The following is a 57,671-nucleotide window of genomic DNA, read 5'->3' as shown; positions in this document are numbered from 1 at the left end:
CCCGGTCGACAATCTCTACTTTGACCTGCCGGCCTACCTCGACTTTATGAAGACCTACACCGCCAAGCTCGCCCAGAACCCGCAGGTTCGCTCCGTGGTCTCCAAGACCATGGAGGAGTGGCTGCTGCCGGCTCAGCTCTACATCCAGAACAAGTTCCGCGAGGCCTTCGATGCCGTCGAGGACCAGCTCCCCGAGCACACCGTGCTGGAGCCCGAGGGCAACAAGAGCAGCTTTACCGTCACCTTCCCCAGCTGGAAGGAGCGCGACGACGCCCACGCGGTGCTCGCCAACGGTGGCGTGCGCTTCCGCAGCGGCAAGGCACTCGTGCCCTTCCGCATCACCGGCAACATCGACTGGGGCGTTCCGGTGCCCGAGGTCGATGGCGTCTCCGACGTCACCTGCTGGTGCTGGCCCGAGAGCCTGTGGGCGCCCATCAGCTATACGCGTACCGTGCTCGCGCGCGATGCTAAGGCCGCCGGCGTGACCGAGGGCGTCGCCGCCCAGGACGCCGCCCTCATGGGCGAGCCCGCTGCCGACTCCACGCAGGTGCCCGCGCCCACCTACCAGCACAGCTCGCTCGACTGGCGCGACTGGTGGTGCTCGGACGACGCACAGATCTACCAGTTTATCGGTCAGGACAACATCTACTTCTACTGCATCGCGCAGACCGCCATGTGGGAGGCCCTGGGCTGGGGCCTAACGCAGAGCACCGTCAGCGCCTGCTACCACCTGCTCTACATGGGCAAAAAGGCCAGCTCGTCCTCGCAGACGCCTCCCCCGCCGGCAGACGACCTGCTCAACCACTACACCTGCGAGCAGATGCGCGCGCACTGGCTGTCGCTCGGCCTGTCCGAAAAGCCAGTGAGCTTTAGCCCCAAGGCATACGACACCCGCGTGACCGGCAAGGACAAGGACGGCAACGAGGTGCGCGCCTGCGACGACAAGCGCGTCATCGATCCGGCCCTTAAGGAGAGCGCCCTTTTGACCGGCGTGTTCAACCGCCTGGCCCGCAGCTGCTTCTACGGCGTCGCCGTCAAGGAGGGCGACGAGAGCCCCTACCGCAACGGCTGTATCCCCGCCGGCGCGGCCTCTGCCGCCGTGGTCGAGGCCGCCGAGCAGGCCGCCCTTGCCTTTGAGCAGGCCATGTACAAGTTCGAGACGCACCGCGCGCTCGCCGTGTGCGACGACTACCTGCGCGCCGCCAACAAGCGCTGGAGCGATGCCTCCAAGGCCGCCAACAAGCTCGAGGGTAACGAGGCAAACGCCGCAATGACGCAGGCCCTCGTCGACGCCTTTACCGAGCTGCGCGTGGCGACCGTGCTCATGCACGGCATCGTCCCTGCCGGCTGCGAGCTCATCTGCGAGTACTTCAACGTCGATCCGGTCGCCTTCTTTAGCTGGGATAACATCTTCGCCTCCACGGATGAGTTTGTGGAGAGCCTAGGCGAGAAGCCCGGCGAGCACCGCGTAAAGCCGCTGCCCCCGCGCTTCGACTTCTTCAGCAAGCACGAGAGCCAGTACTAAACACTCGACATGTAATGGAACAGGAAGGAAAGACGGATGTCCAAGCCGCGTCGTCGTAAGCAGAAAAAGCAGGTCAAGGCCGAGCTCAAGCTCAGGCAGTTTGCTGCTACCGAGCTTTCCGACCAGCTTGCCGCCCAACACTCCGCCGCCGACCTGCCGCGCTTTATGGTCGACACGGTTGCCGGCGCCTATGCGCCCGCCGATGCCGAGCTCATGATCGAGGGCTTCGGCGCCGCGGCCACACGCCCGGTCACGCTGCGCGCCAACACGCTCAAGGCAACCGCCGAGGACATCGCTGCGGCGCTCGATGCCGCCGGCATCGCCCACAACCCCGTCACCTGGTACCCAGACGCCTTCATCCTGCCCGAGGCCCAGGTTTCCGACCTGTGGGATCTCGACATCTACCGCGACGGCAAGATCTACCTGCAGAGCCTGTCGTCCATGATGCCGCCGCTGGTCCTGGGCGCTCAGGCAGGCGAGGACATCCTGGACATGTGCGCAGCCCCTGGCGGCAAGACGACGCAGATCGCCGCCCTCACGCAGGGGCAGGCGCACCTTACCGCCTGCGAGATGAGCATTCCCCGCGCCGAGAAGCTCGAAGCCAACCTCCACCGCCAAGGCGCAAAAAACGTGCCCGTCATGCGCACCGACGCACGCGAGCTCGACGAGTTCTTCCGCTTTGACCGCATCCTGCTCGATGCTCCCTGCACCGGCACGGGCACCGTCATCAGCGGCAACGAGAAAAGCCTGCGCGGCCTGACCGAGCAGCTGCTCGTCAAATGCGCCCGCTCGCAGCGTGCGCTTCTGGACCGCGCCATGGGAGCCCTCAAACCGGGCGGCACGCTCGTCTATTCGACTTGTTCGATCTTGCCGCAGGAAAACGAGGACGCCCTGCAAGAGGCCCTCGACAAGCATATGGACTGCGAGCTCATCCCCCTCGACGGCACGCCAAGCGAAAGTGAGGCACGCCGCGCCCAGGAAGCTGGCGAGGAGCCGCGCATCGAGTCCAACGCCCTGACCGAGGCCATTGCCGCGGGTCAGGTATCGGCCATCGCCAACGGCCTGCCCGGCACGCTCACCATTCCGCCCAGCCGCGAATTTGAGGGCTTCTACATTGCCCTGATCCGAAAACGCAGCTAGCGCACGGATCCAAAACTCAACAAGCTATCTCCGTGCGCGTTTGCCCTGCTGGTCGCGATGCTGTTTAAGCATCGCGCGCTCCTTGCGTTCGGCCCTTTTGCCCTTAATGGCCGTGACCACAAAGTAGATGACCGCGGCGGCAACGATTGCGCCCACACACAGGCCAATCGAGCCAAACATTGCTGTCAATTCCATACCGCGTCACCTCTCTTTTAAACGGGACATTCAAGATAGCACCTCAATACCCGCCACCACAGCTCCTTCACGTTCGCCGGCCCTTCGGTCTAACGGATGGCGCGGCGGGGAAAAATCAACTCGTCAAACGATTTAGCATTCGCAATTCCGGCTGCATCGCGCCGGCCGTCATCACATAGAATCGAGCTTCCATGGATACCCTCAACGATCTAAATGAGCGCGTCGACGCCTTCGTCGGCACCAGCTCCTTCGACACGCCTGCCGCGGCAAACGACCAAGCCCCCATCGATGTGCCCGCCGAGGTTCACGAGGACATCGTCGCCTCGGTCGATTTCTCCGAGGTCGAGCTCGCAGACGAGTTCACCGAACCCCAGGTAGCCGTGACCCCCAACGGACTGCTTCCCATGGAGCCGCTGCCCATCGACGGGCGCCTGCGCAAGGCGGCCCTTCGCATGCCTGACGAGATTGAGGAAGCCAGCGGCTTCACGCTCTTCGGCCGTCGTATCAAATCGCTCATCTACACCACCGACGTCGCGGTCATCCGCAACTCCAACGCCGATGCCGTCTTTGCCGTTTACCCCTTCACGCCGCAGCCCGCCATTACGCAGGCGCTGCTGACCGTCGCCGAGTGCCCGGTCTTCGTAGGCGTGGGCGGTGGCACCACCACCGGCAAGCGCTCCGTTCAGATGGCAGCCGTCTCCGAGATGCAGGGCGCGGCGGGCTGTGTGGTCAACTCCCCCGCCACCGCCGAAATGGTCGAGCACATCACTAACATTGCCGACATCCCCGTCATCGCTACGGTCGTTCGCTGCGACGACGATGCCCACGCCAAGGTGCGCGCTGGAGCCAAGATTCTCAACATCGCCGCCGGCAAGAACACGCCCCAGGTCCTACGCGAGCTGCGCAAGCACTATCCCAACCTGCCGCTCATCGCGCCGGGCGGCAAGACGCCCGAGAGCATCCGTGAAACCATCGCCGCCGGCGCCAACGCCATCATCTGGACGCCGCCTTCGGCCCAGCAGCTACAGACCGACATGATGCAGCGTTATCGCAAGATGAAGGAAGACGCCACACCTGTCATCTCGCACGACGATGTGCCCATTATCGACCAGGTCTCCGCCGCCGAGGTCAGCCAGGTCGAGAACATGAATCCCGACGTGCCGATTCCCGACGAAGTCATCGAGCGCGTCGCTTCGATCCACGAGCGCGTCGAGGAGCATCGCGCCAACCGCGGCCTCAAGCCGTCACTGCACGGCTTCTTCTTCCGCGGAAAGAAACGCTAACCCCAACAGCAAGGCCCGCCCCACAAACGTGAGGCGGGCCGTTTTCGTTTGAGCAATCATGCAGCGATGTGATGGGGCAAATTAATCCACGCGTTTGTCGCCCATAAAGAAGAGCGCCACCGTGCCAGGTCCGGTATGCGAGCCAATCAGAGTACCGATGTTATTGATCTCAATCTTGCCTTTAAGCTGCGGAATCTGTTCCTCGATCAGCGCCGCAACTGCCTCGGCATCCTCGCGGCACGCCGAGTGCGACATGACGCACTTGCCCGAATAGTCCGCGCCGTCCTGCACGTGTGCCATCATGGTCTTAGCCATCTCGGAAATCGCGCGCTTCTTAGTGCGAATCTTCTCACGTGGCGACAGCCCACCTTCGCAATCGACCGTCATAAGCGGGCAAATCTTAAGCGCCGTGCCGATGATCGCGCTCGCAGCCGAAATGCGACCGCCGCGCAGGTAGCTCGACAGATCGGTCGAGAAGAACCAGTGGTGCAGGTTGAGCTTGTGCTCCTCGATCCAGGCAGCCGTCTCGTCGAGTGAAGCCCCGCTATCGCGCACGTCGGCGGCACATTCCGCCAGCAGGCCAAAGCCCGAAGACGCCGCCAGCGAATCGATGACGCGCACCTTGCCGCCCTGGGGATAGCGATCCGCGAGCATCTGCGCCGCAACGCAAGCCGAGCCATACGTACCCGAAATACCCGACGACAACGTCAGGTGCAGCACGTCTTTACCCTCGGCAACAAGCGGCTCCCAAAACTCCTCGTACTCACCCACGCTCACCTGAGACGTCTTGGGCATGGCGCCTGCGGCAATCTGGGCAAAAAACTCGTCCGGCGTAATCGACTGATACAGATCGTCCGTATAGACAACATCGTCGATCTCGTAATGAAAACACACGACAGGGATATTGCGCGATTCAAAGAACTCCCGAGTTCGATCGGCGGCGGATTCACAGGTCAGGACAAAATCACTCATATGAGGCTCCTTACTCATTGCTGCGCAAATTATCGCACAGTGAGCCTACATACGGTACATATGTCCACTATTTACCAAATCGAACCAAAAATAGCGAACATCTTTACCACCATCGTTTCCACCGACCCCACGCATAAATATCTGAGAAAACACCCTCTATCGTCTCCACTCAACCGCCATATCTACCTCCACTAAATCGATTTACCAAACCGTTCGGCTAACAATTCGGCCGCCCATCCCCAATCGAAACAAAAGCGGCGCATACTGATAAACGTTTTACGCTGTTTATCAGTTTTACCAGCCCTATCGGAAGGTGTTTCATGGTCGCATTCGATCGCAATCCGCAAGACTTCAAGTATCTGCGCCTGCTGTCGAGACAGTTCCCCACCGAACAATCCGCATTTACCGAAATTATCAACCTCTCGGCCATCCTCAACCTACCCAAAGGCACCGAGCATTTTATGAGCGACGTGCATGGCGAGTACGAAGCCTTTATGCACATCCTCAACAACTGCTCGGGCGTCGTGCGCGAACATGTCGACGAGATTTTTGGCGACACGCTTTCCTTTGACGAAAAGGGCGAGCTGTGCACGCTCATCTACTACCCGCGCGAGAAGATCGACCTGGTCCGCAGCCGGCGCGAAGACTCGCCCACCTGGTACAGGACGATGCTTGACCAGCTCATCATGGTCGCCCGCTCGCTTTCGAGCCGCTATACGCGCTCCAAGGTGCGTAAGGCCATCCCACGCGATTACGCCTACATCATCGACGAGCTGCTGCACACGCATCCGGACGAGAACAACTATCGCGTGCGTTATCACGAGCGCATCGTGGAGTCCATTCTGGAGACCGCCAGCGCCGACGACTTTATCGAGTCGCTCGCCTCGCTCATCAAGCGCCTGGCCGTCGACCACCTGCACCTGGTGGGCGACATCTTCGACCGCGGCGGCGGCGCTGCCAAGATTATGGACCGCCTGCTCACCTACCATTCACTCGACATCCAGTGGGGCAACCACGACCTGCTGTGGATGGGCGCTGCGGCCGGTGAGCCCGCCTGCATCGCAACGGTGCTGCGCAACAACCTACGCTACGACAACTACGAGATCCTGGAGAACGACTACGGCATCTCGCTGCGTGAGCTTGTCGCCTTTGCCGATGCCACCTACACCGCCGGTGAGTCCATCACCCCGCTGATCAAGGCCATCAACGTCCTGCTCTTTAAGCTCGAGGGCCAGATTATCCAGCGCCATCCCGAGTTCGACATGACCGACCGTCTGTTACTCGACAAGATCGATCACGGCACCGGCACGGTCACGCTCGCCGACGGCAGCGTGTGGCCGCTCACGACCAACGACTTCCCCACCGTCGACCCGGCGGACCCCTATACGCTCACGTCTCAGGAGCAGCACATCATCGACAAGCTCGTGTCCGAGTTTGTCACCGCCGATCACCTGCATCGCCATATCGATTTCCTCTATTCCCACGGCTCGATGTACAAGGTCGCCAACGGCAATCTGCTGTTCCACGGCTGCGTGCCGCTCAACGAGGACGGCACCTTTAGCAGCATGAACTGCCTGGGCACCTGGCACGCCGGCCGCGATTATTTCGATTTTTGCGACCACATCGCCCGCCGCGCCTGGCGCGTGGGCGACCGTGACGCCCTCGACTGGATGTGGTACCTGTGGATCGGCTTTAACTCGCCCGCCAGCGGACGCCTGGTGCGCACCTTTGAGCGCGCCTATATCGCCGACAAGAGCACCTGGGTCGAGCCGATGGATCCGTACTACACGCTCACCACGTCGCCCTCGGTCTGCGATGACATCATGCACGAGTTCGGCGTCGTCCCCATGGCATGTTCGCCGACCGGTCACATCATCAACGGCCACACCCCCGTCAAGACCACCAAGGGCGAACAACCCATCCGCGCCGACGGAAAACTGCTGGTCATCGATGGCGGCTTCTGCCGCGCCTACCATCCCAAGACGGGCATCGCCGGCTATACGCTCATCTCGAGCTCGCGCGGCTGCCGCCTCAAGTCGCACCGGGCCTTTACGACGGTTGCCGAGGCACTCACGCGCAACGTGGACATCGAGAGCGAGACCAACCGTTTTGACCAGGCCGACCGTCGCCGCATGGTAAGCGACACCGATTCCGGCGCCAAAATCCGTGGCCAGATCCAGGACCTGCGCCAGCTGCTCGATGCATATAGAAACGGTGCTATCGAGGAGCGCGCCTAGCCCCGCCCGCGGGGATTGGCTAAACTTGCTGGGTTTGTCATCCCCGCGGCGCTTCGGCGCCAGCTTAAGGCAGGTACCATGCAAAAGCTCCTTGCGCAGATCATGAAGTTTGGCGTCGTCGGCGTCATTGCCACCGTCATCGACTTCGGCATCATGAATCTGCTCCACTACGGCCTGGGCCTTAACATCCTGATTGCCAACACCAGCGGCTTTATCGTCTCGCTCATCTTTAACTACGTCGCGAGCATGAAGTACGTGTTCGCGCACAAGGAGGGCATGAGCCGCCGTCGCGAGTTTATCATCTTTGTCGTGCTGTCCGTGATTGGCCTGGCGCTCAACGACGGCATTGTGCTGGCACTCAACGCCGGCCTGGGACTCGAGGCCAATATCGCCAAGATCTGCGCCACCGCGCTCGTCATGGTCTACAACTTTGTGACCCGCAAGATTTTCCTGGAGGGCGACGAGACCAAGTAGCTCGGCTTCTTTGCTGTATTGCAGGGCCCGCGGACGGTATGCGCTCAGCGCAGCATCGTCCGCGGGCCCTACTCGTTTACGGGCAAATTTGGCACGTTTGCGGATTGTCTCTTGCAAATTTGGCGAGTTCATATAGTTCTTGGCAAAGACCTTACGTTTCCCTTGCAAAAGCTCTAAAGTATCCTCTGCTCGATTCATCAACGCATTGGATGTGATTACGTGCGCAAGGCACTGGCACAACCTCATACGAAGCAGTTCCTCAAGTTCGCTGTCGTGGGCCTTATCTCCTTTGGCATCGACTGGGGCATGCTCATTGCGCTCGTCGAGCTGTTCCACCTCGACTTTTTGATGAGCACCACGATCTCGTTCATCACGTCCGTCGTGGTCAACTACTGGCTCAGCATGAAGTACGTGTTCGATCACCGCGAGGGCATGAGCCGCAAGCGTGAGTTCACGATCTTCACCATCCTGTCGGTGATCGGCTTGGGCCTCAACGACCTGTACATGTTTGTGGGCGTCACGTTTTTGAGCATCGGCTACCAGGCCATGAAGGCCATCGCCACGTTCCTGGTCACCTGGTACAACTACTTCAGCCGCCGCTTCTTCCTCGAGGGCGCACGCTCGTAGTCAGTCAAACATAACCTCGCATTTGTAACCGGTTGGAATTCACGTTCCAACCGGTTTTTATTTGCCGAGAACCCGCGTGAGGCGGGCTACGATGCCGAAATGGGACGCGCCTTCCCCATGGGCGCTGCCTCGGAAAGCGCGTCCCGGATTGGGGCCTCAAAACGGGTCGCATTTTCCGCAACGCCGCTCAAGCGGAAAGTACATCCCGGAATTCGCCGCCAGAACGGGACATGGTTTCCCGATGGCACTGTTTCGGAAACTGTGTCCCAGAATTCGCTTTCAAAGTGGGACATGCTTTCCAGTTGAACATCGATTGGGAAACTCCGTCCCATTCGCAGTAAAAACGGGCGGCCCGGATGTTTGTCCGAACCGCCCGTTTGGCTTGTTATGTCAAGGCTCCTAGCCCGTCACGTAATACCAGACGACGTTATCGCCATTGGATAGAACGTAGTTGCTGCAGGCCGTCATGGGCGTTGCGCCATTAACGGAGTACATCCAGCCGCTCGTGCCGCCATACTGCTTTTCGGCCAAGCCGCCGATAGCCGCAACATACGTGCCGTACGACGAGCCGTGCGCATTTACGGAAAGGCCCAACGCGCACAGAGCGTCGTAAACCGTGGCGCCCTCGTTGAAGGTGAACGTACCGCCAGACGAGACAGGATTGCCCACGGCGCTCGAAGTGACCGAGACCGTCACGGTAACGTAGCTCGGCTCCTGAGAGGTGCCCTGGTCGCCCGCAGAGGCATTGTCGTTATCGGGAGCGGCGGAGGATCCACCCGACGCGACAGAGGTTCCAGACGATGAGCCGGTTCCGCCAGACGCTGTCGAATTCTGAGAAGTCGACTGGTTGCTGTCGGTCTTTTTATGACCAGCCCCTTTTTCGCCGGACTTCTTGCCGTCTGAGTTTTTGTCCGATTCCTTGCTTGAAGACTCGGCATCGTCCTTGGACTTGGACTCATCCGAATCCTTGGACTCGTCTTTTGCATCATTCGATGACTTGGAATCCTTGGAATCGGCCTTGACCGAAGCAGCAGACGAGCCAGATCCCGCGGCGTCCTTGGCGACGACGCTCTCCCCCGTCACGGTCTGGACGATCCAATCAATGGACCAAGCACCGCTCGCGGAGGGATGGACAAAGCCCAGCGAGACGACGATTAGCGCAATGCAGATGGCCGTAAGGGCGCTAACGAGTGCCTTGCGGCGAGGGGCGGACGCCGCCGAAGCGGCGTCCTTTTGCTGTGCATCGTCGAGCTGGATAAACGAGGAGTCGGGCTGTTGCCCGTTGGTCTCCTTGGGCTTATCGGGCATTACCGTCACCCTTGCCGCGCTTGGTCAGCACGAAGACGGCAATGAGCGCAAGGCCAATCACGCCCGCCGCGATGCCAACGATGGCAAGCGGATTGGTGCCGGTCTCCTGCTCGGAAGCACCAGAGGACTTCTTGGCAGTGGTCGCAGAAGCAGAGCCCGTGTCGGACTTGGAATCGGACTTCTTATCGGACTTGCCGTCCTTCTTGTCCGATTTCTTCTCGTCCTTCTTGTCGGACTTGTCGGAGTCCTTCTTGTCGGACTTGTTTTCCTTGGTCTCCGTCTTGGTGGACACCGTCGTCTTGGTCGTCGGCTTCTGGCCCGGGGCGATAGCGTCACCAGCCTGCTGGCCCTTCGTGCCGGAGCCAGCGCCCGTGCCAGTACCAGCACCAGCGCCGGAACCGTTGCCAGTGCCGCCGTTGAAACCGTTGGAGCCAGAACCGCCATTACCGCCAGGGTTGGTGGCGTTCTTGGTCCACTTGGCATACAGCGTCAGGTCGGCCGTCACCGGCGTGCTGAAGTCATACGCCTGCGTGCACGCCTCGTCGGTATACCAACCGCCGAAGGCGTAACCCTCGCGCGTCGGGTCGGCAGGCTTGACCAGCTTGCCATCGGCCGTAGCGACAAACTTAGTGTCGCAGGCAGATCCGCCGTTTGAATTGAAGGAGATCGTCCAGGACTCAACGGCGCCAAGCTTGAACAGCGTACCCGAGTCATTGATGTAGTACAGGCTGCCAGATGCATCGGCAATGACCGGAGAGTCACAGTACTGGTAATGGCCAGCCGCATCGTAAATCTGCGTCGCCTCTGCATCGCCGAGCGTATAGCGGTACACGCCGCCGCCGGCAGAGTAGTTGACATAGTCCTTGGTATCCGCGCTGTTAACGGTAAAGTACACATAGGTCTTGCCGCCCTGAACGCTCACCAGCGGCGTAGCAGCAATGCCGTTCAGCCCAGCCGGCAAAGCCTTGCCGTCTGCAGCAGTAACCATCGTGGTCTTACCGGTCTTCAGGTTATGGATAGCCAAAGCAGAACCAGATGCCGTCTGTCCGCCGACAATCAGGTTGTCACCAGACACCGCAGGGGCGCTCAGATTATTCGTAAGACCCAAGTCAACCGTCTTCTGCTCACTCAGCACGCCCTTCGCCGAAAGCGAAATCACGTGGAGCTTTCCGTCGTGCGTCATCTGATAGAAGGTCGAACCATTGGACGGGTCGGCGATGCAATCGGCGTTTGCGACCGCGCCGAGCTTCACGCTCGAAACGACATCGCCCGTTGCCTTGTCAATGCACTTAAGCGTGCCCGCGCTCGTGGGAACAATGGTGTACTTATCCGTCAGCGCAGCGCCAGTCCAGTAATAACCCTCGGAAGCGTCAATGTTTTGCCAAGAGACTTCGCCCGTGGCGATCTTGATGCGCTTAAGGGAACCGTTGCCGTAAGTCGCGTTGTAGTTCTCGTCATACGAGATATCGACCGTGCCAACATAGACGTACTCGCCGTCCGAAACAACGGTACAGGAGCTCTGCGTAAGGTCCGTCAAACCGGGCGTCAGCCACTTGCAGATCAGCTTGTCCGCGGTAATCGCCTGGACCGCACCGCCGTTGAGCGGAACGATGATAAGGCCGTTGGTATAGATCGGACGAGAGGTATAGCTCACCTTGGAGGCAAGCGGCGCAGAGGCCACCTTTTTACCCGCAGACGAATCGATCTTAATGAGCTCGTTCTCGGTCGCGATGTACACAAAACCGTTAGCAATGACAGGCTCGCTGCAGTTGGCATACTGCTGGCCAGACTCGGCCTTCCAATCGAAGGCCCACTTAAGGCCGGCGGCCTGCGCAGGCGTCTTGGCATCCGTTACGGTCGAACCGTTGCCACTGTTGCCGTAGCCGGCCCACTCGGGATCCCAATCGGGGGTCGTCGCGCTCGGGTCCACGACGATCTTGTCGGGATCGGGCACGGGCGAGCCATCGGTTGTATAGGCAAACGTAACCTTGTCGCCGCTCTTGAGCGTGACCTGGTTGGCGCAGAAAGAGGACTCCTCACCATTGATATACAGGTGCCAGTATTTATTGGTCGCACTATCCCAGCCATACGGTTTGTGATCGAACGGCGAGGTGATGGAATTGAGGAGCCAGTATGCGCCGCTCTGAGAGGCGTTGTAATCAACGCCCTTTGCCTTAAGAACCGCCTCGATAAGGTCCTGAGCCGTGGAGCCTTCGGGCAGAGAAACGTTACTCGCCGCGGCCCAGCGAGTATTGTTGCCATTGACGTCGGGACCGACAACATCGGCGGATCCAAGCACCTGACCAGGGAGGGCATCGCTGTCGCCAGCATACATAAAGGTGACGGCGTCACCCTCCTGGAGCCTGTAGGCACCGGCGCCAACGTCGGCGAACTTGCCATTTACGTAGAAGCGCCAATAGCTATTAGTCGCAGCATCCCAGCCATAGGACTTACCATCGAACGGCGAAGTAATGCCGTTGAGGAACCAGCCCCAAGGCGATTCGCCAGCATCGAGAGTAAGGCCGGTCTGCTCAAGGAGATCCTTGGCAGTAGAGCCTGCCTTGAGACTCGCCTGGCCCGTCGAGGCCCAAACCTGCTGCTTGCCGTCCTTGCCCTTACCGAGGACCTGAACGGAAGCATGGACGGAATCAGAGGGCAACTGGTCGCCCCAGCCACCGTAGAACCACGTAACGGTATCGCCAGCATGAATGGTGACATTGTCTGCCGTGAAGTCGCTCGACTTGCCGTTGATGAACAGCTGCCAATAGGTCGAATAATCGAGCGGCGTACCCAGCTCAACGCCGTTGTACTTAAGGCTCAGAATGAAGGAGCCCGCAGCAACGGCGTCGATGTCATTCGCCTCGAGCGCGACCTTCGTAAGGTCAAGTGCGCTCGAGCCGGACGTCACCACATACTGCGCGTTATCGACCCAAGTCTGAGTCTTGCCCTGGGCATCGCGACCAATGACGGTCACATTTGCGGCAAGCTGGTCCTTAACGACAGGGGACGAGCTACCAGCCGTATAGGCAAACTCAATCTTCTGCCCCTGGGTGAGCTTGACGCTGCTCGCGCCAACCGAGGAAGACGCGCCATCGACAAACAGCTGCCAGAAGGCATAAGTCGTCGGATCGTAGGCAAGCGTGCGGCCATCGCTCGGGGATGTGATGCTTTTGAGGTAGAACCCGTATGCCGTGTTCGGATCGTAGTCCGCCTTGAAGCCCGTCTTCTCCTGCAGCTTAATGAAGGCATCCGCAGCCGTCGCGCCCTCGTCGAGCTTGAGCTGCGTAGGTGCCACCCAGGTCTGAGCCTTGCCGTCGGCATCGGTGCCGATAATCGAGAACGAGACCTCGACTTGCTTCTTGGCGACATCGCCGGTTTCTGTCGGGCTCTCTGTCTGGACGGCAGTCGCGGCGGCAGATCCTGCTTGGCCAGCGGATGCCGTCGAAGACTGCTCGCTCGCGGCAGGGTTCTCCCCCGTCGCCGGGCCTTCGTCGCCAGCTACTGCTCCGCTCGTCGAGGAGCCAGTTGCAGCCGCCCCGGAATCCGAAGCGCTGGCGTTGCTCTGCTCGGCAGAACCCGAAACGGCACCATCAGAGCCGGTCTCGCCCGGCGTCGTAGCCTGAGCCGCAGCCTCGGCAATGCCCTCGACGCCGTCGGCCCACAGCTGAGCCGGTGTGGTGCCAAAGGCCATCGCGAAGGCCAGGAATGCCACCAGGCCGCGCTTGGCTACGCCGCGCGCAATTGCGCCACGGCGGTGCGAGGCGCGCTGGCGCTCGTCCTCGAACATATCCATTTGTCTCCTACTGTCTGTACTTGGAGCGTTGCCCTGAGGCTGGCCCACGTCATCGCGCATGCTGCGCTCGAGTTCCCCCATCGGGGTCCCCCTTCCCTCCAGAGCCCTATGCACACCGGCGGCATACGCCGCAGCCGCATGCAAGATGGGAGGCGATCCGACTTAACCTTAACGGCTCGGGCGCGTCGTCCGATCTGCGACGCGAGCATCCCGAGCCAAGAGGAATTACGGTTACTGGTACAGCCGGGGATTCGCACCCCGATTCTCCCAAATGCGCAGGAAAACCGCGCATTCGTGCGTCTCCGCACCACCATCTAGGCCATTGATTATCACCGTCAGTATGGTATCACGCAAAAGGGCCTCGCACACAGGCGAAGCCCGAGGTAAAAGCTATTGTTTGCGATAGGAAAGAGTTGGGTATGGAAGGGCGCCGTGGGACAAGACACCGCGCAGCTACGCTAGTGCTTGCCGCCGTGACTGTTGCGCCAGATATTGCGGCCCAGCATGAGCGCCAAAACCAGCGCACTCACGTAGCCAAAAAAGCCGATGACCGGAATACCGAGCACAACAGGCTCGATGCGCGCGTAGTAAACCACCGAAGAGCCGATAAACAGGCCGGCGATGACGATGGCCATTGACATGCGGTCGACGATGCCGCCTATCTGACGCAGCGCCTTGTCGCTGCTCATGAGCTGCAGGTTCACCTTAAGCTGACCGCGCGTGAGCATACGCGACGCCAGCCCCAGGTACTCAGCCGCCTCGAGCGAGCCCTTGGCCGCACGGTAGCTGCTCGCCGCAAAATCGCGACTCATGTCGCGCATGCGCGCGTAGGTGCTCTTCTCGTTTTTGATATGCGTCTGGATGATCTGGATCATGTTGACGTTGGGCATGTACTCGGTCAGCAGGCCCTCGAGCGTCACCATGCCGCGCGCGAACATCGTCACCACGCTCGGCAGCTCAACGTCGTTCTTGCGTGCCAAGTTCAGCAATGAGGTCAAGAACTCGCCGATGTCCAGGTCCTTAAGATCGAGACCCGCAAAGTCGGCAACGATAAAGTCCAGATCGGACAAAAATGCCGAGTGATCGAGCTCAGCCGAATCGCCGCGTGTCACGGCAAAGCGCATGAGCGAGTCCTTGAGTTTGGGCACGTCACCCTCGGCCACGGCAAAAATCATGTCCTTGACGATGCCACGATCGTGGCTCGACATGCGTCCGACCATGCCCAGGTCGATAAAGTAGACGATACCGTCCTTGAGAATGATGTTTCCCGCATGCGGATCGGCATGGAAAAAGCCGTCGTCGAGCACCTGCGTCGAATAGTCCTCGACAATCGTCGAGCCAATCTTCTCCAGGTCGTAGCCCTCGGCCACCAGGCGCTCGGGGTCGGCAATCGAGATGCCATCGATGTAATCCATGACCACGACGTGCTCGGTGCACAGATCCAAGTAGGACTTGGGACACGACACGCCGCGCACGCTCTTATGGAACTCGTAAAAGTCGTTGAGGTTTTTGGCCTCGGCCAAAAAGTTGGTCTCCTCGCGAAACGAGGTCCACAGTTCCTCGACCACGCCGTGCAAGTCAACGAATTGATCGGTGTTGACGAACTTGGAAACGATGCGCACCACCGAGCGGATGATATCGATGTCCTGGGCCATGACCTGTTGCGCACCGGGGCGCTGCACCTTGACGGCCACGTCCTCGCCCGTCACCAAGCGAGCACGGTGCACCTGCGCGAGCGAGGCGCTGCCAAGCGGGTTGGGGTCGATCGCGTCGAACATCTCCCCCAGACGCAGGCCGTATTCCTCCTCTAGGCAGCGAAGCACCACCTCGTACGGCACCGGCTCTACATCGGAGCGCAGACGACGCAGCTCGTCGCAAAATCGCTGCGGCAGAATCTCGGACCGGTTGGCCAAAATCTGCCCCATCTTGACGAACATGGGGCCGAGCTCCTCGAGCAGGCGGCGCAGGCGCACCGGCGTGAGGTTGTCCCACACGCGGTATTTTTTGACGAGGCGGACGATCTGTCCAATGCGCTCGCGACGACCCGCCGGCGTTAGCTGGTACTCGTCGCACGGAGCCATGGCGTCGGGCTCCTCAGGCACCATGTCCACGGCGCGGGGCTTCTTGCGAGTGCCCGAGACGGCAGCCTCGACTTCGTCGACAACTGCCGCCTCGTCACACAAGGGATCTTGATTGTTGTAATCGGTGGTGGGATCTGCCATCTGCGCTACTACTCGGCCTCTTCGGCGTCCTCTGCGTCGTCGGGCTCAACGGACTCGACGGGCACCGAGGTCACGTTGTCCTCGACCGAATCGACGATGTCGCGCACGTGGGCCAGGAAGGCCGTGCGCTCCGGCGCGGTCATGACGCGGACGCGAGCAAGGATGAGCTCATCGAGCACGCGCTGCGCCGCGGTCTCGCCCTGCATGCCCAGGCGCTCGGTAAGGTCGGAGATGGTGCCGCCGGCCTGCTCGAACATATCGGATACGCTGCGGGCGATATCGGGAGTGTCGGCGTCCTTGCGCACCTGCTCGCCCTTGGCGTTGAGGTCGTCAAGGACCTTCTTGCCTCCCTCGACGGCAACGGCAGCGGCGCCAAAGCCTACGTTGATGGCGCCGTTAACAAGCTGATCGAATTTCATAACCATGGTTGGCTCCAATCATGAACAACTGCATTGGCCTTCTTGTACCCAAGATTGCGCGAAAGCGACAAAGCGTTTTACCTGATGTTATCGTTCATCGCGAAGGAATTCTTCATGGCGCAGCTCGTGGTGTAGAGCACCTTACCCAGCAGGGCATCGGTCTCCACGCGCACAAGCTCGGCGAAGGCCTCGTTGGCGCGCGCCAGCTCGGCGGAAACCTCGGCCTCGGGCAGCGCTGCCACGGCGGCATCGACGTCGTGGATGTGCTTGTGGCCCATGCCGCCGACCTTCTCTTGGTAGTCCTCAACCGCGCGACCACACTCGTGGAAGCGAACGTCGGCGAGCGCGCCGATCAGGCGGTTGGCCCAGTAAAAGTTCTCGGAGGTCACGCGGGCCTGCGTGTCGGCGTAGTACTCGGGCATGGTCTCGACGTTGGCGTACAGCGGGACCAGCGCGTTAAACGAGTTGGAGCCAAAGGCCATCCACTGCACGGCGCGATAGGCCGGCTGCGCATAGGGACGCAGCTGCAGCACGGCGAGCTGGCTGTTGCGGTTGATGCCGATGGGACGATAGGCGCCGCGCGTGGCGGGCGTGCCCTTGCTGCCGTAGCAGTCGTACTCCGTGCCCTGGTAGTGGCTGGAGAGCACGTACTTAATGTCCTCGATGGTCACCTTGCGCTCGGGCACGCGGCTCCAGGGGATGTCGTCGCTCTCGGGCGTATAGTCTGCCTCGGGACCATCCCACACGTCGCTGGGGTTGAGGCAGCGCTGCATGTACCAGGCGCGCGGCGTGTTGTAGACGTGGTCGCTGTCGCTGTGCGAGCCAAAGGCCTCGCGCGGGTTGAAGACCGCAGCCGGACCGTCGCCCTCGACACCCAGCGTCAGGTCCAGATGCCACTCGGCCATCCAGGCGCGCAGGTCGGCAGAGCACATGTGGTCGGCCTGGGCGCCCTCGGCGTCATCCAGGTCAAAACTGTCGATACCCAGTTGGTTGGGCATGGTCACATAGGCGTCGTCGGGCACGCGCTTGGCGATCCAGTGGTGGCCGCCGATGGTCTCGAGCCACCAGATCTCGTCAACGTCGCTAAAGGCGATGCCGTTGTTCTCGTAGGTGCCGTAGCGCTCGAGCAGGTCGCCCAGGATACGAACGCCGTCGCGGGCGGACTTGGCGTAGGGCAGGACCAGGGTCACCATATCCTCCTCACCCAGGCCACCAGGCTGCGCCGGCACATAGCCGTCCTCACCCTCGTTGCCCTTGGCGGGCACGTAGTCCACAAGCGGGTCGGCACCGCGGACGCGCTCGTTGGTGGTGAGCGTCTCGGTTGCGGACATGCCCACATTGAACTCGTTGAAACCGGCCTCGGCCCAGATGCCGTGGCCCGGGACAACATCGGGGACGCTCGTGTAGCGCATGGGGTTATCGGGCAGTTCAACGGTCAGGTGACTCAGGACACTCGTGTAGACGCGCGGCTGCTCGTCGGGATGCACCACGCGCATACGCTTGGGCTCAAACACCCCGTTGGACGAGTCCTCGTTGCGGGCAACCAACGTCGACCCGTCGTAGCTCGTGTTCTTACCAACCAAAATCGTTGTGCACGGCATGCGCATCCTCCTTGAGCGAAGAAATCAAACGGCAACAGTGTATCGCTTCGGCGCAGAAAGGGCGAAACCACGGCGCTGGCAACCCCTGTGGTCAAAAAATGCCAAATATGAGTACTGTCACCAATTTAGTAACAGCAATTTTGCTACGTATGGGTGTCGAAAGTCTTCATTTGTTCAAAAATTAGATGATGTAATTCCTCATAGGTCCAATAAAATAGGCTCTCTATCGATAATAAATATCGTTAGAGAGCCTATTTGACCTAAAATATATGTGACTATCTTGGCAACAGTACTCATATTTGGCATTTTTTGTCCACGGGGTATAGAACTAACCCCTCAAACAGCCCAAAACGCCTATTTCGATGCGCGCTCGGCCGCCTCGATCACGTGTTTGGCGAGGATCGCCGTCGTCACAGCGCCCACGCCGCCCGGCACGGGCGTGATGGCGTTAACAACCGACTCCGCGGCATCAAAATCGGCGTCCCCGACCAGCTTGCCAGCGGCCTCGTCCCAATTAATGCCAACATCGATGATCGTCTGGCCCTCGCGAACCGCGTCCACGCCAATCGTGCGCGCGCGTCCAACGGCGGCAACCACAATGTCGGCAGCACGGCACTCGGCAGCAAGGTCGCGCGTATGCGTATGGCACGTTGTCACGGTCGCATTGCGCGCCGTAAGCATGGCGGCAACAGGACGCCCGATCACCAGCGAGCGCCCGACCACAGCAACCTTAGCCCCATCCAGCTCAACGCCGTAATGATCCAGCAGAGCAAGCACGGCTTCGGCTGTACAGGGGGCAAAACCCTCGCCGCGCCCCGAAAGCGTGGTGAGCAGCGAAGCCGGCGTCATGGAGTCAACGTCCTTGGCAGGATCGAGTGCCGCGGCAACCGCATCCTCATCAAGCCCAGCAGGCAGCGGGCGGAACATCAGACAGCCATGAACAGCCGAGTCGGCATTTATGTCCTCGATGGCCGCCAACAGCTCGTCCTGCGAAACATCGGCGGGAAGCAAAACGCGGCGAGCTTCAATGCCAACCTTCTCGCAGCGCTTGAGCGCACCGCGCTCGTAGGATAGGTCGTCCTCGCGTTCACCCACACGCACGATAGCCAACGTCGGAACAACGCCCCGCTCGCGCAGGGCTGCGCAGCGAGCAGCGAGCTCCTCAGTCAAAGCGCGAGCAACGGGAGCACCCTTCAGCAGTTCAGCCATGGCTATCCTCTCTTCCTTGCAGCGTCGGCGGCGCGGCGCGCCAGCGCATCGGCGCGCGGCAACCACGTGTCGAGCAACTCATCACACGCCGTCTCGAGCTCCTCAGCACGAGCGCGATCCTTCATAGACGTGGTGTTCGCAAAGAGCGTCAAGCTCGCGCCCTGCATAGCGGAACGGCAGAACACGGCGCCGCACGCCACATCGGACAGCAGCTGACGCGAACCCTTGTCGGCCATGTCCTCGAGCAGCGCCAGTGCACGCCCGCAGGCATCCATAATGCGATACGGCGGCATAGCGGCCACATGCAGCGCATCCTGAATCGCGGTCGCTCGAGCCGGATCGTCACGCGGAATACCGTACGCCGCGGACACCTGCCCATAGGCACGAACGTCCTCGGCAACCAACTCGACAAGCTCCTGGGCTAGCTCATCAGCCTGGGCAAACGCACGCGTCAGGTCATCCGCGCGATCGGCAAGCGCGGGATTGGTCGCGCCGTAGCGCGCGACCATCCCGCACAGCGAGGCGCCCAGCGCACCCACAAAGGCGCTCGCGCTGCCGCCGCCGGGCACCGGCTCGCGCGCGGCAAGCGCCTCGGCAAACCCGCGGCAGGTCTTGTCCATCATCTCTTGGCTCATACGCATGCACCTTCAAGTCATATACATCGGTCGGGTGGCAACCGCCGACCGACCGCATCGATCACATAATGGTGCTAAGTCTAGCCCATAAGCACATGGGCGTCAGCGCACCTGGCCATCGCGGATTTCTATGGCACACGATAGGCGACAGCAACGCAAACATGGGACACATGGCCCACCTTTCGAGACTTCCGGGCAGCGGCAACTGGGGCATACATATAAGTAGGGAGCCCTATGTTGGGGCAAGCTCATCACGGCACCGGACGACGAATGGAGGAACAACAGCACAGCAAACAAAGCCATCGCGTGCGCGTAACCGCCGCCCCAGCGATCCGCGGCACACGATGTCCCTGGCAGACAAGGAGGACGCCACCATGAAGAAAAAGACCCTATCGATCCTTTCCCTCTGCATCGCCCTCTTTGCCGCGTTTGCCCTTGTCGGCTGCGGCGGGAGCGCATCGGGCGGCGGCAGCGCCCCCAAGAGCGAGAGCAAGGAAAAGGCCCCCGTCGCCAAGAAGACCGACTTCATCTGGTTTAAGGTGGAGATGCCCGAGGGCGTCGGCGTAAGCGACTCCGCCGGCAAGAATGCCGACAGGGTCCAGCTCACCTTCCCCGAGAACGAGAACACCACAGTCGACCGTTTCATCCCCGTTTGGCAAGAGAAGATGACGGCCGAAGAGTCCTTTGCAGAGCAGGCCGAAAGGCACACCGGAACGTTCCAGTGGGAGGATGGCGACCCCGTCGAGTACAACGGTAGAACATGGCTCACCGGAACGTGCAAGGACAACGGCGGCACTTATACCTACCTCTTTACCGACGTCGACACGGGAAGCGTCTATATCATGATTAGGAACGTCGACCTTCACAAGAAAGAAGCCGAAGCGCTCCTCAACTCCATCGAGTTCCCCGACGACATGAAGAAAGCAGTTGACGAGGCACGTGAAGTCGAGATTTCGAGCATCGAGCTCGAGTAACGGGACACCCGCACGCGCCTACGCGCACCTGCGCACATGCGCCCCATTAAAGCAACGGGCACCCAACCCCGGGGAGGGCCGACAGCATCGGCCCTCCCCTCTTTTGGACCCCGCATATTGCCACTTAATGGCGCAAATCCGGCCCTCAGAATGGGACACATGGCCCACTCGAACGAGCCGCTCGCGCGTACAGTAAAGGCAGGTAATCCATGGGCGGTTACAGATCGAGGAGGACACGACCATGAAAAAGAAGGCCTTTGCGATTCTCACCCTCTGCATCAGTCTCTTTGCCGCGGTTGCCCTGGTGGGCTGTGGCGGAAGCGGTGGAGCTACCGGCAGCGGTGGCGGTGCGGAAAAGCCAGCCGCGGATATGAGGACCGACTTCATCTGGTTTAAGGTCGAGGTCCCCGAGGGCGTCGAGGTCACCGACGTCGCAGGCGATACCGCCGACAGGGCCCAGTTTAAGTTCACCGAGAGCGAGCACGCCAGCGATCGCTTCATCCCTGTCTTCGACTCTGACAAGAACGCTGACGAGCTGTTCGACTACGAGGCAAAGTGGAATGCCAGCTTTGAGTGGACCGAGAATGACCCCGTCAAGTACAACGGCAAGACTTGGCGCAACGCTTCCTATACACACTCGGGCGGCGTGACGACTGAGTACTTCACCGAAGCAGGCGGCAGCGTCTACGTGCGCATCGACAACGTCGAGGAGCACAAGGACGCCGTCGAGACCATGATGAAGTCTCTGGAATTTGCCGACGACATCGCCGAGGCCAAGACCGAGGCCATGGACGTCAAGCTCGACGATATCGAGATCAAGCGCTAAGCGACTGGCGAGCGCAACGGGAAACACGGTCGCAGTGCAAACAAGCGACGGTACCCTAGCGCTTCATACCCAGGGAGGGCCGGTAAACCGACCCTCCCTTTCTTATGCCTGTAGCCGACGAACGCGAGGATGCCGGACGTCGGAACCGCCCCAAATGTGGCAACAGTACGAAAACGACAAACGCCCCGACACGTCCGCCCGCCGATTTATTGTGCCGCGCAGGCAATTAAACCAGCATCTTTAAACATCTGAGCAGTATAGTGACCAAAACTATCGCATAACCGCACTCTGCGAATGGAGAAGTTATGACCGAACACCACGCCATCAGCCGTCGAGCATTCACGTTGGGCCTAGGACTCGCAGCATTGTCGCCATTTGCAAGCCTGCCCGAAACCGCGGGATTGGGCCTTCCCGTGCGCGCGGCATTTGCAGAAGACGCTGTCACAGCGTCAGTCAGCCTCGACAATTTCGTCATTCGCCTTCGCCCCGCGGGCTTTTTTCGCACCGCGAGCGTCAACCAAGACGGCAACGTTCGCGGCAACGTCTGCCACCTGTTTAACGACGGCACGTCCAGCAAGCTCATCCTTGAGAACGTAACGACCAAGAATGACGATACAAACTGGTATGCTATCCGCACCTTGCTCAATTTCGAAGAGCATAAAAAGACGGGCTACAGCATTTGGTCGGTCGACGACGACTCTGACAAAGATGGAAAGGTCATCCACGTATGGGGCGGCGAGTATGACAACAAGCCCAGCCGCGCTTTTGCGTTCGAGCGCCAATCAAACGGAACCTATATCATCCGAGACCGCACGGTCGAGAAAGAAACCGAGAAAAAAGACATTAAGTACCTGGCAATAGAATCGAACGGCGAAGACCAGGACAACAATAAGATCTGCCATAAGAGTAAGAGCATTCCGTGGGAGCTCGAACTTATCGGTTACGACATGAAAAAGAACGATGTCACGGTTAGCAGCCTCGACTGGATCACGTACAGCAGCTACGTCGATGGGCCATGTTGGATGAAATACGTCGACGACAACAAGTTCCTCGACGAGCTGAGCATCCCGGGTACGCACGATTCGGGCACCTGCAGCGTGGACAACGACACTGAGCCCCAATCCTCGCAAGTAAAATGCCAGCAGGATTACATTCCCACGCAGTTGCTCGAAGGCATTCGCTATTTTGATATCCGGCTCGGAAAGGGCGACGACCCCGGTATCGACCACGGGGATTACTACCTGCTCAAAAAAGACGCGTACTTTATGCATCTTTCCGATGTCATAGGCTACTTCAAAACGTTTTTGAACGAAAACCCGACAGAAGCGCTCATCATGCTTGTATCACGAGGCAACGACGAGGCTACCGACGAAAGTGTTACGACGGCTTTCGCCAAGGTTTTGGACGACAACCCCGATCTGTTCTACACGTCGAGCCACGTCCCCACGCTGGGCGAGGTGCGCGGAAAGATCGTTCTGCTGCGTCGATTTAGGCTCGCCGGCAACAGTGTAAGCGACCATACGTGGGGCCTCGACCTTACCGAATGGGATGACAAGATCAAGGCTCACTCCGACAGCGCCACTATGTGTCTCGTCCAAGACGCGCGGGGCTTTGAAGCCGCGGGGAAACAGGCGACAAAGAGCCCTATTGCACCAAGGTATACGCCCAGGACAAGTACAAACTCACGGGAACCGACAAGCTCAGCTGGGTCGATAATGCGCTGAAGGAAACGACCGGGCGCACGCGCAACAAGGTGGACGTCGTGGACGATGACGAGGCCAAGGTGCAAGTCCAGGAGCGTTGCTGGTCTATCAACTACACCAGCTGCACGGGCTTGTCGCACGGAGGCAATCCATTTACCTCGGCACGAGTAGTCAACGAGCATCTGTATAAGAGCCCGTACATCAATCCCAGCGGCATCGAGGATACAAAGTCAGATTACCTCAAGCACATTGGCATCATCGCATCCGACTTTGTTGATGCGGCGCTGGCCCGGAGCATCTACCAGCGCAATTACGATACGCAGCACAAGCAGACAGCTTCGTGCTACCTCCCAGCCCGCATGCGCATGACGTATGGCAACTCGCTGAGTGAAGCTTCGCTCCAGGGCGGCAAGACCGTTGGCGAGGGCCATTTCCGCCTCGTCGACAGCAGCAATGTACTCAACGTGGCAGCCTCGGGCCATGCGTTTGCCATCGAATACGTGGATGTCGACGCCCAGGGCAACGAGACCGTTACGGGACTGCGAGGTTCCGTGCCCATCGATATCGATCCGCGAGCGCTGACGCCTCATTTTGAGGGGCTCGAAGACCTTAAGGCCGGCGAGGACGTGCGTGCTAAGATTGCGGCATCGCTTGAGGGCAAGCTCGAAAACGATGCCTGCGCGGCCCAGCTCGAGTTTGTGCACGACGCGAACGGCGCTCCGGGCACGGCAATGGCCGAGGGCGAAACATTTGCCGCAGGAACGTACTGGGTGCGCGTGAACGGTCTCTTGGGCGACGCGGCGCAGAACTACACGCTCGCCAGCGACGGAGCCGCAAGCTTTACCGTAGCGGCCTCGGACAGTGCAGACGGCGCCAGCACCGACACGGGTTCCAACGCAGGCGGCGCCGACAAGAATGGCAAGGGCAACAAGAGCGACCAGGGCAAGAGCTCGGGCGGAAAACTCGCCGACACGGGAGACGGCTCCGGCATTGCCGCCGGGCTCGCTGCCGCCGCCGTGGCGACAACGGTCGCAGGTGCAGCAATGCTTGCCAGTGACCGCGACAATACCGAGGACGTTAACGAATAGGCAAGCCAGTCTTTTGGGCGCATTAACTCAATCGGGGCGCAGAATACCGTTCTGCGCCCCGATTTTTACCTTGGCCCGAACGCCGCTATCGGCTACATCACCATGTTCAGCGCGTTCACAAATTCCTGGGCCTTCGCACGGCTACTCAGGCTAAAGACGCAAGCGGTCAACAGCCTGTTACGCAGGAAAACGTCGCGACCCTTGATCCTGTTGACCCCCCGTGATGTCCTTAAGGTAGACAATCTCGGTGTGCCTGCCGCCAAAAGTGCCCTTCTTGAGCACCTCGATACGATTGGGGTAGATCTTAACGTCTTTAAACCTACCCGAACCTTTGTCCTGGAATAGCAGCGTGTTGTTGTCCATACGCGTCACTCCCGTGGGGTTCGCTAAAACTGTCTCTATTGCCACATTTTAGTCACCGCAAGGCCCCATGCGAAGGTGCCAAACAGCACAGTAATGCGAGTCCGCGCGAGGCTTTAAGATGGGTATGCTCAGCTGCATCGATGCGAACGGAATATTCTAGGAGCACGCCTCGTATTATTCGCCATTAGAGGAGGTCTTATCTGGTTTACGCATGGGAATTCGAGTTCTTTGATTCAGATGGCATTGAACTTCCCGTGCCAGACTTCGGACATGAGCCGCGACACGGCGGCAAGATTATCGCTGTAGCCGTCAACCGCGAACTCGGCGACATTCCCGCCGTCACCGCAGTGGATGCCGCGCGTATGCTCGGTGTTAGCTCAGCACGGGTGTCACAACTGCTAAATGCAGGACTGCTGGATTCATGGAAGGATGGCACCAAGCGCATGATGTCCAAAGCCTCCATCGAGGCACGACTCGCCGATGCACCAAGGGTGGGACGCCCCAAAGAGGCCCCCGTTGCCGTGTAAGGCGATGCCGCTGTGGGCTTTCATCACCTGACATGCATGGCAGCCAGGAACGCTCGATTCGGGACTCACTGCGCCCCGAATCGAGCTGGGCCCATTGCTGCAGGTTGATTCGCATCCCCGATCCCAAAAAGACAGAAGCGCCACTTGCTTCGTTGAGCCCCAACATCCGACCCCGGCTCCCCCTCGTATCCCCAGCGGCATTTCAACTCCAGGACATGTCGCGATCATGCCCGGTCATCCATGCAAATGGACACCACTCTAACACTGGGGTCAGATATCCCCCGCTGCGGCGTATAGGGTAAAATCTTGACTGCCGCGGAATCCGCCTGCGGGCAACGCTCCGATCTCCGATTGGGGTGAAGCCTATGAACTTGTTTCTTGAAATCCTGCGCCTCTCGATGTATGTGACCGGCATTGCCCGGAACCTCTACGCGATCTGGCGGGAATATAAGCAGTAACGGATAGCGAAGGGAGTCATGAAAAGGGCCGGTTGCAGCCGGCCCTAGACGATAATACCTGCGTTGCCCGCGTCTCCGAAGTTTAAGCGCTGAGGAGCGGGTTCCGCGGCACAACCTGATTTTACCCAGTGAGGAGGCTCTTTTGCAGCCGCTCCACTGTTTATTTACATCTGGCACCCTCAAACAATCAGACGGCAGCCCGCGCTCCCGTGAGCTGCTCCATATCCCTGGCTATCGCGTCATAAGACTAACCAGCACCGCTCCCCTACTTCCCAAATAGCGCACCCAGCAGACCGCGGCGTCTGGGCTTCTCCTCTCGGATGGAACCCTCGGCTGCGGCCGCCACCTGGCGCGGCTGCTCGCCGCCTCCGCGGCGCACGATCTGGTATAGGAACGGAGATTTGACGTATTTGACCTCGATGGGCGTGGCGTGCACGGTGCTTTCGCTCGACAGCATCACGCTCGGATTGAGCGGCGCCACGATATGCGTCTCGCGCTTGTCGCTAAACACCACCGCTGCCGCGCGACCCGTCTGGCCATTCACGGCGATGCGCACCTGTTCGCCGTCGCGACTATCCGAAGCCGGGCGATCGACAAAGTAGACCGGCACCATCACCAGACCATCCTTGTGCTTGCGAGCCTTACGCGCCCACGTGCGGATGCTCTTTTTATTGAGCCCCAGGGTTGCCTCGGCATCGTTGCCGGCAATGTCGAGCGCCAACTTATCAATGACCACCTGGTCCTTGGTAGACGCATCGACGGAGACAACGCGAAAGTCACCTTCCTGCATGGCCGGGTCAAACGGCCCAACCTTGGCAAAGTCCCACGGCTCCAAAATGCCCATAAGGCGAACATCCAGATAGTTTGCCCGCGGATACGCCCAGTCGAGCACCTCGTAGTACACCAGGGTTTCCTTGCTCAGGCCCTTGCCCGGGAAGCTCGCCATCATACGCAGGTCCGCCAGCGCCATGGGGAATAGAAGAGCATCATGTCGTTTTGGATCGCGTCTTCCACGTCGTGCCCGGCAAAGGCATCCGGGTACTGGCGCACCAGCTGCAGCGCGTTGGCACGTGCCTGCTGCGGCGAAATTTCGCAGGGAATACCCTGCTCCGGCACATACTCCGCACCCACGCCCATGGTCAGACGTTTGCTAAACGTACCGGGCTTGAGCAGGTCGGCAATGCCGATCTTGTTGCCGCAGGACGGGCACTCAAACACACGCTGCGTTGACTCGCCCTCAAAGGACGCTCCGCAGAAGGGGCAGGGAATGCTCACGTGCGTCGCTTCTTGGAACTCCTGCGCCGTGCCGCGGTCCTCCCACAGCAGATGTTCCAGGACCGACTGATTGCGCCAGTGCGAATTGAAGAAATACCAGTCCGGGTCCTCCGGGCGCTCGAGTTGCGACACATGCGTGAGCTTGAGCAGTCCATCCACTACCGTCAACGGCGTATGGCGAATGCCCAAAGCGCTCTTGGGCTCTCCGGCGTCCGCCTGCCACGGAATGACCGCACCGCAATAAGCGCACTCAAAGCTGCGCTTAGCTTGGTGCGAGTACATAGGGCCGCCGCAGTTTTGACATTTAATGGCAAACATCTCGTCCATGGAAACGTCCTCCTTTGCACAAAGCTGTCGACATTAAGTATGTCGAGCAAACAGGCACATGCCCATACCCATGTGGCCCAAAATGGACCACCCAGGCAGACGGGAAGGCTCGCTCGTTAGCACCGGCAGACTATTGCTGCATTTTCTGAGCATCGGTGCACGGCGCCCCCGCGCGAGCTACACTATCCCCTTAAACATGATTGTGAGGACGACCGCTATGCTATTTGTAAATCGGCTGGTACATACGCTTGTTCCCGGCAGCGAGAGCGAGCCGGTCGATGCATCTTGCCGCACCAACGCGGGCTTTTCCGCAAGCCTCGTCTGCATTGGCCTCAACATCACCCTGTGCCTGGCCAAGGGCATCGCGGGCCTGCTCGCCGGCTCCGTCTCCCTCATCGCCGACGCTTTCAACAACCTCTCCGATGCCTCGAGCAACATCGTAAGCCTGCTCGGGTTCCGCCTTGCCAGCCGCCCGGCAGACGAAGGCCACCCCTATGGCCACGGCCGCTACGAGTACCTAGCCGGTCTGTTCGTCGCCGTCCTGGTTTGCGCCGTCGGCATCAACCTGATCCTCGAGTCGGTCACTAAGATCATCAAGCCTTCCCCCACTGCATATTCGGTGCTCTCCTTAGCCGCTCTCGTCTTGTCCATGCTCGTTAAGCTCTGGATGGCCGCGTTCAACCGCACGCTGGGCAACCGCATCGACTCGGAGACGCTCATCGCCACAGCACAGGACTCCAAAAACGATGTCATCACCTCGGGCTCGGTCTTGGTGGCGGCGCTTATTTCGCAGACGACCGGCTTCGACCTCGATGGCTGGGCAGGCCTGGGTGTGGGCATCTTCATCTGCATCAGCGGCATGGGTCTAGTGCGCGACGCCATCAGCCCGTTGCTGGGACAAGCGCCCGACCCCAAGCTCGTCCAGGCAATCCGCGACAAGATCATGTCCTATCCGCAGGTCTTGGGCACACACGACCTGATGGTGCACGACTACGGCCCCGGTCGTCAGTTTGCCAGCGCCCACGTGGAGATGCCCGGCGAGGGCGATGCGTTTGAACATCACGAGATCCTGGACGCCATCGAGCACGATATCAAACGGCAGATGGACATCGGTATCACGCTGCACTGCGACCCCATCGCGACAACCGGCGATGATTTGCGCGGCTGGGTCAAGCGCGGCATCATGCAGATCGACCCCGCACTCTCCATCCACGACCTGCACGAGCACGACGGGTTCGTTTCGTTTGACCTGGTGCGTCCCGACGGCTTTGACATATCCGACGAGGAGCTGCTGGAGCTCGTCACGCGCATCGTGCACGAGCGCCGGCCCAACGTCTCATGCGTCGTTACGTTTGACTCGGGCTTTAGTTCGCCCGACCGTCCAGCAGAGCAGCTGTAGCCCGCTTAACAGCTAGTTTCCCTGCGCGCCCGAGATGCCGTTTTGCAGTGCGTTCCAGGCATCCGTCGCCATGTCGCCCAAGTTCTGCGCGGTGTCGCCCAGGTTCTGCGCCGTGTCGCCCAGCTCTTGCGCTTTGTCTCCCAACTCCTGTGCCTTGTTGCTCAAGTCCTCCAGCGTATTGGAGCTCGAGCTGTCGGTACCGCTTTGGCCGCCGGACGAGTTGCCCGAGCTGTTCTTGTGCGTGAGCTGAATTTCGAGGTTGCCGCTGTCGTTATAGTAAGCAGAAGTAACGATCCAGTTGGCATCGACGACGGGCGTTGAGCCATCATCAGTCAGGACCACGGCATTCGAAAGATCGGCGCCGCGCGACTTGAGGATCTTCTTGGCGTTGGACCAGTACTGCCCCGGGATATCGCTCAGATCGACGGTGCTAGACGAGGCGGACTCGGTTTGCTCAACAGTGGCATCGGCCGTTGAACTCCCTCGCTTGTTAAGCATGCCCGACACGATGGCAAACACAACCGACAGCGCAAAGAAGATCGCCAGCACGATGAGGATCTTCTTGATCACGCTCGACGAACGCGACGGCTTCTTCTCCTCGTCCTCGCCATATTGCGGAATCGACTTGGGGTACTCGCGATACGGCTCGCGCGACTCGTAGCGAGGCTGCGCCGTGCGAGGCATATACGTCGTCTGCTGAGGCTGCGGAATGGGATTCTGCGGCAGGTTGTCATAGGGATTCGGCGTCGAGGCAGCATAAGAATCCTGCGGCGCGTAATCAAACGGATCCGGAGCTGCGTTGCCATAGGGGCCTTGCGAAGATGTAGCGTACGAATCCTGCGCCGTGTCGCCATAGCCCATAACCCGGGTGGGCTCGGCAGAAGGCTGCGTCGCGGCGGGGTCGGTATAACCGAGGTTGGGAACAACGCGGGTCGCATCGGCGCTATCGCCAGCCTGCGCGGAACCGTAGCCGCCCATCACGGTTGTCTTGTCCTGATCCATGCAACGATTCCTTTCCGTCGCGCGTGAGCATCAAGTTATCCATGCATTCTACCCGCGCAAAAGCCTATGATGGGCAGAGCCCGTCGGTATCTACAAGACATGCGCGGGCCTAAGGATAAAAAAGCCCCGCCGGGCCTTGGGGGCACGGCGGGGCGGGCAGGCAGCTAGGGGCAACAGGCTTAGAACAGGCCGGTGATGTTGCCGTCGCTGTCGACGTCGATGTTCTCAGCCGCGGGGACCTTGGGCAAGCCCGGCATGGTCAGAACACTGCCAGTCAATGCGACCACAAAGTGGGCACCGGCGGAAACCTTGAGCTCGCGCACCGTGATGCGGAAGTTCTCGGGAGCGCCCAGGGCCTTGGCGTTGTCGCTAAAGCTGTACTGCGTCTTGGCGACGCACACCGGAAGGTTGCCAAAGCCGTTCTCGCGCAGCTCGGCGAGCTGACGCTTGGCAGCCGGCGTAAAGTCAACGCCGTCGGCGCGGTAGACCTTGGTGGCAATGGCCTCAAGGGCGTCAGCAACATCGGCGCCGTCCTCATAGGCAAACTTGAGCTCGCTCGGCTGCTCGATCAGACGCATGACCTCATCGGCCAGCTCGAGCGCGCCCTCGCCGCCCTTGGCCCAGACCTCGGAAAGCTTAACGTTGACGCCGAGCTTCTGGCACTCGGACTCGATGAGCGCAAGCTCGGCCTCGGTGTCCGTCGGGAAGCGGTTGATGGCGACCACGCAGGGCAGACCATAAACGTTCTGGATGTTGTCGACGTGACGCAGCAGGTTGGGCATGCCGGCCTTGAGCGCCTCGAGGTTCTCCTCGTTGAGGTCGGCCTTGGCGACGCCACCGTTGTACTTCAGCGCACGAGCGGTCGCGACGACCACGACGGCGCTGGGGCGAACGCCCGTCATACGGCACTTGATGTCGAGGAACTTCTCGGCACCCAGATCGGCACCGAAGCCGGCCTCAGTAATGGCGACATCGCCAAAGCGCATCGCCATACGCGTGGCCATGATAGAGTTGCAGCCGTGGGCGATGTTGGCGAAGGGGCCGCCGTGGACAAACGCGGGCGTGCCCTCGAGCGTTTGCACCAAGTTGGGCTTGAGCGCGTCCTTAAGCAACGCGGCCATGGCACCCTGGGCCTTAAGGTCGCGGGCACGGACGGGCTCGCCGGCAAAGCTGTAGCCGACGACGATCTCGCCCAGGCGCTCCTTGAGGTCGTTAATGCTCGTAGACAGGCACAGGATTGCCATGACCTCGGAGGCGACGGTGATATCGAAGCCGTCCTCGCGCGGCACGCCCTGGGCCTTACCGCCAATGCCGTCGATGACATGACGCAGCTGGCGGTCGTTCATGTCGACAACGCGCTTCCAAGTGATGCGCTTAACGTCAATGCCGAGCTGATTGCCCTGCTGGATATGGTTGTCGAGCATGGCGGCCAGCAGGTTGTTGGCGGCACCGATAGCATGGAAGTCGCCGGTAAAGTGCAGGTTGATGTCCTCCATGGGGATGACCTGGGCCCAGCCGCCGCCGGCAGCACCGCCCTTAACGCCAAAGACGGGGCCGAGCGAAGGCTCGCGCAGGGCCACGGCACTCTTGACGCCGCGACGACGCAGGCCATCGGCCAGACCGATGGTTGTGGTGGTCTTGCCCTCGCCCGCAGGCGTTGGGTTGATAGCGGTCACGAGGACGAGCTTGGCCTGGTGATCGGTCGGCTCGTTGAGCAGTGAATAGTCGACCTTAGCCTTGTCGAAGCCATACGGAATCAGGTGCTTAACGTCGACGCCGGCGTTCTTGGCCACCTCGGTAATAGGCAGCGGCGTGACAGAACGTGCGATTTCGATGTCAGTAGGCATGGGCGGTCCTTTCGTTACCGAATGAGAAAAAGACCAATTCAGCATAGCACGGGCGCGCAATAGTAAAACACCCGTAACCGATGAATGGCGATATGTTTATCCAATGCTCAGCGATAGCTTAACAGCCCGCCAAAACAAAGCGCCCTAAATGGTAGGTTCAATCCCCAAGTGCTCAAAGGTGCGAAGCGTTGCCTGGCGGCCCTGGGGCGTGCGAATCATCAAGCCGCACTGCAGCAGATAGGGCTCATAGACATCCTCGAGCGTTCCCGGGTCCTCGCCCACCGCGCTGGCAAGCGTTGTCAGGCCCACGGCACGTCCGGAGAACGTCTTAGCGAGTGTCTCCAAAATGCGAATATCCATCCAGTCCAGACCAAGCTCATCGATCTCGAAGAACTCGAGCGCCTGACGGCAAATATCAAGCTCAATGGGACCGTTGCCACGCACCTGCGCATAGTCGCGCACGCGCTTGAGCAAACGGTTAGCCAAGCGCGGCGTGCCACGCGAGCGTGAGCCGATCTCGAGCGCGCTCGGATGGTCTATTGTCACACCCAAGATGGACGCCGAGCGTGTCACAATCTGCGCGAGTTCTTCGACCGTGTAGTAATCCAGGCGATATGAAATGCCGAAGCGGTCGCGCAACGGGCCGGTCAACATGCCTGAGCGGGTCGTTGCCGCTACCAGCGTAAACTTGGGAATATCCAGGCGAATCGAGCGCGCCGCCGGACCCTTGCCAATCACGATATCGAGGGCAAAGTCCTCCATCGCGGGGTACAGGACCTCCTCGACCGAACGGTTGAGACGGTGGATCTCGTCGATAAACAGCACGTCACCCGGCTGCAAGTTAGTAAGGATGGCCGCCAGGTCACCCGTGCGCGCGATGGCAGGGCCACTCGTGGTCTTGATCTGAGCGCCCAGCTCGTTGGCGATAACCGTAGCCAGCGTGGTCTTGCCCAGACCCGGAGGGCCCGAGAAGATCACGTGGTCGAGCGTCTCGCCACGGCTCTGCGCCGCTTCGATCAACACGCGCAGGCTCTGCTTGATATGCTCCTGGCCGCAGTAATCGTCCAGGCGCTGGGGGCGCAAAGTGCGATCGACATCGAGGTCCTCGGCCGTCAGCTCCGAGCCCACCATGCGCTCGCCGTGCGCCATGAATGCCGCCGGCGAGTTGCCGGGCGTCGCCCACAGGTCCTGAGAGTCATCGGCTTCCCACATCACGCATCCATTCCGAGTCGCTTAAGCGCCGCGCCGAGCAAATCCTCGACACGCATATCCTGCCCATCATACCCGCTCAGAGCGACATCGGTCTCCTGCGGGCTAAAGCCCATCGAAAGGAGTGCCGCACGGGCATCATCGATCGCCGAGGGAGCGGCAGCGGGCACGGGCATCGCAACCTGTCCGGGAATCACGTCGACCGGCACAAAGCCCTTATCCTTGGCAAAGGTGCTCTTGAGCTCCAGGATCAGACGCTGCGCGGTCTTTTTGCCCACACCGGGCACCTTGGCCATGCCCTTGTCGTCCTCGGCCATCACCAGGGAATACAGCTGTCCCACGGTATAGGTGGAAAGTACGGCAAGCGCCAGGCGCGGACCGACACCCGACACGGACACGAGCCGGTCAAACATTGTGCGCTCGTCTTTGGAAGCAAAGCCAAAGAGCGTCATGGCGTCCTCACGCACCTGCATGCGCGTGTAGAGGCGAACCTCGCCGCCGGGCGTCGGCAACGTGGCCGCAGTGCTGCCCGAGATGCCGAGTTCAAAGCCAACGCCCGACACGTCGACGACAGCGGAGCTCATCGTGGCCTCGACAAGCGTTCCGTGGAGCTGGGAAATCATCAGTATCCGGTTCCTCTCTGTTGATAGAACTCGCCACCGGTAAGGGCACGGGTGCGGCTGAGGTTTACGTGGCAGATGGCACAGGCCAGGGCATCGGCGGCATGGTCGGGATGCGGGTCGTGATCGAGCTGCGTGAGCGTGCGTACCATGTAGGCGACCTGCCGTTTATCTGCAGCGCCAGTGCCCACCACGGCCTGCTTGATCTGCATAGGCGTGTACTCGCCGATCTCGAGTGCGCATTCCGAAAGAGCCACGAGTGCAGCGCCGCGGGCATGCGCCGTAGGGATGGCCGAGCGAACGTTGGCGCCAAAGTAGATGCTCTCGATGGCAGCGGTATCGGGTCGATAACGCTCCACGACACCCTTGAGGTCGCGGGCGATATGCGACAGGCGCACCGCGAGCGGACTACCCGCGCTGGTCTCGATACAACCGTAGGCACGGCAGCGAACCTCACCGCGCCGCTCCTCGATAATCCCCCAACCCGTATGAGCCAAACCGGGGTCGATGCCCAAAATGACCAAGCCAACCTCCCCTCGCCTTTTACCAAGCGCAAGGCAAGGCCCCGCGCACTACTCACGAACGTCTGTTCTAGAATAACACAACGGGGCCGAGATGCTTAGTTGAAGTGTCGGGGTTGGAAGCGAATCCTATCCCATAGTTAGTTCTGCGAGAAAAAGGGGAACTGCCTCGGATCCACCGGCGGATGCGGCATCGGCGTGCCCTGGGGTCCACCCTGCGGGCCACCCTGGCCGCCCATCATCTTATCGATGGCGTCCTGGACCTCGCCCTCAAACTTCTTCATACCCTCGTGCAGGCGGCGCTGACCGTCCTCAGAGCGCAGCTCCTCCATCTGTTCGGGCGAGATACCCAGTAGCTCACCCAGCACGCCCATCATCTCGTTTCGCATGCGCTCGCTCGTATCCTCGTCAGCAAAACGGCGCACCTCGGCGCGCGCCAGCGAATCGACCGTCATACGCTCCTTGCCGTTAAGCCCCAGGTCGGACCACGCGAGCATGTACGGCCAGGAGCGCTCGGCAAACGAACGGGACGAAACGATCGGCGCCGTCGGCAACATACGGCGGGCAGCCTCACCCTGTCGAACGAGCATCAGCAGCAGCGAGCAGGCCTCAGGCTTGCCAGCGGCCATCGGGATGTCGTCGAAAGGACGATTGCGGTCCACGTGCGACTCGAGCGTGCCATCGACCTCGCCCGGCTCAAGCCCGCCGAGCAGCTGCGCCGCGCGGTCGAGCATGTCAACCGGACCATTGAGCGTCGAAAGCGCCTGCGCCAGCACGCGCTCCATGCAATCTTCCACCGCGTTGAGCGTCACGAGCTCCTGCGGCACCACGGCAGACGTACGGTTGCGCACGCGCGCCACAAACTCGAGCGTCGACAGGTACACATCGCCAAAGGGCGCGTAATCGCCCTGGTAGCCGCCGCACAAAGCGGGTGCTGCCAGCGCGTACTCGGTTTTGGACAGCGGGCTCAGCGCCATCGCGCCCAGCTCGAGCGCCGTATCCTCCAGCATCAGGCCAAGCGTGCGCGAGCGCAGGCGCTCGGCGTCTCCCGCCGACACGTCGCGGTCGAGCACACGCGCGGCATCCGGCGCATCGCGCTCAACCGTGCGAATATGCAGACGCTCGGCAATGGCGCGAACGGCGGCACAGCGAGCTGCCTCGGCCTCCTCCTGCGCAGGCGTAAAGATGCGGTTGCGCCCCAGCACCAGGCCGATCACATTGCGCGGACCCAGGGCGTCGACGGCAAGCGCCGCCAGCAGGGACGACGGCAGGTCGCCCTCGAGCGCCACCACGGCGCGCGACGTGCCGTGGGCGCGGGCGTTGTCGCGCACGGCGAGCACTAGTGCCTGCCACAGCCACTCCTCGGAACGGAACTCGGGCAGCTCATGGTCCTCCAGAGCATCGAGCATCACGCCGCGCTGAATCTCCTGGACCAGCAGGCTCTCCTCAAAGCACGGTGCTTGGGCCACCACGCGGCCGCAGTCATCGAGCACAAACGACCCGCCGGTATACACCGACTCGTCGTACGCGCCGACCGGCGCCATACAGGCAAACCACACGCTGCGCTTGGATGCAATCTTGCGGTAAGCGCCACTGCGCACGGCTGCAATGGCAGCGGTCTCGCGGTTGGTCATATCGAATGCGTTGAACTGGAAATAAGCAATGAGGTCGACGCCGGTCGGCAGCATCTCGAGCTCGCGATCCAGGTCGAAAATCACCGCGATGCGCACGCCGTCCACGTCGAACACCGGCGGCGCCCAGCGCGCATCGTTGTTCTCGCCACGCTGCAGGGCAATGCTCGCGCGGGCGGGCACCACGCGGCTGTCCTTGAGCATCATGTAGTCGAGCAGCGGCTGGCCCTCAAACGAAACCGCCGCGGGCACGATGCAGATCATATCGAGCTCCTGGATGCGCTCGGCAACGCCGGTCAGACCGGCAAGCATATCGTGCTCAAAGTCGGCAGCGCCCACCAGGCCACCGGGCAGGGCGCCCATAAAGAGCGGAGCCGGCACGCACAGCACACGCGCACCGCGCTCGTGGGCCAGGCGCGCCTGATCCTCGATGCGGCCGCAGATACCCTCAATATCACCCAGGCGCATATCGATCTGTGCAAGTGCGAGCTTCATGGCTCAGCCCTTTCCATCGTAAACCGTCGTCATCGTAGTAAAAGCGCCGGCCGCAAGATGCAGTCGGCGCTTGCATGTACATATGCCAGCTATGATACCCCGAGCGGGGGCGCGCTCCTAGAACGTCGCGGACCACAGCCCGTGCAGGTTGCAATAGGCATAGACGGTACCGGTCTTGGAACCGCCGGCAAAAAACGTCGCGGGCTTCATGCCGGGCTGGAGGTAGTGGACCTCCAGACGACCCTCGGCTTCAAGTGCAATCCACTCGATGTAGTGCTCGGGCAGGCTGGGGTGCTCGACCGAGCCCACGCGCGCACGGATCACGTGGCCGTCGCGCTCGCTCTCGACGACGGGCACGTGCTTCTCGTGTGCCGCGTCCTCGGTGTTTGCGGTCAGCTCCGTGCAGCCGGCAGGGGTTGCGACATCGTCGCCCAGGGCGGCGATGAGCTTGCCTTCGGGGTCCTTAAAGAATTTCGCCATGATGTTCTCCTTTGCTGATGTGCCAATGTTCTCGATGGTTCTTATGCCCAAAGGCAAACGAACCATCCACGGCATGGCAAATGAACACATAACGAGCGAGGCAAGCGCCCGGAGTCAGGGCGCGCCAGCAACCTGGAGCCGTCTCGGCAGTCCCGATCGCCACCTGCGCAGCCTAGCGCCCGTCGCCTCCCAGCAGCGCCAGAACGTCCTCGCGCGTAAACAGCGCCGAGGAGATACCGTCACCGCCGAGTACGCTGTTGACCAGATCGCGCTTGGATTCCTGCATCTGCATAATGCGTTCCTCGATCGTGTCTTTGGCGATGAGTTTGTACACGGTCACGGTGTGCTGCTGGCCAATACGATGCGCGCGGTCGGTCGCCTGGTCTTGCGCCGCCACGTTCCACCACGGGTCGTAGTGGATGACCACGTCGGCGGCCGTCAGGTTCAGGCCGACGCCGCCCGCCTTGAGCGAGATCAAAAAGACCGGCACCTCGCCCGCTTGGAACTGCACGACCATCTTGGCGCGGCTTTCCTTGGACGATGCGCCCGTGAGCTTAAGAAAGCCGATGTCCTCCTTGGCCAGGCGCTTGCCGATGATATCGAGCATGCCCGTAAACTGGCTGAACAGCAGAATGTGGTGCCCGCCGTCGAGCGCACCATGCACGAGCTCCATGCAAGCGTCGAGCTTGGCACTCCCCGCCTTGTAGCCCTCGTAGTGCAGATGCGGGTCGCAGCAGATCTGGCGCAGCTTGGTGAGCTCGGCGAGCACCTTGAGCTTGTCCTTCTTAAACTCATTGGCCTCGCGATGCTGCACCTGCTGGGCGATGCGGTCCTGGTTGGCCAGATAGAGTTTGCGCTGCTCACCGGTGAGCTGCGCCATGACGGTGTCCTCGATCTTCTCGGGCAGGTCGGCCACCACGTCTTCTTTGACGCGGCGCAGCACAAACGGCGACACGAGTGCCTGCAGGCGAGCGGCACTGTCGCCCTCGGCATGCTCGACGGGGCTCTCAAAGCGCTTGGCAAACGACTCGCGCGTGCCCAAAAGGCCCGGCATCAAAAAGTCGAAGATGCTCCAGAGCTCGGACAGGCGGTTTTCGATAGGCGTGCCCGTCAGGGCAAAGCGCACACCAGCGGGCAGGCGCTTGGCGGCGCGCGCCACCTGCGTGAGCGGGTTTTTAATGTACTGGGCCTCATCGAGTACCACGCGGGCAAAGTCCTGCTCGGCATATTCGTCGATATCGCGACGCATGAGATCATACGAGGTCACGACCACGTTATGCTCGGCGGCGCCGGCGATCTGCACGCGGCGTTGCGCCTTGGCACCCACGATGGCGCACACGTCGAGCGAAGGCGCAAAGCGCTCCAGCTCGGCAGTCCAGTTGTACACGAGCGACGCGGGGCACACCACGAGCGTAGGCTTGGCATCCCCCGCCTCCACGCGCGCCAGGATATGCGCGATCATCTGCAGCGTTTTGCCCAGGCCCATATCGTCGGCCAAGATGCCGCCAAGGCCCAGGTACTCGAGCGAGCCGAGCCACTGGTAGCCATCGACTTGGTAGCCACGAAGCGTGGCCTTGAGCGAGGCCGGCACCGTAAAGTCCATCTTGCCGAGCGTGTCCAGGCGCTCGACGGTGCGACGGAATGCGGCATCGCGATCGGCCTCGAGCGCGGGCGTGCGCGCGAGCATGCTATCGACAAACAGGGTGCTCGATGCGGGAAGCGACACGCCGTCGAGCAGGTCGACGGCATCGACGCCCAGGTCCTCGGCAAGGCCAAACGCAGCGCGGGCGCCCTCGTCCAGGCGCACGATGTCGCCGGATGTCAGGCGCGCAAACGTCTGATGGCGCTTGTACGAGTCGAGATAGATGGCAAGGTCTGCCGCCGAAAGCCCGCTCGCGCCCAGCTCGACGTCGAGCAGGTTGCTCTTGACGGTCGCGCGCACCGAAAGCTTGGGCGCGGGACGCACCGAGATCTGGCACAGGCGATCGCTGAGCATGACCTCGCCCAGCTCGGACAAGGCAGCAAGACCCTCGGTGAGCAGGCAGAACAGGCTCTCGTCGTCGCGCTCCTCAAACGCCAAGCCGCCCTCGAGGAAATCGAAGTACATGGCGGCCGTATCCATAACGCGAAACTCCGCCACCACGTCACGAGGCGGCACGCCGGGGCGCTGGTCTTCGAAGGGACTTCCCGGAGCGCCCAAGCTAAAGAGGTCTGCCGACCAATCGCCGTAGGCAACCGTGATCTTGCAGGTCACAAGTCCGTCGTCGACGCCGATTGCCATGACAAAACTCGGCTCGGGCGCCACGGTGTCGAGCACGGCGGGAGCGGTGAGGTCGGTGTATTCGCGCAGCACGGGCAGCGCCATGCGGCAGAACTCGCCCACCTGTTCGGCAGCGATATGGACCGGCGTGCGGCAGGGCAGCAGGCGCGACAGAAACGGTGCGGCATGCTGGGCAAACGCCGCATCGGCGCGGCGCGCGCGGTGCGTGTCGACCAGATAGGCGACGTCGCCCGAGGCAAAACAGTACGCATCGGCGGGCAGGCGCAAGTCGTAGCTGCCACCGGCCGCCGGCGCGATCTTGGCGGCAAGGAGCGGCGGACGTTTTGCCGAGGCCCCGTCCTCCCCTTCCGGCGTCGACTCAACCGCCACCTCGTAGGAACGATGCGTCGTCGTCCCCCGCGACCAGGCGGGCTCAAAGGAAATGGTCCGGCCACGCAGCAAGTCCAGCATGTATACGATGTCATGCTCGGACAGCGGCAGTTGGCGCTCGGCGACAAAGCCGCTGCGCGCAAAGTCGTACGACGCCGAGCGCGACCTCGTGATGTCATAAAGATAGGCAACCGTCGTCGCAACAAGGTCGAGCAGCCGTCCCGACACCTCATCAAAGGCCTCGGGCGTATGGGGGAACGTGAGCTTCTTGCCGTACGAGAACGTGCCGCCGCGCACGTAGGCGTCGGCCATGCCGTCGATGTCCTTGACCACGTAGGACACCGAGCCGCAGCGGATACGGAGCTCGAGCGCCCAGCTAAAGCGGTCGGCAAACAGCGGATTGTAGTATGGCACCAACGAGGGCTCCAACACCGCCTTGGGGGCATCGGGGTCGACGGCGGAGGCGAGCTTGCGGCGCATGCCCGCCAGCTCATCCATGCGCGCGTCCGAAAGATCGGAGAGCGCCTTCATGAGGCTCGGGCTCGTGGGAACTGGCGCCGGGAAAGGGAAGTTAGGGTTGACCGCCGGCGCAGCGGACGCGGGGCGCGCGGGCTGCTTGGGCGCCGCTGTAAACGTGCGGACCGGCGTGCGCAGGCCCTCGACGGGCTCGGTGCCGCTTGCGTCCAGATACGCAAGCGCCGTGGCGATGGCGTGCTTGCACATGCCAGGGTAGCGGTACGCGGCGGGGCAATCGCAGTCGTAGTCGATAACCTCGTGCTCGTCCACATCGAGTTCCACATGCGTCTTGTACAGGTCGCCGCGCGAGCCGCGCACCGAGCCCTCAACCGTCACGTTTTTGGAGAAGCGCGAGCCGCTGTCCTCGATCGACAGCACGGCGCCGTTGAGCATGAGCGAACGCCCCTTCATAAAGGTGCCGCTCAACGCCGCCTCTTTGCGAAGCGCCTGCACAAACGTCCCCTGCGCCATCACTTCCTCCAATCTCACCCGGGGTAGCTTAGATCACCGTCACGCGGCCCTGGTTACCCACAATGGCCTTGGCCTCGGCCAGCAGCGGAATCGAACGCGCGTTGACCTTGGCAGGTACCTCGGCACGCAGCACGCGCCCGTCCACCTGCTCGATAAAGATCTCCACGCGGTCGCCGCCCGGGTTAGCGGTGAGCACCGTGGCCAGGCGCGCCATATTGCCCTGGCTAAAGCGGCTGTTAGGCACCATGACCTCAAACACCTTGGGCTTGTTGTTCTCCTCGTTGAGCTCGAGCGGCACGATCTCCTGCGCGATGATCTGGTCGCCGCGGTCCGAGCGCTCGAGCTTGCCCTTAATGCGCACAAAGGCATCGGACAGCTGCGCGCCGGTCTCGGGATCGACCTCGCCGTACAGGTACCCCTCGGCCTCTTTATAGGTCTTGGGGAACACGACGACGGTGGCCTCGCCTTCCATGTCCTCGAGCTGCACGATGCCCATGGGGTCACCGTTTTTGGTCACGCGCTTGGACACGCTCGAGACCATGCCGGCCCACCACAGCGCCTTGCCCTCGGGAATCTCCTGGTTGATGGTGCCGCCCGTAGGATTCTGAACTTCGTAGCCGGTATCGATCTGCGAGAACGAGAAGTCGCGCGCCTTGGCTAGTGCATACTCAAACGGGCGCAGCGGGTGGTCCGAGACATAGATGCCCAGAACCTCCTTCTCCTGGCTCAGCTTAAGGTGGCGGTCCCACTCCTGGCCGTCCGGATCGGGCACGCTCACCTCAAAGCCCGAGCCCTCAACGTCGCCAAACATGTCGAAGAACGACGTCTGGCCGCTCGCACGATCCTTCTGGCGCTTCACCGCGGCATCGATGATGTTCTCGGGGTTGTTCTTGTCCACAAAGTGCATCATCTGGCGACGCGGATACCCCGTGGAGTCGAAGGCGCCTGCCTTGATCAGCGATTCGATTACGCGGCGGTTGGCCTGGCTCGAGTCCACGCGCTCGACAAAGTCGTGCAGCGTCTTAAACGGGCCGCCCGCCTCGCGCTCGGCGATAATCGCCTGCGCCACGCCGGTGCCCACGCCGCGGATGCCGGCCAGACCAAAACGCACGCCCTCCTTGGTAGCCGTGAACTCGGTACCGGACTCGTTGACATCTGGCGAAAGCACGGGGATGCCGTCGTGACGGCATGCCGAGACGTAGTGCACGATCTTGTCGGTCTTGCCCGTATAGGACGTCAGAACGGCCGCCATGTACTCGTGCGGATAGTGTGCCTTGAGCCACGCCGTCTGCATAACCAGGATGGCGTAGCCGGCGGAGTGCGACTTGTTGAAGGCGTAGGACGCGAACTCGAGGACATCGTCCCAAATCTTCTGGGCGACCTCGCGCGTGTAGTTGTTCTTGATGGCGCCGTTCATCCAGTGGTCGTAGGTGGTCTCGTCCGAGCCGTCCTCCCAGTGGAGCACCGTCGACGTGAGCAGCTTGATCTTCTTCTTAGCCACGGGCTTACGGATACGCGAGTCCGATTCGCCCTTGGAAAAGCCGCACATCTCGACGGAGATGAGCATAACCTGCTCCTGGTAGACCATGGTGCCGTAGGTTTCGCCCAGGATGTCGTCCAGACGGTCGTCGTAGGAGACGGCCGGCTCCTTGCCGTTCATACGGTTGATGTAGGACGAGACCATGCCGGCGCCCAACGGGCCCGGGCGGTACAGGGCGATCAATGCCACGACGTGCTTGTACTCGGTGGGCTTCATGTTCTTGATCGTGGCCGTCATGCCGGCGGACTCGACCTGGAAGACGCCGGCGGTGTGGCCGGAACCCATGAGCTTAAAGATCTCGGGGTCGTCAAAGGGAATCTCTTCCTCTTTGATGTCGATGCCGAAGTTCTTTTTGATGTTGGCCTTTGCCTTGGAGATAACCGTCAGCGTACGCAGGCCCAGGAAGTCCATCTTGAGCAGGCCCATGTCGGCGACGGTATGGCCCTCGTACTGGGTAATCTCGACGCCGCCCTTGGTGTCGAGCTTGGTCGGTACGTGCTCGTTGACGGGGTCACGGCAGATCAGGACGGCGCACGCGTGCACGCCCTCGCCACGAGTGAGGCCCTCGATAGAGAGCGCCGTGTCGATGATGCGGCGGGCGTCGTCGTCCTTTTTATAGGCCTCGGCAAAGTCGGGGTTAAACAGATCCTCTTTGCCGGGTTGCTTGTCGAGCACCTGCTTGAGTTTGACCTTGGGGTCGCTCGAGACCATCTTGGACAGGCGCTGGCCCATGTAGACCGGGTAGTCCAGGACGCGCGCGGCGTCGTTGATGGCTTGCTTGGCCTTGATGGTCGAGTAGGTGATGACGTGGGTGACTTTCTCGGGGCCGTAGAGCTGACGAACGTGCTCAACGACCTCGAGGCGCCGCTCATCGTCGAAGTCCATATCGATATCGGGCATCTCGGTACGCTGCGGGGACAGGAACCTCTCGAACATCAGGCCGTTCTCGAGCGGGTCGAACGCGGTGATGTTCATGGCGTAGGCGACGATAGCGCCGGCGGCCGAGCCACGGCCGGGGCCGACGCCGATGCCGTTGTCCTTGGCCCATTGCACGTACTCGGCAACGATCAAGAAGTAGGCGGCAAAGCCCTTGTCGCAGATGACCTTGTATTCGTACTCAAAGCGCTCTTTGATGTTGACACCGCCGATCTCGCGCGTGGCCCAGTCGTCGCCGTAGTGCTGGCGCAGGCCCTTCTCGCACTCGCGGCGGAACTGGCTCTCGTGCGTCTCGCCGGGATCGAGCAACGGGAAGCGCGGCAGGATGATGGAGTCCCAGTCCAACTCCACATAGCACTTGTCGGCGATCTCGAGCGTGTTGTCGCAGGCCTCGGGACAATACGGGAACATCGCCCGCATCTCCTCCTCGGTCTTCATGTAGAACTCCGAGCCGGTCATGCGCATGCGGTTGGGGTCGTCGACCTTGGCGTTCATGCCAATGCACATGATGACGTCCTGCACGGGCGCATCCTCGCGGCGCAGGTAGTGGAAGTCGTTGGTGGCGATGACCTTGACGCCCACCTGCTTGGCGATGTCGATGAGCGTGCGGTCCATCTGCTCGTCAGTCAGGCCGTTGTCGGTGGTGATGCCGTGTTCCTGGATCTCGATGTAGAAGTCACCGGGCTCGAAGGTATCACGGAAGGTCTCGGCCCACTTGATGGCGCCTTCCATGTCGCCGCGGTCGATGTATTTGGGGATGATGCCCGCGATACAGGCGCTGGTGCAGATCATGCCCTTGGCATGGCGGCGCAGGTTGTCGAGCGTCACACGCGGCTTGTAGTAAAAGCCCTGCACGGCGGCCTCGGAAACCGTCTGCATCAGGTTGACGTAGCCCTCCTGGTCCTTGGCCAGGAGGATCATGTGGTAGAGCTCGGGCTTGTGGTCGCGGGCGAGTGTCTCGTCCGGCGTAAAGTAGACCTCGCAGCCAAAGATGGGTTTGATGACCAGGGGCGGCTTGAGCTCGTCGATGTTGCCCTTCTCGTCCCACATGGCCATGTCTTTGACGTACTGGGCATGCTCGCGCGGGTTTGCCTCGGGGTCGGGCTCCACCAGCTCGTCGCGGCGGTCCTTTTCCAAGAAGGCCTTGTCGTGGCTCCACGTTTTGTACTCGGGCGTGTTGTGGTTGACGGCGTCGCAGGCCAGCGCCAGGTCGGGTACGCCATACATGTAGCCGTGGTCGGTAATGGCCACAGCGGGCATGCCCAGCTCAACGGCACGGTTGACCATATCCTGGATACGGGTTGCGCCGTCGAGCATGGAGAAGACAGTGTGATTGTGCAGATGGACGAATGCCATGTGATGAGCTCCGATGCGGGTTCGTGTTCTGACTGAACGATTTTACCGCACGGCACGGACAGCACCCGAACCTAGCCAAACCCACACGGCTCCTATTGAGTTGCGGTGAAATAGTTCCTGTTTGCCCCGCCTGAGCAGCAATTCAGGAACTATTCCACCGCAACTTCCAAGGGACCCGAGCGACCCTCCTACCGTTGCGGTGAAATACGGACTGATTGGCGGCTTTTCTGGTCAAAACAGTCCGTATTCCACCGCAAGTTATTGAGGTTAGAGGTTGTAGGTGACTACTTGGGGCTCGGCGAGCTCGGCGAAGACAGCTGGGGCCGTCTGTTCCACGCGAACGAACTTGACCGTCACGGCCTCAAAGCCCGCCTTGTGCAGAACATCCGAATAGACGCGCGCTTGCAGGGCGTGTTTCTCTAGCAACTGATCCGGCGTCTCGTCCGGCGTGCCACCCGTCTTGTAGTCGATGACCAGCGCACGCGACGGATTAGCAGGATCGGTCGCCAGCGCATCGATAGCGCCCTCGGCATACGCACCGTAGCGGGCAATGTCCTCGTCCTCGCAGCCCAGCGAGAAGAACGGCACCTCGGCACGAACGCACGGCCAGGCAAGCAGCTCGGCGCGAACCGATGACCTGAGCCAGCGATTCAGGGCGACATCGAAACGCTCGCGTTGCTCCGGCGTCAGATGCCACAGGCGCGTCAGTGCATCGGCGCGCTCGGCAGGCAATTCGTCGGCGCCCATCTCAATCAGCCACTGGCAGGCGGCATGGAACGCCGAGCCCAGCGCCATGGGGTTGCCGGCGGGCTCAGCGGCGGCCACGTCCGCGTCCGTCATCTCCGAGCCATCCGACTCCGCATCATCGCCGGCCTCGTCCATGGGCACGCGCGCCTCGGCGGCACGGTCCTCGGCCTCGGCATGCAGCGCTGCGGCAATCGACGAATAGCTGTACGAATCGCGCGCTGGATACGGGCAGGTACCCATACGCACACCCACCGCCTGGGGATACACGAGCTCAAACGCATCGGGCTCGGGGTCGGCAGGACTGGGAACGGCGACGCGAGTACCCGCATCAACAACCTCTGCCTCCGCATCACCGCGGACAAGCCTTCCCTCGGCATCCAGCGAAGCGTTAGCCTCAAACGTCTGCTCGTCAAAGGTAAAGTTTGCCAGCGAGATAAGCTCGTAGTCCCCCGGCTGGGAATTGTCGAACACCAAGTGGTCGGCATCGAGCTGCGGCATACCCAAGCCCTGGCCAGGCAGGATGCGGCGCAGCACGTCATAGGTCAGGTCGGACTCGACGTCGAAAGACGGCGCCGGCACCTTACCGCGGCTCACGGCGACGTCCATCGCCAGAATCACCAGCTCGCGCGCACGCGTCATGGCGACGTAGAGCAAGCGGGCCCGCTCCTCGAGCGAAAGTTGCAGGTCATCGTTGCGCAGGCGAACAAATGCCTCGGCGGGAGAACCCGTCGCACAGACGTCGTCCATAAGTTCCGGCGAAAGCCACGGCGACGTACCCTTGCCCTTAAATGCGTGCTCAAACTGCTTTTTGACGTCGTCACCCTTGACGAACGTGCCGTCCGCGAGTTTAACGCCATCGAAGCGTGCCGGCAGCGCCACAACCTGCGCGCCGCCCTCGACACGCCCCATCTGGGCAGCTCCGGTCGACTTGCGTACGCCAAAGCACTCGGAAACCGCCACGACCGGATATTCCAGACCCTTGGACGCATGCACCGTCATGATGCGCACCGCGCCGTTGCCCTCCTCGTTGAGCGCGCCCGGCGCTTCCTTACCCGCCAAGAAACGATCGAAGGCGAGTGCAATGGAGCGCGGCGAGTTGCCGAACTCGGCCTCTGCCTCTGCCACGGCATCGAGCGCCTTGAGCACGTTGGCGGCGATGGCCTTGCCCTCGGGGCCACGCTGCGCCAGGCGCACAAACCAGCCCGAGGCGTTGACCACATCGCGAGCGATAACGGCAAACGAATCGCGGCCTACGCGGCGGAACGCATAGCGCAGCACTTCGCGAGCGCGCGTCACCAGTGGCAGATTCTGCAGGCCGGGCACGTCGCAGTCGCTCATAATACCCGCATCGATATTGCGGCGCGAGGTCTCCCCCGTCTGCTCGTCGAGCTTGGTCGCCAGCGCCAGAAACTCCTGGGCGCCCAGGGCAAACATCGGTGAGGCCAGCAGGGGCATAAGGCCCTGCGCCGTGTCCGCCGGGTTGGCAAGCGCGCACACCAGGGCGCGAATCGCCTGCACCTCGGCAGCCTGGGCAAAGACCGAGCCGCCCGCGATGACGCAGTCGAGTCCCTGGTCACGGAACGCTTGGGCATAGACGTCGGCATTGGTCATGCGGCCCAGCAGCAACACCATATCGCCCTGAGGCTGCCCCGCCTTGACGAGCGCATGGAACCGCTCCGCAATTGCATGAGCTTTCGCCTGCGTTCGCTCCTGTGTACTGCCGCCGACAACGAGCAGCGCCTGCCGACGCGACGCCTCTGCCTCGAGCTTGTCTTCGCGCTCATCGCTCGGCTCAAGATCCAAAAAGCCCTGCATAAGGCCACCGGTATCGCCGTCAAAGACACGCGCCACGTAGCGCAGGACCTCGTCGTGGCTGCGGAAATTGCGCACGAGTTTGACGAGCTCGCCGGCGGGAGCATCAGCGGCAGTACCAGCGTCGGCCGATGCCTCGGCCGCGCCCGAAGCGCCCACCTTGCGCTCCTGGCGGCGGAAGACCTCGACCTCGGCACCACGGAAGCGATAGATCGACTGCTGCGCGTCGCCCACCGTGCACAGCGCACGCTCGCCCGCACCCGTCAGGTAGCGAATCAGATCGACCTGCATCTGGTCGGTGTCCTGGAACTCATCGATCATGACCATCTTAAAGCGGCCCTCGTAGGCGGCTCGGATGGCGGGATAATCGCGCAGCGCCTCGTATGCCATGCGCAGCAGATCGTTATTATCGAGCGCGGACTGGTCGGCCTTGAGCGCGCGATACTCCGCCTCTACGGCACGGGCGAGCCCCGTCAGCGCATCGAGCGCCGGGTCGCCGCAAGCCAGCACAATGTTGACAAACGTGTCGGCAGCCTCTGCCTTGAGCAGCTCGACATTCTCCTTAGGGAACATCTTGCTCGCGCGCGGCATGCCGCACGACATCATGAGCCGCGCCACATCCGCCATGGTCTTGTCGCTCGCCTCGAACGCGTCGATGGCCTCGAGCGCCACCTGCGCCTTCTCGGTCGCGGCCTTGCTCGCGCCGAGCGCCGCACGATAGGCATCGGCAAGTGCCGAGGTATCGGAGCAGCCGCGAAGCACGCACACGTCGTCCATACCACCCGGTAGCTGGCTGGACAGCTCCAGCAGGTCGCGCACCAAGCCCTTGATGGTGGTGCCGCCACCAAAGGGACCGCCCTCGCCTGCCATGGGATACCAGGCATAGAGACTTCTAAGCGAGGCGGCAAGCTCGGGGGCGGCATCGGGCGCCGTCGCACGGCCCAGCACATGCTCGACAGCCTGATCCATGAGCTCATCGGTATCGGTGAGCACCGTAAATTCGGGGTCGATGCCCAGCTCCAGCGCATGCGCGCGCAGGATACGCGAACACATGCCGTGGATGGTCGAAATCCAGGCATCGTCAACCGTCAGGGCTTCCTCGTCCATGCCCTCTTCGATAAGCGCACGGCGCACGCGGTCGCGGATCTCGGCCGCGGCGTCCTTGGTAAAGGTAATGGCGAGCACCTGGTCCAGATGCTCAATGAACGGACCGGATTCGGGCGAGAGCGCGTAGACGATACGGCGCGTGAGGGTAAAGGTCTTACCCGAACCGGCGCCCGCCGAGACAAACAGCGGGCGGTCGAGCGTTTTGACGACTTGCAGCTGTTGCGGCATCAAAGTCGAAAGATCCATGGTCTACACGTCCCTCCTTACAAACGTTCCTTCGTGGTTATACGAACAGCGCGCGTGCGCTGCCTGCGGCGATGTCGGATCGACGGCAGCCACGACGCCCGCCTCGAGCTCGCGCAGGCGCTCGGCAATTCCGGCCTCCACGCGGTCGAGCAGGGTGTCGAAGTCCATGTTGCCGCCCTCGCCCGGGAAGCCTTTCTTAAGGCCCGGAATACGACCGTCGCCGCGCTCCTCCTCGAGCAGCTCGTCACTCGCGGCGCCGCGCAGCGCCGGCTTGCCGCCCTTGGTCGAAAAGTAGAGCGCGGCGCGCGTGTTCAAGTCCAGCGCCCGCCGCATGGCCTGCGCGTAGATGAGCGTCTGGGTATGCGGCGGCAGCCAACGCGGGTCGTCGGCGGGCACCGCGCCCGTCTTCTCATCGAACACCGTGGGGTCGGCGAGCTTATATTCCTCGACGCCCGAACGATGCTTGTAGTCGATCACCACGGCGCGGTTCTCGGCATCCACGTCCACGCGGTCGATGCGCCCGCCGAGCGGCCAGCCGGCATACTCGACCTTAAGCTCGTTAAACGCAAACTCCAGATAGCGCGGGACAAAGGGCGCAAGCGCCTCGGACTCATAGGCGAGCACGTCCTCCAGCTGCGGCAAGATCTCGGCCACCTGGCGTTCCTCCACCGGTGAGAGCGGCACCAGCGGGCCCTCGGTACCGCGCTTGCCGGCGTGCTCGGCCAGAGTCTCGTCGAAGACCTCGCGCAGCAGCTCCTGTGCGCGCGGCAGGTTCATGGGCGTCACGCGTTCCATGCCCTCCTGGGGCAGACGAGCATGCAGGTGCTCCAGCACGTCATGGACAAAGTTGCCCTTCTCCATGTTGCCAAAGCCTGCATCGATAGACTGGGGTTTTACGCGATAGGACACAAACCAGCACAGCGGGCAGGTGGAATATGCCTCGATTTGCGAGGCGGACGTTAAACGCGGCACGAGCGGCGCATCCTCGCCCTCACCATCGCGGCGGCGCAAAACCAGATACGGCACGGCCTCGGCGCTCAGATGCTGAGGGGCTTCGCATGCGACCCGCTTGCGCTCGAGCCCTTCGCCGGCGGCGGGGTCGAAGTCCCTCACGATATCGCCCTCGCCCACGCACGTCGCCTTGGCGGCGGTGACCTTGTCGGCGTCAGCGGCCTTGTCAGCGCCAGCGGCCTTGGCGTCGTCAGCGGCCTTGGCGCGCGCCCGCAACTCGGTCCACACGGCCGCCGGGTAGCACTCGCGCGCCTGGCGATCGTGGGTCACGCGGGCGAGCGTAACCGGACCACGCGACGCTTGCATCGCACGGCCAAAACGCACGCGCAGCAGGGCCGCGGGCTCAAGCGTCACGCCGCCGCGACCCAACTCTTCCGTCAACGTGGCCAACGGGCCCTCCTCATGCGAAAGCGGATAACTGTCCAGGTCGACATCGGCAAACAGCACGGCATCGTAGCTGGCGGGGCGCAGCGCCGCCGCATCGGCAAGCGACGCGAATCGCACCTGGGCGCGCGGAGTGCGGTCGACCTCGTAGGTCTCGTAATCGTAAGCGGTACTGCGCTTGTCCACCTTGGTGCGGACGCCATCGAGCACGGGTACGGTCGCCGCCTGCGACACATCGAGCGCGCGGGCGTCGTTCATAAGGATGTCGATGGCATGGCGCAGCAGGGCCGTCTCGGCCTGGCGACGGGCCCGGCCGTCAAGGCCGCCCAGGGCGCGATCGGGCAGCGCCTCGGCAACCGCGAGCATGGCCTTGAGCGCCGTCACGGGCTTGTCACGCCATAGCGCCTGGAACACATCCGAGACCACGCACGGCACGTTCTTAAACCAGTTCTGGTCGCTGGCCGCCTTGCGCGCACCCCTCACTTGGCCCTGCACGCTCTGTAGCAGACTCTTGACGCCCGCAGTGGTCTTGCTGCGCGACAGGCGCATGTTCTTATCGAAGGTTCGCGCGCTGGCGGCGTCGGCGCCCGAAAGTGGGCTATAAATCCAGTCGGTAAGCTCCGGGGCGGGCCACCACTCGGTCTTGGAGGCGGTGCCCTCGTCAGCAGCCTTCATGCGCTCGATCAGGTTGGCAAGCGCCGTGAACTGCCTGCCCGCGATGGATTGGGAAAACGCCGTGAACTCGGTTGTCTCGGCCGCGATGTGGCGCGCCGCCAAACGAGCGGCAAGCTCGCCGAACAACTGGGGTGCCCGGGCGGACACCACGAGCACGCGCGCAGGATCGGCCGGTGCCGCAGCGCCGTCGCGCGGTGCGGCACCCTCGCGCGCCTTTACCAACTTATCAATAGCATTCGCATAGGCATAGGCGCGGGCATGGGGACCGGCAACCTCTATAAAGGCAGGCTGAGCGGCGGGCTTAGAGGCAGCAGCGTCCTCCCCCAGCGGCGCAATCTCAAACAGTACGCCGCGGGCATCAAAGGCCGCAGCAAGTTCCTCGCGCATTGCCGCCTGCTCGCGGGCGAGCAGCACGACGACCTCTCCCCCGCCATTCGCCACGGCAGACAGCAGCTCAAGCAGGCCGTGCGCAAACGACGTGACGCCACGCACAAACACAGCGCGGACGCAGGTTGGCAGATTGTCGGCTAAGGCACCGGCCATCATGTCGGCCGCCTCGCAGGGTTCGACCATATCTCGGCGGTCCAAGCCACTCGCATAGGCGCGCAAAAGCTCGAACACGCGGGCCTCGGCATCGCTTTTGGGCTCGGGCTGGCAGGCGTTGCCACAGTGGCGTTCGGCACCTGTCCCCGCCACGCCCGGAAGCACATCGCGAGCCATGCGTGCGAGCATGCGCACCGTGCCCTGGCTACGAGAAAGCGGCTGCAGATCGGCATCGTCGCGACGGGCAACCATATCCGAGAACAGCATCTGACGCTGCAGGTTGTCGACGAAGCTGCGGCCGTCGCCCATCAGCTCCCACAGCGAACGGAGCCACGACGAGGGAGTCTTGTAGTCAACGCCCAGCGAGGCGCCGGCCACCGCCGCATCGTGACGGCACAGGTCGAGCTCGGCAAACGTAGGCGCCAGCAATACGGCGCGCCCATGTCGGGCAACAAGGTCGGCAAGAATCGCCGCCTCGGCATCGCTCAGGTCCGCGCCGGCATTGGTGGTATAGATTCGAACAGGCATGGTCCTCCACTCAAACCGTTCGCAATATTCAATGTATCCATCCTACCCGCCCACGCGGACAACATGGCACCACACCAACATCTTTTGGTGCATCGGGGTCAGGTTTGTTTGCACCACATTAGTGCAAGATAACCTGACCCCCTTGCACCAAAAAACCGCCCCCGAAGGGACGGTTCTGTGCAATTCGTTTTTGCCGTTGGCCTACTCGCCATCCTCCAGCTTGATGAGGATCTTGCGATAGCCGCCGTACTCGCCGTTGAGCGCCTTGGACACGCGGCTCACCGTGGTGGACGAAGCACCGGTGCGGGCCTGAACCTCAACATAGGGCTCGCCCTCATCCAGATAACGCGCGACCTGCAGGCGCTGAGAAAGATCGCAGATCTCGCGCGGCGTGCAGATATCGGTCAAAAACGCTTGAATATCCTTCTCGTCGTCCAAAAGACTAAATGCGTGGACCAGCTGCTTGACATCAGGCTTGTCAAACATGTTCTCGATATTCATCGATCACCGCCAAACCTGCCAAAAGGCATCGAAGTTGATACTGACATCGGGCATCGTTCGCCCGTTCTATGCAATAAAACAATGCATGGGGCATTTGCCCGTAGCAGTGTAGCACACCACTAAACTAAAGCGATAAGACTCTCTGTCAGCGGCGCGTTTTTCAGGACGAACGCCGTTTTGAAACTAAATGCGCACGTAAGCTCCACGAATATTTGCGACAATGGGCGTCCAAACAAAGCGACACACTGTCTGCGCAGAAAGGGATCACACCATGCGCTTTATGCTTAACTGGCTCTTCACCTCGATCGCCATTGCGATCGCCACGTTTCTCGTCCCCGGCATCCAACCCTTCGGTTTTGCCGAAGCCTGGGTCTGCTTTGCCTTTGTAGGGCTGTTCCTGAACATTGTCGACTCGCTCGTCAAGCCGTTCCTCACGGTTATCTCGCTGCCGCTCACCATTATTACGCTCGGCATTTTCCAGCTTGTGGTCAACAGCTTTATGCTCGAGCTCGCCAGCTACCTGTCGGTTAATCTCCTAGGCGCCGGCATTTCTATCGCCAGCTTTGGCTCGGCCTTTATGGGCAGCATCCTGGTATCCATCATGCGCAGCATCCTCGACGGCGTCGCCAACGATTAGTCCAATAGACATAAAGCGCGGGCCAACCCACCACAGGTCGGCCCGCGCCATCACATTCTGTTAGAGCCCTAGATCACGTAGTCGTAGCCCTCGTTGTGAGTGACAAGTTGATCAAGCGTCACGCCGTCGAGGTAGTCGTTGATGAGCTTGTCCAGGTTCTTCCACACGTCGAGCGTGGGACACTCATCCGAGCGCGAGCAGCCCTTGCAGTCGCCGTCCAGACATGCAACCGGCGCCAGGCTGCCCTCGGTTAGGCGCAGGATCTCGCCCACCGTATACTGCTCGGGTGGACGCGTGAGCACGTAGCCGCCGCCCTTGCCGCGCATGCCCGAGAGCATATTGGCGCGCACGAGCGTCGCCAGAATATTCTCGAGATACTTCTCCGAAATACCCTGACGTGCCGCAATCTCTTTAAGCGGGATACGGCCGGCCGCCTGGTGCTCGGCCAGGTCGACCATAACGCGCAGGGCGTACCTGCCCTTAGTAGAAACCAACATATATAGTGCTGCCTTTCGGTCTTTTAGTCCTAGAAATTCTAGCCGAAAAATTGACTTTGAAAATACCCGTTCCAGTCAAGGTGGTTCATCGACTCGTAATAATTCACAATTTCCTATTGCATTACTAGGCTTTACTGTCTACTATGCTTCCCAACAGCTATACGAACAACCTATTAGGTTTGTGGGTTTGACTGTTCGACACACCGTAAACTCACACGGTATCCAGCAACTTGAACACTTTGGAGGTTCACCATGAGCAAGGTTTACACGTCCATCGATCAGCTTATCGGCCACACTCCGCTTCTGGAGCTCACCCACTTTGAGGCCGACGAGGACCTCAAGGCCCGCGTGCTCGTCAAGCTCGAGTACTTCAACCCCGCCGGCTCCGTTAAGGACCGCGTCGCCAAGAACATGATCGACGAGGCCGAGAAGGCCGGCAAGCTCGTGCGCGGCGGCGACTACACCATCATCGAGCCCACGAGCGGCAACACCGGCGTCGGTATCGCCTCCGTGGCGGCCGCCCGCGGCTACAAGGTGATCATCACCATGCCCGAGACTATGTCCGTCGAGCGCCGCAAGCTGATGCAGGCGTATGGTGCGCAGCTCGTTCTCACCGACGGCTCTAAGGGCATGAAGGGTGCCATCGCCAAGGCCGAGGAGCTGCAGAAGGAGACCCCCAACAGCATCATCGCCGGTCAGTTTGTGAACCCCGCGAACCCGGCCATTCACAAGGCCACGACCGGCCCCGAGATCTGGGACGACACCGACGGTAAGGTCGACATCTTCGTTGCCGGCGTTGGCACCGGCGGTACCGTGACCGGCGTGGGTGAGTTCCTCAAGGAGCAGAACCCCGAGATCAAGGTCGTCGCCGTCGAGCCCGCCACCTCCCCGGTACTCTCCAAGGGTCAGGCCGGCCCGCACAAGATCCAGGGCATCGGCGCCGGCTTTGTGCCCGACGTCCTCGACACCCAGGTCTATGACGAGATCATCCCCGTCGAGAACGAGGACGCCTTTGCCACCGGTCGCGCCGTGGGCAACAAGGAGGGCGTGCTCGTGGGCATTTCGTCCGGCGCCGCCGTGTGGGCCGCGCTGCAGCTGGCCAAGCGCCCCGAGAACGAGGGCAAGACCATCGTGGCGCTGCTGGCCGACACCGGCGAGCGCTACCTGTCCACGGCACTCTTCCAGGACTAGTTCCTGCTGTTGAACGGATGAGTTCAAGGCACGCCGGTCTCCCCTCTCTTCTGGCGGCCTGAGCCCATCTCGTTAGGGTGTCCCACGAAGCACCCGAACTTGCTACAATGTCTGCGGCGCGGAACCAGCCTCCCGCGCCGCTTTTCTTTTTTGGCCGCATGCCACCAAGGAGAACCTCCCCATGCACAACAAGCGCGTGCTCGTCGCCATGAGCGGCGGCGTCGATTCCAGCGTGACCGCGTACCTGCTCAAAAGCCAGGGCTACGAATGCGTTGGCGCCACCATGCGCCTCACTTGCCCCGCGCCCGATCCCGTCACAGGCATGAGCAAGGTCGACCGCGACATCGCCGATGCAAAGGCCGTCGCCGAGCGCCTGGGGATACCCCACCATGTGCTCGACCTGCAGCAGACCTTCGACCGCAACGTTATCGAGCGATTTGTGACTGCCTATCAGGAGGGGTTGACGCCCAACCCATGCATCATCTGCAACCGCCATATTAAGTTTGGCGCGTTGCTCGATGCGGCACTCGATATGGGCTGCGACTACATCGCCACAGGTCACTACGCCAAAACGAGTCAGGCGTCCGACGGCACCTGGCAGCTGCACCGCGGCGAGGACCCTAAGAAGGACCAGAGTTACTTTTTGTATTCGCTCACGCAAGAGCGTCTGGCACGCACGATCTTTCCGCTGGCAGGCTTGGACAAAGAGCGCGACGTGCGCCGCATTGCCGCCGAACAGGGCTTCATAAACGCCAAGAAGGCCGAGAGCGAGGATATCTGCTTTATCGCGGACGGCGACTACGCGGGCTATATCGAGCGCCGCTGCGGACATGCCGCTGCACCGGGCGACATTGTGTGGCGCGACGGCAGCGTGGTCGGACGCCATAACGGCGCGCTGCGCTATACCATCGGCCAGCGCAAGGGCTTGGGCGTCGCGATGGCGCATCCCGTGTACGTAACGGGCGTCGATGCCACCAACAACACCGTGCATCTGGGCGAGGCCGAGGACCTGACAGCCACAGCGCTCACGGCCGATGAGTGGATCTGGAGCGCCCCTGCCGCCGGCATGGAGGCAGAGCTCGATGCCGGCGGCATTCACGTGGGCGCCAAATACCGCTACCGTCAAAAGGACCAGGCAGCAACCCTTACACGTGGCGCCGACGGACAAATGCTGCTGACCTTTGACGAGCCGCAACGAGCCATCGCCCCCGGCCAGGCCGTCGTTATATACCGCGGCGACATCGTCCTGGGCGGCGGCACCGTGACCGGCGCACTTAAGTAGCCGCGGGTTTATCGCTGCACGTGTCGAAGTACCTCAACAGCGGCACCAACCTCGATTATGCGACGCTCGAGGCCACGGCGGATGGCCTCGAGTCGACCCTCCGCCGTGGCCCATTCGCTCTGCGAAAGAATCTCGATCGCCTCATCAACAAATCCGTTGAGCCGCGATGAATCGAACCAATCGAGCGAGTCCGCAAGCGCCAGCTGGACGGAAGGGTCGGGCCCAAACGGCTTAGCAGCAAACCCAAACTCGCCAGCCGCGAGCAAGACAGTTGGCACGTTATACCACAGACAGTTACCGCTATCGAACAGCGGTGCAGGCCTTATCTCCAGGGTATCGACATTGCGGATGATACCGAAGTTTCGCCAATGGCGATCGCTGTTGGCCAAAAGGGCATCGCAAACGATCATCTGCGACATAGACCTTCTCACAGCGGCCTCGTCTGCTCCATGCTTACCAAGAAAGCGGCAGTACCGGTCGTACGTCGAGCTTCCTCGCTGGCCACCAAGGGCGTTCTTAGCGTAAACAGCCGGAACGTATTCCTCGCGGCCGTCAAGAAAATCCTCGCACAGGCACGCAGGGCCATCGAACATCCGCTCAACCGTATAAGGAACAAACTCGCCCTCCGACAGCAAGCGACGATGCAGAGCCGTTGCAACCGCCTCGTTAAAGGGCCGTTGGTCGTCCATGCCGCATCCCTTGACCAGAACGCGAACACCGTTGCGAATCATCCACGATTTAGGGAGCTCGCCCTCGGACGTGTTATCAGGATTTTTAAGACCGATGCCTTCCAGCCAACCCGAACGCTCTTCGGGCGCCGATCGCTCAAATTCGTTCTCAAAGTAATTGATGTTTTGCCATTTGAGTTCGGCGCAATCGGCCGGGCGCAGCCAATAGCAATCCGAAAGCGAGAGGCCCAGGCACCGAACCGGAACCTCGATGCCACTGGCAATTCCCAGTTCACGATAGCGCGAGACGAGTCCGGGGCGGACGTCAGGCACCGACCGATGGTTCCACCACACGTTGAGCTCCCGCTTATTCACCGTTGGAGAAGAGCTCGAGCACGTGCCAAACGGCATTCGTTGCGCATCGAGGACCTCGGCGATTTCGAAGGGAAACTCGCGCGTCGGATCAAATGAGACATGCGCGACCTCATGGTCGGCCGACATCAGCGTAAACTTGCGTCCAACATCGGCCGCAGGACGGCGTCCTCGCTTGCGGACCTTTTGGTAGGCGATCGCAGAATTGTACTCGACCAACTTCCGGCCGCCCACAATATCGCACACAAGCGTTCCCGATGCGGCAAGTTGAGATATGCGGGCTTTCGTAACGCCCAACAGGCGGGCAGCATCACCCATAGACAAGTACTCAGATGTATTCATATGCCGCATCACCTCGTTAAGTAATTTACGCGTTTAGTTAATAGATTACTTACATCATAATACTAAACGACCTAAAGCGAAAAAAGGCCCGAGAGATCGGGCCTTAGCGATTGGTCAGCCGAGTCGCAAACTACTTCCCTAGCGCTGGACGTAGGCGCGGACGAGCTCGTAGGTGTTGCGCACGCCGTCCATGTGGCTGCGCTCGTAGTTGTGGCTCGCGTACACGCCGGGGCCGATCAGGCCGTGGCGAATGTCGTAGCCGGCCGAAAGCGTGGCCTCGACATCGGAGCCGTAATGCGGGTACACGTCGATCGCATAGTCGAGCTCCAGCTCGCGCGCGATGTTGGACAGCGTGGTTACCAGGTCGTAGTTGTACGGACCGCCCGAATCCTTGGCGCAAATCGAAACCATGCGCTCGGTGCAGCCCAGATCGTCGCCCACGCAGCCCATGTCCACGCTGATCATCTCGCGCGTGTCGGCCGGCACAAAGGCGCCGCCGTGGCCGACCTCCTCGTACACGGTAAAGAGCAGCGAAACCTTGCGCGAAAGCGTCACCTCGCCGGCAGCGACGGCACGCGCCAGACCCAGCAGAATCGCCGCAGACAGTTTGTCATCCAGGAAGCGGCTCTTGATGTAGCCGCTCTCCGTCACCGTGGTGCGCGGATCCATGGCAATGATGTCACCGGTCTGAATACCCAACTCGAGCACATCGTCCTTGCTGTCGACATTCTCATCGAGCAAGATCTCCATGTTCTTCTCAATGGTCTTGACCGGCTCATCGGCCACATGCGCCGAGGGCTCGGTGTTGAGGACCACTCCCGTATAAACATTACCGTCACGCGTGTAGACAGTGCAGTTCTCGCCATCAGCCGTAGACCACTGATGCCCGCCAAGGGTCGTGGGGCGCAGACGACCATTGTCCTTAATGGAACGCACCATGGCGCCCAGGGTATCAACATGGCTCGCCAACACAAGCGGCTCACCCTCGCCACCAAGCTCCACCAGCACATTACCCTTATTAGAACGCTCAGGCCCAAACCCCATATCGCGAAGCGTCTCCATCAGATAATCGGTCGCCGCACGAGTAAACCCCGTAGGAGAAGCAATCGAGGTAAGCGCCTTCAACTGGTCAGTTATATAAGAGAGCGTAGAATCCATCTGGGACACCAAAGTCACCCTTTCATATCGAATTAAACCCACTGCAACAATACCACCGCGAACTATCTTTTTACCTAGCGAGATGACCCATCGAGCTCCCCAGAACAGTGCCCGCC

At 61.4% G+C, this 57,671-nt stretch carries 41 protein-coding genes and 1 pseudogene (1 of these 42 running past the window's edge); 15 read left to right on the top strand and 27 right to left on the bottom strand.

The window, feature by feature from the left end:
- A protein-coding gene (locus tag I2G43_RS07365) for a class I tRNA ligase family protein (RefSeq protein WP_195535657.1) crosses the window boundary here: on the top strand, positions 1-1,525 show its 3' portion. Its footprint begins 626 nt before the window's first position; the window shows 1,525 of its 2,151 coding nt (coding positions 627-2,151); the start codon falls outside the window, past its left edge; it ends in the stop codon at positions 1,523-1,525.
- A gap of 36 nt (positions 1,526-1,561) precedes the next feature.
- Positions 1,562-2,665: an RsmB/NOP family class I SAM-dependent RNA methyltransferase gene (locus I2G43_RS07360; protein WP_195535656.1), complete on the top strand. Its 1,104-nt coding sequence runs from the start codon at positions 1,562-1,564 to the stop codon at positions 2,663-2,665.
- A 24-nt stretch (positions 2,666-2,689) separates the two neighbouring features.
- Here I2G43_RS07360 and I2G43_RS07355 read toward each other — a convergent pair whose 3' ends face one another.
- Positions 2,690-2,860, bottom strand: a complete 171-nt coding sequence (locus I2G43_RS07355; RefSeq protein ID WP_157757989.1) for a hypothetical protein — start codon at positions 2,858-2,860, stop codon at positions 2,690-2,692.
- A 191-nt stretch (positions 2,861-3,051) separates the two neighbouring features.
- Here I2G43_RS07355 and I2G43_RS07350 point away from each other — a divergent pair, with 191 nt between their 5' ends.
- The gene (locus I2G43_RS07350) at positions 3,052-4,143 is read left to right on the top strand and encodes a hypothetical protein (protein WP_099431937.1); all 1,092 of its coding nucleotides are present in this window, start codon (positions 3,052-3,054) and stop codon (positions 4,141-4,143) included.
- Positions 4,144-4,224: 81 nt separating this feature from the next.
- Here the strand turns inward: I2G43_RS07350 and I2G43_RS07345 are convergent, their stop codons facing one another.
- Complete coding sequence (locus I2G43_RS07345) at positions 4,225-5,115, bottom strand: DegV family protein (protein ID WP_099431938.1); 891 nt, start codon at positions 5,113-5,115, stop codon at positions 4,225-4,227.
- A gap of 320 nt (positions 5,116-5,435) precedes the next feature.
- Between I2G43_RS07345 and I2G43_RS07340 the strand changes: the two genes are divergently transcribed.
- From I2G43_RS07340 to I2G43_RS07330, 3 genes are all read left to right on the top strand, one after another.
- Positions 5,436-7,352 carry a fructose-1,6-bisphosphatase gene (locus I2G43_RS07340; protein ID WP_195535655.1) on the top strand — a complete coding sequence of 639 codons (1,917 nt, stop codon included), beginning with the start codon at positions 5,436-5,438 and terminating at the stop codon, positions 7,350-7,352.
- A 78-nt stretch (positions 7,353-7,430) separates the two neighbouring features.
- Positions 7,431-7,826 carry a GtrA family protein gene (locus tag I2G43_RS07335; protein ID WP_195535654.1) on the top strand — a complete coding sequence of 132 codons (396 nt, stop codon included), beginning with the start codon at positions 7,431-7,433 and terminating at the stop codon, positions 7,824-7,826.
- 219 nt (positions 7,827-8,045) lie between these two features.
- Positions 8,046-8,453 carry a GtrA family protein gene (locus I2G43_RS07330; protein WP_035137329.1) on the top strand — a complete coding sequence of 136 codons (408 nt, stop codon included), beginning with the start codon at positions 8,046-8,048 and terminating at the stop codon, positions 8,451-8,453.
- Between the two features lie 399 nt (positions 8,454-8,852).
- Here the strand turns inward: I2G43_RS07330 and I2G43_RS07325 are convergent, their stop codons facing one another.
- The 7 genes from I2G43_RS07325 to I2G43_RS07295 all read right to left on the bottom strand — a co-directional run bounded on the left by I2G43_RS07325 (position 8,853) and on the right by I2G43_RS07295 (position 19,640).
- The gene (locus I2G43_RS07325; RefSeq protein ID WP_195535653.1) at positions 8,853-9,761 is read right to left on the bottom strand and encodes a DUF4430 domain-containing protein; all 909 of its coding nucleotides are present in this window, start codon (positions 9,759-9,761) and stop codon (positions 8,853-8,855) included.
- A complete protein-coding gene (locus tag I2G43_RS07320; protein ID WP_195535652.1) occupies positions 9,751-13,554 on the bottom strand; it encodes a DUF4430 domain-containing protein in 3,804 nt (1,267 codons plus the stop codon). The genes I2G43_RS07325 and I2G43_RS07320 overlap by 11 nt, the downstream gene beginning before the upstream one ends.
- Positions 13,555-14,012: 458 nt before the next feature.
- Entirely contained in the window at positions 14,013-15,776 is a 1,764-nt protein-coding gene (locus I2G43_RS07315) for an ABC1 kinase family protein (RefSeq protein WP_195535651.1), read from the bottom strand.
- A gap of 8 nt (positions 15,777-15,784) precedes the next feature.
- On the bottom strand, positions 15,785-16,201 hold the full coding sequence (locus I2G43_RS07310; RefSeq protein ID WP_195535650.1) for a hypothetical protein: 417 nt from the start codon (positions 16,199-16,201) through the stop codon (positions 15,785-15,787).
- Between the two features lie 71 nt (positions 16,202-16,272).
- Positions 16,273-17,796, bottom strand: a complete 1,524-nt coding sequence (locus tag I2G43_RS07305; protein WP_195535649.1) for a C69 family dipeptidase — start codon at positions 17,794-17,796, stop codon at positions 16,273-16,275.
- A 354-nt stretch (positions 17,797-18,150) separates the two neighbouring features.
- Positions 18,151-19,005, bottom strand: coding sequence for a bifunctional 5,10-methylenetetrahydrofolate dehydrogenase/5,10-methenyltetrahydrofolate cyclohydrolase (locus tag I2G43_RS07300; RefSeq protein ID WP_195535648.1), 855 nt, complete (start codon positions 19,003-19,005; stop codon positions 18,151-18,153).
- A 2-nt stretch (positions 19,006-19,007) separates the two neighbouring features.
- A complete protein-coding gene (locus tag I2G43_RS07295) occupies positions 19,008-19,640 on the bottom strand; it encodes a cyclodeaminase/cyclohydrolase family protein (RefSeq protein ID WP_195535647.1) in 633 nt (210 codons plus the stop codon).
- 374 nt (positions 19,641-20,014) lie between these two features.
- Here I2G43_RS07295 and I2G43_RS07290 point away from each other — a divergent pair, with 374 nt between their 5' ends.
- From I2G43_RS07290 to I2G43_RS07275, 4 genes are all read left to right on the top strand, one after another.
- Entirely contained in the window at positions 20,015-20,614 is a 600-nt protein-coding gene (locus I2G43_RS07290) for a hypothetical protein (protein WP_195535646.1), read from the top strand.
- A 241-nt stretch (positions 20,615-20,855) separates the two neighbouring features.
- Complete coding sequence (locus I2G43_RS07285) at positions 20,856-21,440, top strand: hypothetical protein (RefSeq protein WP_195535645.1); 585 nt, start codon at positions 20,856-20,858, stop codon at positions 21,438-21,440.
- A gap of 305 nt (positions 21,441-21,745) precedes the next feature.
- Positions 21,746-23,164, top strand: a complete 1,419-nt coding sequence (locus tag I2G43_RS07280; protein ID WP_195535644.1) for a phosphatidylinositol-specific phospholipase C domain-containing protein — start codon at positions 21,746-21,748, stop codon at positions 23,162-23,164.
- A 38-nt stretch (positions 23,165-23,202) separates the two neighbouring features.
- Complete coding sequence (locus I2G43_RS07275) at positions 23,203-24,231, top strand: hypothetical protein (protein ID WP_195535643.1); 1,029 nt, start codon at positions 23,203-23,205, stop codon at positions 24,229-24,231.
- A 177-nt stretch (positions 24,232-24,408) separates the two neighbouring features.
- On the opposite strand, the gene I2G43_RS07270 is transcribed toward I2G43_RS07275, so the two are convergent.
- Entirely contained in the window at positions 24,409-24,594 is a 186-nt protein-coding gene (locus I2G43_RS07270) for a hypothetical protein (protein ID WP_195535642.1), read from the bottom strand.
- 254 nt (positions 24,595-24,848) lie between these two features.
- On the opposite strand from I2G43_RS07270, the gene I2G43_RS07265 reads away from it, so the two are divergent.
- A complete protein-coding gene (locus tag I2G43_RS07265; RefSeq protein WP_195535641.1) occupies positions 24,849-25,121 on the top strand; it encodes a helix-turn-helix domain-containing protein in 273 nt (90 codons plus the stop codon).
- A gap of 723 nt (positions 25,122-25,844) precedes the next feature.
- Here the strand turns inward: I2G43_RS07265 and I2G43_RS07260 are convergent.
- Together I2G43_RS07260 and I2G43_RS07255 are read right to left on the bottom strand one after the other, a co-directional pair.
- Positions 25,845-26,528: a hypothetical protein gene (locus I2G43_RS07260; RefSeq protein ID WP_195535640.1), complete on the bottom strand. Its 684-nt coding sequence runs from the start codon at positions 26,526-26,528 to the stop codon at positions 25,845-25,847.
- Positions 26,525-27,181, bottom strand: coding sequence for a hypothetical protein (locus I2G43_RS07255; protein ID WP_195535639.1), 657 nt, complete (start codon positions 27,179-27,181; stop codon positions 26,525-26,527). The genes I2G43_RS07260 and I2G43_RS07255 overlap by 4 nt, the downstream gene beginning before the upstream one ends.
- A gap of 217 nt (positions 27,182-27,398) precedes the next feature.
- On the opposite strand from I2G43_RS07255, the gene I2G43_RS07250 reads away from it, so the two are divergent.
- A complete protein-coding gene (locus I2G43_RS07250) occupies positions 27,399-28,580 on the top strand; it encodes a cation diffusion facilitator family transporter (RefSeq protein WP_195535638.1) in 1,182 nt (393 codons plus the stop codon).
- A gap of 12 nt (positions 28,581-28,592) precedes the next feature.
- Here the strand turns inward: I2G43_RS07250 and I2G43_RS07245 are convergent, their stop codons facing one another.
- From I2G43_RS07245 to I2G43_RS07190, 12 genes are all read right to left on the bottom strand, one after another.
- Positions 28,593-29,582, bottom strand: coding sequence for a hypothetical protein (locus I2G43_RS07245; protein WP_055250931.1), 990 nt, complete (start codon positions 29,580-29,582; stop codon positions 28,593-28,595).
- Positions 29,583-29,761: 179 nt separating this feature from the next.
- A complete protein-coding gene (locus tag I2G43_RS07240; RefSeq protein ID WP_117637339.1) occupies positions 29,762-31,429 on the bottom strand; it encodes a formate--tetrahydrofolate ligase in 1,668 nt (555 codons plus the stop codon).
- A 144-nt stretch (positions 31,430-31,573) separates the two neighbouring features.
- Positions 31,574-32,641: a Holliday junction branch migration DNA helicase RuvB gene (ruvB, locus tag I2G43_RS07235; protein WP_195535637.1), complete on the bottom strand. Its 1,068-nt coding sequence runs from the start codon at positions 32,639-32,641 to the stop codon at positions 31,574-31,576.
- Positions 32,641-33,261 carry a Holliday junction branch migration protein RuvA gene (gene ruvA, locus I2G43_RS07230; protein ID WP_118448455.1) on the bottom strand — a complete coding sequence of 207 codons (621 nt, stop codon included), beginning with the start codon at positions 33,259-33,261 and terminating at the stop codon, positions 32,641-32,643. Before ruvA ends, ruvB begins: the two co-directional genes overlap by 1 nt.
- Positions 33,261-33,782, bottom strand: coding sequence for a crossover junction endodeoxyribonuclease RuvC (gene ruvC, locus I2G43_RS07225; protein WP_035137351.1), 522 nt, complete (start codon positions 33,780-33,782; stop codon positions 33,261-33,263). The genes ruvA and ruvC overlap by 1 nt, the downstream gene beginning before the upstream one ends.
- Before the next feature lie 137 nt (positions 33,783-33,919).
- Positions 33,920-35,905, bottom strand: coding sequence for a hypothetical protein (locus I2G43_RS07220; protein ID WP_195535636.1), 1,986 nt, complete (start codon positions 35,903-35,905; stop codon positions 33,920-33,922).
- A gap of 117 nt (positions 35,906-36,022) precedes the next feature.
- Positions 36,023-36,385 (bottom strand): desulfoferrodoxin family protein, encoded by a 363-nt coding sequence (locus I2G43_RS07215; protein ID WP_195535635.1) that lies wholly within the window; start codon positions 36,383-36,385, stop codon positions 36,023-36,025.
- 172 nt (positions 36,386-36,557) lie between these two features.
- On the bottom strand, positions 36,558-40,022 hold the full coding sequence (locus I2G43_RS07210; RefSeq protein WP_195535634.1) for an SNF2-related protein: 3,465 nt from the start codon (positions 40,020-40,022) through the stop codon (positions 36,558-36,560).
- Positions 40,023-40,050: 28 nt separating this feature from the next.
- A complete protein-coding gene (gene dnaE, locus I2G43_RS07205) occupies positions 40,051-43,854 on the bottom strand; it encodes a DNA polymerase III subunit alpha (RefSeq protein ID WP_195520733.1) in 3,804 nt (1,267 codons plus the stop codon).
- A 267-nt stretch (positions 43,855-44,121) separates the two neighbouring features.
- Complete coding sequence (locus tag I2G43_RS07200; RefSeq protein WP_195535633.1) at positions 44,122-47,766, bottom strand: UvrD-helicase domain-containing protein; 3,645 nt, start codon at positions 47,764-47,766, stop codon at positions 44,122-44,124.
- A 3-nt stretch (positions 47,767-47,769) separates the two neighbouring features.
- Positions 47,770-50,907, bottom strand: a complete 3,138-nt coding sequence (locus I2G43_RS07195; RefSeq protein ID WP_195535632.1) for a PD-(D/E)XK nuclease family protein — start codon at positions 50,905-50,907, stop codon at positions 47,770-47,772.
- Positions 50,908-51,108: 201 nt separating this feature from the next.
- The gene (locus I2G43_RS07190) at positions 51,109-51,408 is read right to left on the bottom strand and encodes a YerC/YecD family TrpR-related protein (protein WP_022094855.1); all 300 of its coding nucleotides are present in this window, start codon (positions 51,406-51,408) and stop codon (positions 51,109-51,111) included.
- Between the two features lie 271 nt (positions 51,409-51,679).
- Here I2G43_RS07190 and I2G43_RS07185 point away from each other — a divergent pair, with 271 nt between their 5' ends.
- Complete coding sequence (locus I2G43_RS07185) at positions 51,680-52,045, top strand: phage holin family protein (RefSeq protein WP_117746372.1); 366 nt, start codon at positions 51,680-51,682, stop codon at positions 52,043-52,045.
- Positions 52,046-52,113: 68 nt separating this feature from the next.
- Here I2G43_RS07185 and I2G43_RS07180 read toward each other — a convergent pair whose 3' ends face one another.
- Positions 52,114-52,542: an RrF2 family transcriptional regulator gene (locus I2G43_RS07180; protein ID WP_195535631.1), complete on the bottom strand. Its 429-nt coding sequence runs from the start codon at positions 52,540-52,542 to the stop codon at positions 52,114-52,116.
- A gap of 252 nt (positions 52,543-52,794) precedes the next feature.
- On the opposite strand from I2G43_RS07180, the gene cysK reads away from it, so the two are divergent.
- Both cysK and mnmA read left to right on the top strand, forming a co-directional pair.
- Positions 52,795-53,733, top strand: a complete 939-nt coding sequence (gene cysK, locus I2G43_RS07175; protein WP_195535630.1) for a cysteine synthase A — start codon at positions 52,795-52,797, stop codon at positions 53,731-53,733.
- A 178-nt stretch (positions 53,734-53,911) separates the two neighbouring features.
- Positions 53,912-55,015: pseudogene (mnmA, locus tag I2G43_RS07170) on the top strand (tRNA 2-thiouridine(34) synthase MnmA); the annotation flags it as partial.
- Positions 55,016-55,023: 8 nt separating this feature from the next.
- Here mnmA and I2G43_RS07165 read toward each other — a convergent pair.
- Together I2G43_RS07165 and I2G43_RS07160 are read right to left on the bottom strand one after the other, a co-directional pair.
- Entirely contained in the window at positions 55,024-56,397 is a 1,374-nt protein-coding gene (locus I2G43_RS07165; RefSeq protein WP_195535628.1) for a DNA-binding protein, read from the bottom strand.
- A 138-nt stretch (positions 56,398-56,535) separates the two neighbouring features.
- The gene (locus tag I2G43_RS07160; protein ID WP_195535660.1) at positions 56,536-57,555 is read right to left on the bottom strand and encodes a M42 family metallopeptidase; all 1,020 of its coding nucleotides are present in this window, start codon (positions 57,553-57,555) and stop codon (positions 56,536-56,538) included.
- Between the last annotated feature and the right edge of the window lie 116 nt (positions 57,556-57,671).

It is taken from the genome of Collinsella aerofaciens, assembly GCF_015557435.1.
In the GTDB taxonomy this organism is placed as follows: domain Bacteria; phylum Actinomycetota; class Coriobacteriia; order Coriobacteriales; family Coriobacteriaceae; genus Collinsella; species Collinsella aerofaciens_Z.
This window is presented reverse-complemented; position numbering and strand designations above follow the sequence as displayed.

Coding starts and splice junctions, on each gene's coding strand:
- I2G43_RS07360 (WP_195535656.1), top strand. CDS start 1,562: ATGTCCAAGCCGCGTCGTCGTAAGCAGAAAAAGCAGGTCAAGGCCGAG.
- I2G43_RS07355 (WP_157757989.1), bottom strand. CDS start 2,860: ATGGAATTGACAGCAATGTTTGGCTCGATTGGCCTGTGTGTGGGCGCA.
- I2G43_RS07350 (WP_099431937.1), top strand. CDS start 3,052: ATGGATACCCTCAACGATCTAAATGAGCGCGTCGACGCCTTCGTCGGC.
- I2G43_RS07345 (WP_099431938.1), bottom strand. CDS start 5,115: ATGAGTGATTTTGTCCTGACCTGTGAATCCGCCGCCGATCGAACTCGG.
- I2G43_RS07340 (WP_195535655.1), top strand. CDS start 5,436: ATGGTCGCATTCGATCGCAATCCGCAAGACTTCAAGTATCTGCGCCTG.
- I2G43_RS07335 (WP_195535654.1), top strand. CDS start 7,431: ATGCAAAAGCTCCTTGCGCAGATCATGAAGTTTGGCGTCGTCGGCGTC.
- I2G43_RS07325 (WP_195535653.1), bottom strand. CDS start 9,761: ATGCCCGATAAGCCCAAGGAGACCAACGGGCAACAGCCCGACTCCTCG.
- I2G43_RS07320 (WP_195535652.1), bottom strand. CDS start 13,554: ATGGATATGTTCGAGGACGAGCGCCAGCGCGCCTCGCACCGCCGTGGC.
- I2G43_RS07315 (WP_195535651.1), bottom strand. CDS start 15,776: ATGGCAGATCCCACCACCGATTACAACAATCAAGATCCCTTGTGTGAC.
- I2G43_RS07310 (WP_195535650.1), bottom strand. CDS start 16,201: ATGGTTATGAAATTCGATCAGCTTGTTAACGGCGCCATCAACGTAGGC.
- I2G43_RS07305 (WP_195535649.1), bottom strand. CDS start 17,796: ATGCCGTGCACAACGATTTTGGTTGGTAAGAACACGAGCTACGACGGG.
- I2G43_RS07300 (WP_195535648.1), bottom strand. CDS start 19,005: ATGGCTGAACTGCTGAAGGGTGCTCCCGTTGCTCGCGCTTTGACTGAG.
- I2G43_RS07295 (WP_195535647.1), bottom strand. CDS start 19,640: ATGAGCCAAGAGATGATGGACAAGACCTGCCGCGGGTTTGCCGAGGCG.
- I2G43_RS07290 (WP_195535646.1), top strand. CDS start 20,015: ATGAAGAAAAAGACCCTATCGATCCTTTCCCTCTGCATCGCCCTCTTT.
- I2G43_RS07285 (WP_195535645.1), top strand. CDS start 20,856: ATGAAAAAGAAGGCCTTTGCGATTCTCACCCTCTGCATCAGTCTCTTT.
- I2G43_RS07280 (WP_195535644.1), top strand. CDS start 21,746: ATGACCGAACACCACGCCATCAGCCGTCGAGCATTCACGTTGGGCCTA.
- I2G43_RS07270 (WP_195535642.1), bottom strand. CDS start 24,594: ATGGACAACAACACGCTGCTATTCCAGGACAAAGGTTCGGGTAGGTTT.
- I2G43_RS07260 (WP_195535640.1), bottom strand. CDS start 26,528: ATGATGGCGAGCTTCCCGGGCAAGGGCCTGAGCAAGGAAACCCTGGTG.
- I2G43_RS07255 (WP_195535639.1), bottom strand. CDS start 27,181: ATGGACGAGATGTTTGCCATTAAATGTCAAAACTGCGGCGGCCCTATG.
- I2G43_RS07250 (WP_195535638.1), top strand. CDS start 27,399: ATGCTATTTGTAAATCGGCTGGTACATACGCTTGTTCCCGGCAGCGAG.
- I2G43_RS07245 (WP_055250931.1), bottom strand. CDS start 29,582: ATGGATCAGGACAAGACAACCGTGATGGGCGGCTACGGTTCCGCGCAG.
- I2G43_RS07240 (WP_117637339.1), bottom strand. CDS start 31,429: ATGCCTACTGACATCGAAATCGCACGTTCTGTCACGCCGCTGCCTATT.
- ruvB (WP_195535637.1), bottom strand. CDS start 32,641: ATGTGGGAAGCCGATGACTCTCAGGACCTGTGGGCGACGCCCGGCAAC.
- ruvA (WP_118448455.1), bottom strand. CDS start 33,261: ATGATTTCCCAGCTCCACGGAACGCTTGTCGAGGCCACGATGAGCTCC.
- I2G43_RS07220 (WP_195535636.1), bottom strand. CDS start 35,905: ATGAAGCTCGCACTTGCACAGATCGATATGCGCCTGGGTGATATTGAG.
- I2G43_RS07215 (WP_195535635.1), bottom strand. CDS start 36,385: ATGGCGAAATTCTTTAAGGACCCCGAAGGCAAGCTCATCGCCGCCCTG.
- I2G43_RS07210 (WP_195535634.1), bottom strand. CDS start 40,022: ATGGCGCAGGGGACGTTTGTGCAGGCGCTTCGCAAAGAGGCGGCGTTG.
- dnaE (WP_195520733.1), bottom strand. CDS start 43,854: ATGGCATTCGTCCATCTGCACAATCACACTGTCTTCTCCATGCTCGAC.
- I2G43_RS07200 (WP_195535633.1), bottom strand. CDS start 47,766: ATGGATCTTTCGACTTTGATGCCGCAACAGCTGCAAGTCGTCAAAACG.
- I2G43_RS07195 (WP_195535632.1), bottom strand. CDS start 50,907: ATGCCTGTTCGAATCTATACCACCAATGCCGGCGCGGACCTGAGCGAT.
- I2G43_RS07190 (WP_022094855.1), bottom strand. CDS start 51,408: ATGAATATCGAGAACATGTTTGACAAGCCTGATGTCAAGCAGCTGGTC.
- I2G43_RS07185 (WP_117746372.1), top strand. CDS start 51,680: ATGCGCTTTATGCTTAACTGGCTCTTCACCTCGATCGCCATTGCGATC.
- I2G43_RS07180 (WP_195535631.1), bottom strand. CDS start 52,542: ATGTTGGTTTCTACTAAGGGCAGGTACGCCCTGCGCGTTATGGTCGAC.
- cysK (WP_195535630.1), top strand. CDS start 52,795: ATGAGCAAGGTTTACACGTCCATCGATCAGCTTATCGGCCACACTCCG.
- I2G43_RS07165 (WP_195535628.1), bottom strand. CDS start 56,397: ATGAATACATCTGAGTACTTGTCTATGGGTGATGCTGCCCGCCTGTTG.
- I2G43_RS07160 (WP_195535660.1), bottom strand. CDS start 57,555: ATGGATTCTACGCTCTCTTATATAACTGACCAGTTGAAGGCGCTTACC.